Origin of the sequence: Pedobacter terrae, from assembly GCF_900100705.1 — a bacterium.
Lineage (GTDB): Bacteria > Bacteroidota > Bacteroidia > Sphingobacteriales > Sphingobacteriaceae > Pedobacter > Pedobacter terrae.
Genome location: NZ_FNCH01000015.1, coordinates 57,528 through 115,198 on the forward strand (window position 1 = coordinate 57,528; position 57,671 = coordinate 115,198).

At 37.7% G+C, this 57,671-nt stretch carries 47 protein-coding genes (1 of these 47 only partly in view); 17 read left to right on the forward strand and 30 right to left on the reverse strand.

Translation table 11 applies throughout. The annotated features are described in order from the left end of the window. The 3 genes in view from BLR60_RS17535 to BLR60_RS17545 are tightly spaced (at most 4 nt apart) and all read left to right on the forward strand, a layout consistent with a single transcriptional unit that may run on beyond the window. A protein-coding gene (locus BLR60_RS17535) for a PadR family transcriptional regulator (protein ID WP_090502168.1) crosses the window boundary here: on the forward strand, window positions 1–46 show its 3' end. It extends 293 nt beyond the left edge of the window; only the last 46 of its 339 coding nucleotides appear in the window; its start codon lies beyond the left edge, outside the window; it ends in the stop codon at window positions 44–46. Then, on the forward strand, window positions 43–633 hold the full coding sequence (locus tag BLR60_RS17540) for an HAAS signaling domain-containing protein (protein ID WP_090502169.1): 591 nt from the start codon (window positions 43–45) through the stop codon (window positions 631–633). Before BLR60_RS17535 ends, BLR60_RS17540 begins: the two co-directional genes overlap by 4 nt. 4 nt (window positions 634–637) lie before the next feature. After that, complete coding sequence (locus BLR60_RS17545) at window positions 638–1,960, forward strand: serine hydrolase domain-containing protein (protein WP_090502170.1); 1,323 nt, start codon at window positions 638–640, stop codon at window positions 1,958–1,960. Between the two features lie 46 nt (window positions 1,961–2,006). Here BLR60_RS17545 and BLR60_RS17550 read toward each other — a convergent pair whose 3' ends face one another. The 3 genes from BLR60_RS17550 to BLR60_RS17560 all read right to left on the reverse strand — a co-directional run bounded on the left by BLR60_RS17550 (window position 2,007) and on the right by BLR60_RS17560 (window position 4,472). Next, complete coding sequence (locus BLR60_RS17550) at window positions 2,007–2,570, reverse strand: hypothetical protein (protein WP_090502172.1); 564 nt, start codon at window positions 2,568–2,570, stop codon at window positions 2,007–2,009. A 198-nt stretch (window positions 2,571–2,768) separates the two neighbouring features. Beyond that, window positions 2,769–3,659: an EamA family transporter gene (locus BLR60_RS17555; protein WP_090502174.1), complete on the reverse strand. Its 891-nt coding sequence runs from the start codon at window positions 3,657–3,659 to the stop codon at window positions 2,769–2,771. Between the two features lie 96 nt (window positions 3,660–3,755). Beyond that, window positions 3,756–4,472 (reverse strand): pyridoxine 5'-phosphate synthase, encoded by a 717-nt coding sequence (locus BLR60_RS17560; protein ID WP_090502176.1) that lies wholly within the window; start codon window positions 4,470–4,472, stop codon window positions 3,756–3,758. An 83-nt stretch (window positions 4,473–4,555) separates the two neighbouring features. Here BLR60_RS17560 and BLR60_RS17565 point away from each other — a divergent pair, with 83 nt between their 5' ends. From BLR60_RS17565 to BLR60_RS17575, 3 genes are all read left to right on the forward strand, one after another. Next, on the forward strand, window positions 4,556–6,196 hold the full coding sequence (locus tag BLR60_RS17565; RefSeq protein ID WP_090502178.1) for an ArnT family glycosyltransferase: 1,641 nt from the start codon (window positions 4,556–4,558) through the stop codon (window positions 6,194–6,196). Continuing rightward, entirely contained in the window at window positions 6,197–6,577 is a 381-nt protein-coding gene (locus BLR60_RS17570) for a GtrA family protein (protein ID WP_090502180.1), read from the forward strand. Window positions 6,578–6,890: 313 nt separating this feature from the next. Further along, window positions 6,891–7,871, forward strand: a complete 981-nt coding sequence (locus tag BLR60_RS17575; RefSeq protein WP_244155692.1) for a polysaccharide deacetylase family protein — start codon at window positions 6,891–6,893, stop codon at window positions 7,869–7,871. 127 nt (window positions 7,872–7,998) lie between these two features. Here BLR60_RS17575 and BLR60_RS17580 read toward each other — a convergent pair whose 3' ends face one another. The 10 genes from BLR60_RS17580 to BLR60_RS17625 form a co-directional block, all read right to left on the reverse strand. Further along, the gene (locus BLR60_RS17580) at window positions 7,999–8,340 is read right to left on the reverse strand and encodes a DUF6370 family protein (RefSeq protein ID WP_090502182.1); all 342 of its coding nucleotides are present in this window, start codon (window positions 8,338–8,340) and stop codon (window positions 7,999–8,001) included. A 294-nt stretch (window positions 8,341–8,634) separates the two neighbouring features. Next, window positions 8,635–9,951 (reverse strand): adenosylhomocysteinase, encoded by a 1,317-nt coding sequence (gene ahcY / locus BLR60_RS17585; protein ID WP_090502184.1) that lies wholly within the window; start codon window positions 9,949–9,951, stop codon window positions 8,635–8,637. A 219-nt stretch (window positions 9,952–10,170) separates the two neighbouring features. Then, window positions 10,171–10,482: a helix-turn-helix domain-containing protein gene (locus BLR60_RS17590; protein WP_167354771.1), complete on the reverse strand. Its 312-nt coding sequence runs from the start codon at window positions 10,480–10,482 to the stop codon at window positions 10,171–10,173. A 722-nt stretch (window positions 10,483–11,204) separates the two neighbouring features. Next, window positions 11,205–12,476, reverse strand: coding sequence for a restriction endonuclease (locus BLR60_RS17595; RefSeq protein WP_167354772.1), 1,272 nt, complete (start codon window positions 12,474–12,476; stop codon window positions 11,205–11,207). A 172-nt stretch (window positions 12,477–12,648) separates the two neighbouring features. Beyond that, on the reverse strand, window positions 12,649–15,813 hold the full coding sequence (locus tag BLR60_RS17600; protein WP_090502190.1) for an AAA family ATPase: 3,165 nt from the start codon (window positions 15,811–15,813) through the stop codon (window positions 12,649–12,651). Continuing rightward, window positions 15,794–16,360, reverse strand: a complete 567-nt coding sequence (locus BLR60_RS17605; protein ID WP_090502192.1) for an ABC-three component system middle component 1 — start codon at window positions 16,358–16,360, stop codon at window positions 15,794–15,796. The genes BLR60_RS17600 and BLR60_RS17605 overlap by 20 nt, the downstream gene beginning before the upstream one ends. Then, a complete protein-coding gene (locus tag BLR60_RS17610; protein WP_090502194.1) occupies window positions 16,329–17,672 on the reverse strand; it encodes an ABC-three component system protein in 1,344 nt (447 codons plus the stop codon). Before BLR60_RS17610 ends, BLR60_RS17605 begins: the two co-directional genes overlap by 32 nt. Before the next feature lie 3 nt (window positions 17,673–17,675). After that, the gene (locus tag BLR60_RS17615; protein WP_143009104.1) at window positions 17,676–18,758 is read right to left on the reverse strand and encodes a ComEC/Rec2 family competence protein; all 1,083 of its coding nucleotides are present in this window, start codon (window positions 18,756–18,758) and stop codon (window positions 17,676–17,678) included. A gap of 741 nt (window positions 18,759–19,499) precedes the next feature. Next, window positions 19,500–21,545: an ATP-binding protein gene (locus tag BLR60_RS17620; protein ID WP_090502196.1), complete on the reverse strand. Its 2,046-nt coding sequence runs from the start codon at window positions 21,543–21,545 to the stop codon at window positions 19,500–19,502. Between the two features lie 549 nt (window positions 21,546–22,094). Continuing rightward, window positions 22,095–23,360, reverse strand: a complete 1,266-nt coding sequence (locus tag BLR60_RS17625) for a tyrosine-type recombinase/integrase (protein ID WP_090502198.1) — start codon at window positions 23,358–23,360, stop codon at window positions 22,095–22,097. A gap of 599 nt (window positions 23,361–23,959) precedes the next feature. Here BLR60_RS17625 and BLR60_RS17630 point away from each other — a divergent pair. Then, window positions 23,960–24,388 (forward strand): CBS domain-containing protein, encoded by a 429-nt coding sequence (locus BLR60_RS17630; RefSeq protein WP_090502200.1) that lies wholly within the window; start codon window positions 23,960–23,962, stop codon window positions 24,386–24,388. Between the two features lie 259 nt (window positions 24,389–24,647). On the opposite strand, the gene BLR60_RS17635 is transcribed toward BLR60_RS17630, so the two are convergent. The 3 genes from BLR60_RS17635 to BLR60_RS17645 form a co-directional block, all read right to left on the reverse strand. Then, on the reverse strand, window positions 24,648–26,096 hold the full coding sequence (locus BLR60_RS17635; RefSeq protein ID WP_090502202.1) for a M20/M25/M40 family metallo-hydrolase: 1,449 nt from the start codon (window positions 26,094–26,096) through the stop codon (window positions 24,648–24,650). A gap of 186 nt (window positions 26,097–26,282) precedes the next feature. Further along, entirely contained in the window at window positions 26,283–27,338 is a 1,056-nt protein-coding gene (locus tag BLR60_RS17640) for a TerC family protein (protein ID WP_090502204.1), read from the reverse strand. After that, window positions 27,338–28,309 (reverse strand): polyprenyl synthetase family protein, encoded by a 972-nt coding sequence (locus BLR60_RS17645; protein ID WP_090502206.1) that lies wholly within the window; start codon window positions 28,307–28,309, stop codon window positions 27,338–27,340. Before BLR60_RS17645 ends, BLR60_RS17640 begins: the two co-directional genes overlap by 1 nt. A 290-nt stretch (window positions 28,310–28,599) precedes the next feature. On the opposite strand from BLR60_RS17645, the gene BLR60_RS17650 reads away from it, so the two are divergent. After that, complete coding sequence (locus tag BLR60_RS17650) at window positions 28,600–29,592, forward strand: alpha/beta hydrolase (RefSeq protein WP_090502208.1); 993 nt, start codon at window positions 28,600–28,602, stop codon at window positions 29,590–29,592. A 205-nt stretch (window positions 29,593–29,797) separates the two neighbouring features. Here BLR60_RS17650 and BLR60_RS17655 read toward each other — a convergent pair whose 3' ends face one another. The 8 genes from BLR60_RS17655 to BLR60_RS17690 all read right to left on the reverse strand — a co-directional run bounded on the left by BLR60_RS17655 (window position 29,798) and on the right by BLR60_RS17690 (window position 41,559). After that, window positions 29,798–30,766 carry a YpdA family putative bacillithiol disulfide reductase gene (locus BLR60_RS17655; protein ID WP_090502210.1) on the reverse strand — a complete coding sequence of 323 codons (969 nt, stop codon included), beginning with the start codon at window positions 30,764–30,766 and terminating at the stop codon, window positions 29,798–29,800. Between the two features lie 126 nt (window positions 30,767–30,892). Then, window positions 30,893–32,305 carry an MBL fold metallo-hydrolase gene (locus BLR60_RS17660; protein WP_090502212.1) on the reverse strand — a complete coding sequence of 471 codons (1,413 nt, stop codon included), beginning with the start codon at window positions 32,303–32,305 and terminating at the stop codon, window positions 30,893–30,895. 403 nt (window positions 32,306–32,708) lie between these two features. Further along, window positions 32,709–33,728, reverse strand: a complete 1,020-nt coding sequence (locus tag BLR60_RS17665; protein ID WP_090502214.1) for an asparaginase — start codon at window positions 33,726–33,728, stop codon at window positions 32,709–32,711. Window positions 33,729–33,971: 243 nt separating this feature from the next. Continuing rightward, window positions 33,972–34,739, reverse strand: coding sequence for a TatD family hydrolase (locus BLR60_RS17670; protein WP_090502216.1), 768 nt, complete (start codon window positions 34,737–34,739; stop codon window positions 33,972–33,974). 243 nt (window positions 34,740–34,982) lie between these two features. After that, the gene (gene uvrA, locus BLR60_RS17675) at window positions 34,983–37,898 is read right to left on the reverse strand and encodes an excinuclease ABC subunit UvrA (RefSeq protein ID WP_090502218.1); all 2,916 of its coding nucleotides are present in this window, start codon (window positions 37,896–37,898) and stop codon (window positions 34,983–34,985) included. A gap of 112 nt (window positions 37,899–38,010) precedes the next feature. Next, on the reverse strand, window positions 38,011–38,970 hold the full coding sequence (locus BLR60_RS17680; protein ID WP_090502221.1) for a hypothetical protein: 960 nt from the start codon (window positions 38,968–38,970) through the stop codon (window positions 38,011–38,013). Window positions 38,971–39,240: 270 nt separating this feature from the next. Beyond that, window positions 39,241–40,341: a ferredoxin--NADP reductase gene (locus BLR60_RS17685; RefSeq protein ID WP_317039661.1), complete on the reverse strand. Its 1,101-nt coding sequence runs from the start codon at window positions 40,339–40,341 to the stop codon at window positions 39,241–39,243. A gap of 435 nt (window positions 40,342–40,776) precedes the next feature. Further along, window positions 40,777–41,559: a lytic transglycosylase domain-containing protein gene (locus tag BLR60_RS17690; RefSeq protein WP_090502223.1), complete on the reverse strand. Its 783-nt coding sequence runs from the start codon at window positions 41,557–41,559 to the stop codon at window positions 40,777–40,779. A 262-nt stretch (window positions 41,560–41,821) separates the two neighbouring features. Here BLR60_RS17690 and BLR60_RS17695 point away from each other — a divergent pair, with 262 nt between their 5' ends. The 4 genes from BLR60_RS17695 (at window position 41,822) to BLR60_RS17710 (ending at window position 46,043) form a co-directional block, all read left to right on the forward strand. Next, complete coding sequence (locus tag BLR60_RS17695) at window positions 41,822–43,390, forward strand: pseudouridine synthase (protein WP_090502225.1); 1,569 nt, start codon at window positions 41,822–41,824, stop codon at window positions 43,388–43,390. 283 nt (window positions 43,391–43,673) lie between these two features. Then, a complete protein-coding gene (locus BLR60_RS17700; protein ID WP_090502227.1) occupies window positions 43,674–44,783 on the forward strand; it encodes a lactonase family protein in 1,110 nt (369 codons plus the stop codon). A gap of 14 nt (window positions 44,784–44,797) precedes the next feature. After that, a complete protein-coding gene (locus BLR60_RS17705; RefSeq protein ID WP_090502229.1) occupies window positions 44,798–45,292 on the forward strand; it encodes an SRPBCC family protein in 495 nt (164 codons plus the stop codon). 1 nt (window position 45,293) lies between these two features. Beyond that, on the forward strand, window positions 45,294–46,043 hold the full coding sequence (locus tag BLR60_RS17710; RefSeq protein ID WP_244155693.1) for a phytanoyl-CoA dioxygenase family protein: 750 nt from the start codon (window positions 45,294–45,296) through the stop codon (window positions 46,041–46,043). Window positions 46,044–46,186: 143 nt separating this feature from the next. Here the strand turns inward: BLR60_RS17710 and BLR60_RS17715 are convergent, their stop codons facing one another. The 4 genes from BLR60_RS17715 to tilS form a co-directional block, all read right to left on the reverse strand. After that, window positions 46,187–46,633, reverse strand: a complete 447-nt coding sequence (locus tag BLR60_RS17715) for a KTSC domain-containing protein (RefSeq protein ID WP_090502232.1) — start codon at window positions 46,631–46,633, stop codon at window positions 46,187–46,189. A 262-nt stretch (window positions 46,634–46,895) separates the two neighbouring features. Then, window positions 46,896–48,038 (reverse strand): N-acetyl-alpha-D-glucosaminyl L-malate synthase BshA, encoded by a 1,143-nt coding sequence (bshA, locus tag BLR60_RS17720; RefSeq protein ID WP_090502234.1) that lies wholly within the window; start codon window positions 48,036–48,038, stop codon window positions 46,896–46,898. Between the two features lie 324 nt (window positions 48,039–48,362). Then, the gene (locus BLR60_RS17725; RefSeq protein ID WP_090502236.1) at window positions 48,363–48,851 is read right to left on the reverse strand and encodes a hypothetical protein; all 489 of its coding nucleotides are present in this window, start codon (window positions 48,849–48,851) and stop codon (window positions 48,363–48,365) included. Further along, window positions 48,852–50,183 carry a tRNA lysidine(34) synthetase TilS gene (gene tilS / locus BLR60_RS17730; protein WP_090502238.1) on the reverse strand — a complete coding sequence of 444 codons (1,332 nt, stop codon included), beginning with the start codon at window positions 50,181–50,183 and terminating at the stop codon, window positions 48,852–48,854. A 65-nt stretch (window positions 50,184–50,248) separates the two neighbouring features. Between tilS and BLR60_RS17735 the strand changes: the two genes are divergently transcribed. Next, window positions 50,249–52,651: an OstA-like protein gene (locus BLR60_RS17735; protein WP_090502240.1), complete on the forward strand. Its 2,403-nt coding sequence runs from the start codon at window positions 50,249–50,251 to the stop codon at window positions 52,649–52,651. A gap of 36 nt (window positions 52,652–52,687) precedes the next feature. Beyond that, window positions 52,688–52,909 (forward strand): hypothetical protein, encoded by a 222-nt coding sequence (locus BLR60_RS17740; RefSeq protein WP_090502242.1) that lies wholly within the window; start codon window positions 52,688–52,690, stop codon window positions 52,907–52,909. Between the two features lie 301 nt (window positions 52,910–53,210). On the opposite strand, the gene BLR60_RS17745 is transcribed toward BLR60_RS17740, so the two are convergent. Continuing rightward, window positions 53,211–53,786, reverse strand: coding sequence for a non-canonical purine NTP diphosphatase (locus tag BLR60_RS17745; protein WP_090502244.1), 576 nt, complete (start codon window positions 53,784–53,786; stop codon window positions 53,211–53,213). A 113-nt stretch (window positions 53,787–53,899) separates the two neighbouring features. After that, window positions 53,900–54,553, reverse strand: a complete 654-nt coding sequence (locus BLR60_RS17750) for a hypothetical protein (protein WP_090502246.1) — start codon at window positions 54,551–54,553, stop codon at window positions 53,900–53,902. Between the two features lie 104 nt (window positions 54,554–54,657). On the opposite strand from BLR60_RS17750, the gene BLR60_RS17755 reads away from it, so the two are divergent. From BLR60_RS17755 to BLR60_RS17765, 3 genes are read left to right on the forward strand one after another with little or no spacing between them, the layout of a single operon-like run. Continuing rightward, window positions 54,658–55,245 (forward strand): hypothetical protein, encoded by a 588-nt coding sequence (locus tag BLR60_RS17755; protein WP_244155694.1) that lies wholly within the window; start codon window positions 54,658–54,660, stop codon window positions 55,243–55,245. Between the two features lie 54 nt (window positions 55,246–55,299). After that, window positions 55,300–56,661 carry a peptidylprolyl isomerase gene (locus BLR60_RS17760; protein WP_090502250.1) on the forward strand — a complete coding sequence of 454 codons (1,362 nt, stop codon included), beginning with the start codon at window positions 55,300–55,302 and terminating at the stop codon, window positions 56,659–56,661. A 5-nt stretch (window positions 56,662–56,666) separates the two neighbouring features. Continuing rightward, window positions 56,667–57,629: an AAA family ATPase gene (locus tag BLR60_RS17765; RefSeq protein WP_090502252.1), complete on the forward strand. Its 963-nt coding sequence runs from the start codon at window positions 56,667–56,669 to the stop codon at window positions 57,627–57,629. The last annotated feature ends 42 nt before the right edge of the window (window positions 57,630–57,671 follow it).

Here is a 57,671-nt window from a genome sequence, read left to right on the forward strand (position 1 = left end):
ATACTGGCACAACCTGAACAAATCAGTATTAAAAATTACGAAATGAAATTAAAAGAAATACCATTTAACGATCAATCGGCTGAGCGGATTTACAAAGATTACCTATACAGAATAAAAAAAGAGGTTAAAGGCCTCAATCAGCAAAACCAGGATGAAATATTGATGGAGCTGAACAGTCATATTTATGAAAGCCTACAAGAACATCCAACAGGAAATGAAGTAGAAAAACTACTTAATATCCTGGAAAAATTGGGAAGACCCGAGGAAATACTGAAACCATTGGTGGCTGATAAAAAATTAGCAGAAGCCACTAAAACATTTAATCCCATACATGTTTTTAAAGCTTTATTGCTCAATTTAACCAATGGCATATCTTACATCATATTTTTTATACTCTACCTTTTCCTGTTTGGTTTTGTGTTTTTAATCGGTGCTAAAATATGGAACCCATCACAGGTAGGCTTTTTTTATAAACCAGGTGAAGTTTTTATCCTTGGCCATTCAAAAGGCTTGGTAAACCCAGACGATGAACTTCTAGGTAACTGGTTTATTCCCGCAATGGTTGTCTCGGCAATCGCGCTCTACTTCATCATCACTTTACTCCTTAAGTTAAAAAGAACAATCAACAAATAACATCATGATCAAAAAATTAACACTCTTTGCCGTTCTGATAATCCTGGCCCAATTCAGCTTTTCACAATCATTTGATAAAAACAAACTGGATGCTTATTTCGATACGCTTGGCCAATACAACAAGTTTATGGGAAGTGTGGCCATTGCTCAAAATGGCCATCTGATTTATAACCGCACATTGGGTTTCGCAAACCTTAAAGAACGGCAAACAGCAAACGAAAACACCAAATACAGGATCGGATCTATTTCTAAAACCTTTACAGCTGCTTTAATTTTTAAAGCCATTGAAGAAAAGAAAATCAGCCTCAATCAAACTATTCAAAAATTTTTCCCAGACATCAAAAATGCAGAGAAGATTTCCATATCGAATTTGCTTTACCACAGAAGCGGGATACATGACTTTACAGATGATCAAGAGGGATACTTGAAATGGCATACGCAACCCAAAACCGAAAAAGAAATGCTTGCCATAATTAGTAAGGGCGGGATTGATTTTGAGCCTGACACTCAATCAGATTATAGCAATTCGAACTATTTACTGCTATCTTATATTCTTGAAAAAACGTTTAAAATGCCTTATGCCCAAATATTAGACAAATACATTGCTAAACCTCTTAAATTGAAAAACACTTTTTTGGGCAAAAAAATTAATTTAAAAAATAACGAAGCGAGCTCTTACCGTTTTGAAGGGGATTGGAAATTAGCGGATGAAACTGATATTTCGATTCCAATGGGTGCCGGAGGAATTGTTTCAACCCCGATTGATCTGGTAAAATTCAGCACAGCATTATTCGGAGGCAAAGTGATTTCTCAAAAGAGTTTAGCGCAGATGAAAACCCTTAATGGCAAATACGGCATGGGCGTTTTGGCTATTCCGTTTTACGATCAAGCAGGATTTGGACATTCGGGTAGTATAGATGGTTTCAGTGCTACATTTTCTTATTTCAGTGATGGAAATATAGCTTATGCTTTAACGGGTAATGGTACGAATTTCAACAATAATTCCATTTCATTGGCGGTATTAAGCGCTGTTTTTAATAAGGAATATCAAATTCCCGATTTTAAAACAGTTGAGCAAAGCACTACAGACTTAAATAAATATTTAGGCATTTACGCATCAACGGCAATCCCGATAAAAATCACCATTACGAAAGACAATACAACATTAGTCGCACGGGCTACAGGTCAATCGGCAACAAAATTAACATCCAAAGGAAATCACGAGTTTAAATTTGAAGAAGCAGGCATCATACTGTCTTTCAACCCCACAGCAAACCAGATGACCCTTAAACAGGGTGGCAAAGAATTTAAGTTTACCAAAGAATAAAATAAATTAACTCCTGATGGCAGGTTAGTTTATCAAGACTAATCTGCTATTTCTGCACTTTCCACCCCTCATCTTTACTCAACTTTAATTTATAGGTTTTGGTAATGAAGTTGCTGTTTTTATTGGCTTCTTTATCGAAAGGTTCGAAATCGGTCGTATTCATTTTTAATGATACAGTTACTTTGGCGGTACTGGAATTTACCTGCGCAAAATCAACTGGTTTTTCGTCTGATAAAACATATTCCACCACTTTTACCGTGGCCCTGTCGCCATCCTGTTTCAGTACCAACGGACTTGCTTTATCGGTTAATGTAATCTGATAAACAAAACTGCTATCTTTTGAAAGAAATTTCTTTTTAGCTTCTTTTAAACTTAAGGTAACCAAACCTTTGCTGGCCAAAGATTTATATTTCCCCAATTCGAACATATCGTTTGTACTATTAAATTTCATCTCTCCAAATTTAAACCTGGTAGTTTTATATTCGGGATTAGCTTTTAAATAACTGGTAATCACTTCAGCGGCCTCATCCTGATTAATAGTGGTTTTGGTTTTACATCCGGCTAAGCCGATAATGATAAAGGATAAAATATAAATGGTAAGTTTTTTCATGTGTATATGCTTTATGCTTTTTAAAGATATTTAATTTTAGTTTAACCGCAAAGAACGCGAAGTTTATTAATCTTTAAGGCTTAAACCACAAAGGCGTTAAGAACACCAAGTTGCATTCAAGGCACAACAATAAATTTCAAAGCCCTGCTTTGTGCCCTCTGTGCCTTCTCTCTGTGTACTTTGCGGTAAAAAACTAGATTAATCTCGCTTTAAATATTTCAGATTTGGCAAAACCATTGCCGATAAAATGACCACCACACCAACCCACCTTAAAAACGACACCTGCTCTTGCAGCACAAAACCAGCCATCATTACGGCCACAGGCAACTCTGCAGCGCTCAAAATAGAACTGATAGCAGTACCAATTCTCGGTACGCCTTCTGCATAAAATAATGGCGGAATTACCGTACCGAAAACTGAGATAATCAACCCCCATTTCAATAAACTTCCACCCAATGCACCATTAAATAAGAATGCTGGAGGGAAGATGATAAAGATCAAGATACAAGCGCCGGTAATCATCAGCGCACTTTTCTTCAATGGTGCATATTCATTTCCGATTCTACCGCTCAATAACAAAAAGCCGGCATAACACAGCGCAGCCAGCAAACCAAAACCAATTCCTTTTAAATCCATGCTTCCAATATTGGTCTCTGCCATTCCGCTGGCTAAAACTGTACCAGCTAAAACCAATAAAATAGCGGCTAACTGTAAACCTGTAGGTTTCTTTTTAAAAATGAGGTATTCCAATAAAATACTCATCCATATAAACTGCATCAATAAAATAATGGCAACCGAATTAGGCACCAGCTTTACACATTGATAGTAAAAAATACTAACCAGACCTGTGCAGGTACCCGCAATTACCATTTGCCACCACGGTGTTTTAGCGGGCAAAACCTTAGCCTTATAAGTTGCGGTTCTACTTTGGAAGAAAAATAACACCCATAAAATTACGGCTCCAAAAAAAGCCTGAGCACCGGTAACGTCACCCAAAGTATAACCTTCATGATAAGCCAGTTTAACAAAGGTAGAAAGGATGCCAAAACTACAGGCACCAAAAAAAACAAGGAGAATTCCTTTTAACATAATTTATTTTTTAACCACAGAGAAAAAAGAGTTTTACACCGAGTTCGCAGAGGCTCTGTTTGCTCTGTACTTCTTTGTGCGCTTTGTGGTTAACCCCTAAGCGAGCTGTTGTAAATATTTCTGAATAGTTACTTCTAAACCTAAATAAAGCGCATCGCTGATTAAAGCATGACCGATAGAAACTTCCAATAAGCCCGGGATGCTTTGGGCAAAATAATGCAGATTGTGCAGATCCAGATCGTGACCAGCATTAATGCCTAAGCCTAATTTATTGGCATGATGTGCTGCAGCAATATAACTCACTACTGCCTTTTCGCGGTCAGCAAAATAATTATGTGCATAAGCTTCAGTGTATAGTTCGATCCGATCTGTTCCCGTTTCTGCAGCACCTTCAACCATTTCTACCACCGGATCAACAAAAATCGAAACACGGATGCCCTCTTTCTGAAAAACAGCAACCATTTCTTTCAGGTAATCTTTATGTTTGATGGTATCCCAACCATGGTTCGAAGTAATCTGACCCTCGGCATCGGGTACCAAAGTAACCTGGGCAGGTTTGTTAGCCAAAACCAGATCAACAAATTTATCTTCTTTGCAATTTCCTTCAATATTAAATTCAGTCGCAATAGCAGCCTTTAAATCGTAAACATCCTGGTAACGGATGTGGCGTTCATCAGGGCGTGGGTGTACCGTAATTCCCTGCGCACCGAAACGCTCGCAGTCTAGTGCAACCTTTACCAAATCAGGATTATTGCCTCCACGACTATTACGGAGCGTAGCAATTTTATTGATGTTAACCGATAACTTTGTCATAAAGCAAAGATAAGGCTTTGCTCCTGTTTATCTTAAACCTTAAAAAAATTTGACTTTTTTTTGCTCATATTTGCTTCCTGTAAATGAACTTGAAAGAGACCACGCTATATAAAATTTTAATCACCCTAATTGCGCTAGTTAGCGTATTGGCACTTTTTGGTGGCATAATGGAACCAGATTCTGCGCTTTATGCCTCCATAGCCAAAAACATGGTGCTTCGTAACGATTGGGTAAACATATATGTTCGTGGTGCAGATTGGTTAGACAAACCACATCTAACTTTTTGGTTGGCCGCTGCCTCATTTAAAATTTTCGGAATTACAGCTTTTGCCTATAAACTGCCCTCTTTTTTATTCGGATTATGGGGCGCATGGTATCTTTATAAACTGACAAAAGATATTTACAACGAAAAAACAGGGTTGATTAGTGCGTTGATTTTTTTGAGTTCGCTGCACATCCTCATATCTACCTTTGACGTCCGTGCAGAAGTTTACATTACTACCTTTACCCTGGCGGCTATTTATCACTATTATAAAGCGCATCAAAGTTCCTTCTGGCATATTGTTGCAGGCTCGTTTTTCGCAGCATGTGCCATCATGATTAAAGGCATATTTGTATTGATTCCTGTTTTTGGTGGCTTTATCATTTACTGGTTATTAACCAAACAGTTTAAACAGTTGTTGAAACTAAAATGGTGGTTAGCCATTGTATTGATTTTCATTTTTGTTATTCCAGAGTTATATGCTTTATATGTGCAGTTTGATTTACATCCTGAAAAGGTTGTATTCGGAAAAACTGGTGTGTCAGGTCTAAAATTTTTCTTTTGGGATAGCCAGTTCGGCCGTTTTTTTAACAATGGACCAATAAAAGGAAAAGGCGATATTTCATTTTTCCTTCATACCACGCTTTGGGCATTTTTACCCTGGTCGATATTGTTTTATACCGCAGTGGTTAATCTTTTTAAAAAGAAAAACAGAGCCGGTTTACCGGCAGAAAGCATTATTATCTGGACCAGTGCTGCGATAACTTTTTTATTGTTTTCATTGTCTAAATTTCAGTTGCCACATTATATTTTGATTATCCTTCCACAGTTTGCCATCATCACCGCTTTGTATATAAAGCAATTGAAAGGCAAAAGCCTGAAAGTTTTTTTTACCATCCAAAATGTACTGGCCATTTTAATTATTTTGATTTTATCTGCTATTGCGTTCTTTTTTGGTTTTACAAATCATTACATAGCAATTGCCGTTTTAGTTCTGTTATTGGCGGTTTCTTTTTTAGTCTTCAAAGGATTAAAGACCGAAAACTTATTGTCGAGAAGTGCGATGATTTCAGTTGCCTTAATGATATTTCTATCGGTTTTTTTCTATCCATCGGTGCTAAAATATGAATCAGGCATGGAAGCGGGTAACTGGTTAAAAGAAAATTACCCTAAAGCCAAAGCCGCTGTGCTGATGTATCCAGATGCCTATTCTTTTGATTTTTATGCCAATGGCGAACCAAAATACTTTTGGAGTTACGAGGAGCTAAATAAATCGAAAGGTGAAAAAGACCTTGTAATTTACACTCCAGAATCGGAACTGGTAAAATTGAAAAAAGATTATGGCGCCGAAGTACTAAAATCGTTCGAATACTATCACATTACCAAGCTAACCCCTAAATTTATCAATGCTAAAACGCGTCCTCAGCTATTAGAACATTTTTATCTGGTTAAATTGCATTAAATGGATTTATTCTTCCGCATTATAAAATTTGGATTGACAGGCTTGCTTGGCATGGCAATTGATTTTGGAGCAACCTGGTTGTGCAAAGAGAAAATTAAGATCAATAAATACATTGCTAATGCCATCGGTTTTACTTTAGCCGTAACCAATAATTACCTCATTAACAGGATATGGACATTTCAGAGTACCAATAGCCATTGGGGAACGGAGTTTAGCAAATTTTTGATGGTGAGTTTGATCGGATTAGGCTTAAATACCTTTATCATTTACTTATTCCACCAAAGAAAAAATGGAACCAACTTTTATGTGGCGAAGTTTTTTGCAATTGTAATCGTATTTGTGTGGAATTTTTTGGCCAATATGTTGTTTACATTTAAGTAGTTGTTAAAATATTTGCCAGAAAGATCCTGAGACAAATCCGATAGCAATCGGATCAGGATGATGGTCGGTTAAAGATTTAACACAACTGGCACGGACTAATGAACCAATGACCAGTGAGCTAATGAACTAATTTAACTCACATTTTTACCAATAACATAGAACACAACAAGCCATATTAATCCTTTAATCAGGAAGAATAAAAACCCCACCAGTCCTACCCGCTTAAACCATAATTTTAATTTTTCTTTGTTCATGGTGATGTTTGTAAAGATAATGAATTGGCTTAAATTAGAAAGATTTTAAATAAGGAAACATGAAGTTATCTAAATTCATACTGCTCAACATTTTTTGTCTCTGCTTTTTTTGTACTGGAATTTTTGCACAAAATTTTGAAGATATTAAACGCTACAAAGTAAATTATGCCCTTGCAATAAATGCCAATGAACGGTTGATTTCAATTAGAAGTTTTTCTGCAAATAATCAAAAATATCTATTGCTGGTAAACCCTGAAACTTTAGATACCAAAGTGACTTTGGCCAGTGATTATACCACAAGAAGTTTACAATATCCCAATGTACTCGCCATTTTTAAAAACACCGCTTATATCAAATCAATTGAAGCCGCGGCAGCCAAAGATCTGCAACTTCAAAATGCAGGCATCGATCATGCCATACCAAATGAAAAAGGCATTACCTTAACCATTGATCTTTGCCCTTCGCATAAGCCTTTAGACCGGATTATTTTCCAATCGGTTTTTGATGAATTTAAAGAGATATCGCAACCCGCCCCTCTTGCGGTATCCGTTTCGGGTAAGTGGATGCTAAAACACCAGGGTGATTTAAATTGGTTAAAAAGTTTAGTGGAGAAAAAGGAACTGAACATTACCTGGGTAAACCATACCTACAACCACGAAGTAAATAAATTGCCATTAGCCGAAAATTTCCTGTTGGCACCTGGAACCAATTTGGATGTAGAAGTATTGGAAAACGAAAAACTGATGTTAAAAAACGGCCTAACCCCTTCAGTATTTTTCCGCTTCCCTGGTCTGGTGTCGGACAGAAAAATTGTTGAAAGAATCGAAGCTTATGGATTAATCCCCATTGGAAGCGACGCCTGGTTAGCCAAAGGACAACAACCTAATGCGGGTAGCATTGTACTGATCCATGGCAACGGCAATGAAGAAATAGGGGTAAAAGATTTTATCCAGTTGCTAAAAGCAAAACAAGCTGATGTGAAAAACAAACAATGGTTGCTTTTCGATTTAAGGCAAGGTTTGGAAAAGGAATTTGAATAATTTATCGCTTTTTTAACCGCAGAGAACACGGAGAAAAGGCGCAGAGCACACAAAGCTACATTCAGATAGTAATCGTCAATCCAGCTCAGCGTCCTTTGCGAAAAGCTTTGCGTTCTTTGCGGTAAAACTACTTCTTAACCGGTAATAACTTTATTTCTTTTGCTTGAAAGCGGTTGTTTACGATTTCGCCGGTAACTTCTGCTTTGCTTACCGCATTGCAAAAACCGTGTTTGCCATGGGCATCGCCAAAATCATCAATGCCTTTACCATCCACAAAATGAGGTTTGCCATCAATTTTGACTGCTAACTCGCAATCTTTACCTTTCATTTTAAACTGACATTCGCCACAGGCAATATCAACTACCTGTTTGGTAATTACTTTTGAAGCCGCAGTTTTTTGAGGTGCTATTTGCGCATTTCCAGCAACAGAAAACACACCAAGTAAAAGGGCAAAAATTAACTTTTTCATCGTTTTTATTTTTTCAAATCTAAGTTTTCAATAGCAAAAGAACCACAGCCCGCTGTAAAATAAACCTGATAGAAATGGAAATTTTTTTTGTTGTCATGAGCGTAGTCGAAGAGCAACAAAAAGATTGGAATGAATAGCAGGACTAAAGCCTCCGAAGAGCACTGAACGTACGTTTTCAAACAACTATAATGACGCCCCTCTGAGAGAGGGGAATAAAAAAAGGGACATGCTTATTGCATATCCCTTCGATATTATGGCATTTAGTTAACTACTAATTAAAAACTGTAAACTGAACTAGTACCTGTAAGTATCTGCTTTAAAAGGACCTTCTACCGGTACGCCAATATAATCAGCCTGGTGTTGATCCAGAACATCTAATTCAACACCGATTTTTTCTAAGTGTAAACGGGCAACTTTTTCATCTAAATGTTTAGGCAAAGTATATACTTTGTTTTCGTAAGCGGCAGTGTTCGTCCAAAGCTCTAATTGAGCTAAAGTTTGGTTAGTAAATGAATTACTCATTACAAAACTTGGGTGACCAGTAGCGCAACCTAAGTTTACTAAACGACCTTCAGCAAGAACAATTACGTCTTTACCGTCAATAGTATATTTATCAACCTGAGGTTTAATTTCTACTTTTGTATCGCCATAAGCACCGTTTAACCAGGCCATATCAATTTCGTTATCGAAGTGACCAATGTTACAAACAATCGCTTTATCTTTTAATGCCCTGAAGTGTTGCTCGCGAACGATATCACAGTTACCAGTTGTAGTCACTACAATATCTGCTTCTTTAATGGCGTTAGCTAATTTTTTCACTTCGTAGCCTTCCATTGCAGCCTGTAAAGCACAGATTGGGTCAATTTCAGTTACAATAACACGTACACCTTGTGAGCTTAACGATTCTGCAGAACCTTTACCTACGTCACCATAACCACAAACCACAGCCACTTTACCGGCCATCATTACGTCAGTTGCGCGACGGATCGCATCAACCAATGATTCGCGACATCCGTATTTGTTATCGAATTTAGATTTGGTAACCGAATCATTAACGTTAATTGCAGGTATGTGCAATGTTCCGTTTTTCATTCTTTCGTACAAACGGTGAACACCAGTTGTGGTTTCTTCTGATAAACCTTTAATGTTTGCAATCAATTCAGGGAAGCGGTCGAAAACCATATTGGTTAAATCGCCACCATCATCCAAAATCATGTTTAATGGTTGTTGCTCCGGACCGAAGTGTAAAGTTTGCTCAATACACCAGTCGAATTCTTCTTCGTTTAAACCTTTCCAGGCATAAACCTGAATACCCGCAGCAGCAATTGCAGCAGCAGCGTGATCTTGTGTAGAAAAAATATTGCAAGATGACCAGGTAACTTCAGCACCAAGGGCCACCAATGTTTCGATTAATACAGCCGTTTGGATGGTCATGTGCAGACAACCTGCAATACGCGCACCTTTTAACGGTTGTGTTGGACCGAATTCTTTACGTAAACTCATTAAACCTGGCATTTCTGCTTCGGCTAATTCGATTTCTTTACGGCCCCATTCTGCCAGTGAAATGTCCTTAACTTTATAAGGAACGTATGTAGTCTCTACTGATGACATAATTTATTGTTTTAATTGTTTGTTTTTCAATATTTTAACGTCTTTCCAATGTCGCTTTTGCAAACAAATTTGCAAACATTCCCAACGCGCCACAAAAATACATAAAATAGACGTGAATAATAAACGTAAAAATATGTAGCGCAGATGTGCACACAAAATTATACGTTTCGATTACTTTTCTAGGAATTAAACTTGGATTGAGAATGTAATGGGACGAGTTTATTTGAGGTAAGCTCCAGGGTCTTCATCATCCTGAACTTCTCTGCGCCCTTTTTCAATCCAAGTTACGAGGTCTTCCTCAAAAAACAACAAGTTGTTGCCCCGTTTCATTGATGGTATTTCGCCTTTATGAACGATTTGTCTAAGGGCATTAGGGGTTTTTTTGATAAAATCGGCTGCTTCTTTAGTAGAGAAGTATCTACTTCTGATAGGGCGTTCCGCCGCTGGGGCATTTTCAAGTGCTGCACGTACAGCATCGTTTATCAATGCACGTAACTGACTTTCGGTGGCAATAAAAACATTTGCTTCCATAGTATAAATTTTAAAATTAAAGATTTGAAAGGGGGTAAGAGTTCGTTTAAAACCTCTTTTCGAGAAACTAGAATAGTTTTGCATATCGTCTACTATTCAGTAGACCATCTTTTAAAATGTATCTGCAAACTGTATAAAATATTGTGAGAAGCGATAAGAGCTGACTTACTAAGCATTCTTATTCAGGATAACATAAAGTCACACAACGGCAAGGATACGTTGATATGTTCAACCCTAAGAAAGGTGGATTATTGTAGTAATACAATCTATAGTCGCGAACCATTTAAACTAAAGTCAGCGACTTTTAAAATAATAGTTGAATTAGAAAACAAAGCTGATTATCGAAACGAAAATTTAATTCCAATCAAACCTGCTTGGAGCTCAAAATACACGATAGACCAAACTTTAATCGAATTCCAAATACTAATGTAAAAGATGATATGAAAGTAATTTATGGATATGTAAATGGAGGTTAGATTGACGCCAAGAAAAAAAATAAATAGAGAAGGAGAAAAATTATTTGAGATACTGACATCCACCAGCCCAAACCAATTATTATGAATAGACATTGGTGCCGTTGATGGCCTGTCCCATGCTTAATTTCGGTAGAGTAGACAAAAAAACGAAGCGGAACAAGGGATTTAGGAAAATTTTTCTGAAACAATGTGAAACTAACCAAATGTAACTCCTGCTTCTCTAATGCTAATAATTGAGTTTCAACATTATTCCCAACCCAAAGCTTGAAGTTTGTTATTATAATTTTCTTCTATGTAGGAGTGAATATCCCATGCATAATCTTCTGACTCCATCTCATTTAGCCAATCGAGCGGAAGATTCTCCGTTTGATTTTGAATGAGTTTGTCGTTTAAATGACTTACAAGTTCGTCCAGAGATTCAATACGTGAAGGCATTCCAGTATGATCGTCAGTTATGAAAACACATTGTTCTGATTCATCCCAGTCTATATCCTCTAAAAGATGAGGAAGTATATCAGATAAAATGAATTCTTCAGGATCATAGTATTCTTCTGCAGTATTGGCGAGAAAGGATATCAGTTTGTTTTTGATTTCATTAAGTGATTCAGCTTCTCCTATCGATTTCGTCGATTGGTAGGTGGATTTTGTTTCTTTAGGAATGAATAGAAAAAGATGATTTAATGGAATAGCTGCCTTGGAAAGTTGCTCGGAAACTATGTTAATCTGAGTATGAAAACTAAAGATATTTACATCATCATCGAGAAAAGAAATAAATCCTTTTAATTTTTTTTGACCTTGGTAAGTGCTAATAAATGAGGGTATAGCAGATATGTTATATGCACCTTCAAGCGATATTAGTCGATAAGACAAAGCAAAGGAATTGGTTACTGATTTGAGTATTTTATCTACAATTTCAAAATCATTTCTGCTCTCTACAAAAACTAGCAAATCATTCAAATATGATTGATGAGATACAGTATTTAGCCGTGGGCTAGCCAAAAAGGCATGACTAACTGCCGTCACGTTTACTTCTATCAATTGGGCATACTTAGCATAAAGAGTTCCGCTATCACCAGCCGCGCGGAGCTTATATTTGAGGACAGATTTAAAGGATACCTCACCAGTAAAAATGGCATGCATATCTTCACCATCAAAGAGAAGAATATCACCTACTTTTCCCGATAATAAAGCCTGCTCTGTATCTTTGTGATAACCGTTCATGGCAATGAAAATACCACTCGTTGTATGAAACTTCCCTTGAACTTTTCCCCTAAATGCATAAATAGAAGAGGCAGATATTTTGTTTTTTTCCCACTTTGCCTCGAAAATAAAAGTCTGTCCCATCCAGAAAAACGAGCCATCCATTTGCTCACCGATTTTGCGATAGCTAGCTTTAGGTTCTAGCTCTTCGAATTGAAGAATACTCCTCATGAGATCTTCTAGCTTAAAACCTCTGGACTGAGCGGTAAGTTCTGTTGAGTTCAACAATTGTTGATAAACGAATTTTATTTCTTGCATACCATCTAGGGAGGGTTTTGCGATACTACTCAATTTGAGCGAAGACTGGTTGTTATTTATTTCCATATTTCATAAATGCTACAACAAATTGATAGATTAAAATTCCTATCGATTACCTGATAGGAATTTTAACTGGTGAATTAGAAACGTTTAGCACTTTTTCGGAATTTCGCTAAACTGCATCAAATTCCTCTGTTTGTTTTACCTTTCCAAAAGTCTCCAGTTCCATAAATTTCGAATTAAAAAGCTTATGAGGAATCTTTTTCATAAGCAGATTATGAAAATTTGCATCATGGGTTGATAATATAATTTGACGTCCAAAGTTGACCGTGATACTACGAAGCAAATCAATAGTAGATAAAATATTTATACTATCCATTGCCTGAATAGGATCATCTATAAATATACACTCCAAGGGAGTTTTATTATCTAGATCAATGGCATGCAAGGCTTTGGCTAAGAAAATGCTTAGACTTAAAATATTTAACTGTGCAGTACTGAAATATAAATTAGGGATTTGGAGAGTAACCTTCTTTTCATCTGTTACACAAACATTAAGCTGTGGATTGTTGTCGGTAAAATCACATTTAAATATAATTTCCTTGTAATCAGGATGTGGATCGATCTTTCTGTAGAGGGCATTAATAATATCCTCGAAAAAGAAAGAATTGATTTGTTTATCTATATGTGCTATAACTAAATCTCTTTCTGCTTCTAGGGTTGTTTTTAAAATGGTGTTGAGGAACTTTATTCTTGCTTTGATAGTCTTTTCATCACTTTTTGCTTTTTGATAACGTAAATACGGAATGACTTCTTCTTTAAGTTTTGATAACAATTCAAAAAAGGAGATTACGATTTCCGATTCACTTATTGCTTTTCGCTGCGCCTCTCTAACTCTCACAGTAAATTCTGTGATGGAATTAAATGTCTGTCCTTCAGTTGAGAAATTGAATTCGTTTTTCAGAAATTCTTCATAAACGCTTATTCGTTGTCGCAATTGAGATAATCGATCTTTATTCGCTGTTATCTTGGAGGTCAAAGCTTCGACACTAAAGGCAGATGTTTGTATCTTAAGATTGTTGCTAATTACCCTTTGTTGCTGCTCATCTTCAAGAGATTTTCGAAGATCTTCAATAGCCTGGTTCAGCAATTGCTGAATTTCGGCGAGTGTAACTGAGCTATCAATATTAACTGAGCGTAGATTAAGATATTCTAGTATCGAGGTATAAGATGCGTCATCTAGGAGGGCTGTGCGCTCTTCTTGCAGTTTTTTCAGTTCGCTATTTGCTGTGATAACATTCTTTTCCGCTACTTCAAGATTACCCTGTAATTGAGAAAGCTCCACAAGATATGCATTACGTTGGTTTTGCAAGTTTTGCAATTGGCTTTCCAAAGTTGCGGCATAATTTTTTGCGGATTGGTTTAGCAGCTGGGAATTTAGCTCATCGATCCGAGTGATTAATGTATCTAACTCTGCCTTGTCTGCTGCAATTTGATTTTTTAATTCATTTTCTTGCGCTATCGCATTAGCCAACAATTCCCATGCAGACTGTCTTTCAGCACGTAGCGATGAAAGTAACTTTTCTTTTTGTGTGCTCTCAGCTAAATCGTTTACACGCTGCTGTCCTTCACTTTCTGCCTGCTCGGACAATGCCATTTTTAAACCCGCATCTAATGAATCATTGCTTGAAATCCGATTTGTGAGTTCAATGAAGTCAGTATAATTTTGGTTGCATAACGGACAAGAGCTAGTCTTAGATTCAGTCACTATTGTTAAGCCTTTGCGAAGCAGTTCTGCGATATCACTTTGTAGTTCTTTTTGGTGTTCCAGAGCGGCTGTGCGAACTTGGAAACTCTGTCGAAATTCTAATCCTTTAAGCCTTATTTTCTCTAATTCCCTGATTTCACTCACAAATTTTTCTAATGAAGATACTAATCCAGTGACAGCAGAATTTTGTTCGACTTGCAAGATTACATTATCAATTGAAGCCAAAGTATTGCGGTAGTCTACCAATGCTCTTGCTTTGTCGGAGAGATCTGTTTCTCGGTTAATAAGCAATGCGTTTAAAGATGTCAACCTCAGTGTAAATTTGTTGACTTCTTCATCAATGGAAGGAATCCGTGACAGAGTAGAAGTGGTAACAGAAATATCCCCTAAATTTTTTTCAATATCATTGTTAAGTCTGATTAGGTTGTTTTCGGCATTTATTTTTGCATTATTTAAATCTCTTATTTCTGAGCTCTTTTTATTTTGATTAACAATATTATCATTGATTTTGAAAACAATAGTTTCATAACGTGGAAAATGCGAAACCAAGCTTTCATAATATGTCTGTAGTGTCCTTAAATCTTCTTTTCTTTTAGCAAAAGCCGCAAGTTGATTTTCTGATTTTGAAAGTTTGCTAAAATCATCGAGTGAAATTTCGGCTTCATTTATCGCTCGTTTGATATCTAATTCTTCAAGTTGATTCTCCTGATAAATTTGAAGTGAATCGATACTTTCGTTACCTGAAATGACCACATCAATTAATTCTATTAATCTTTGAGATTGAATAATCTTTTGATTCAGTTCATGTATACGAGAGGTAATAATGGAACCTAAAACGACAGATTCTTTTTCATCAAAGTTCGTATCAAGGTAATTTAGTGATTGCTCTTTTTCTTTTAGCTTAGTAATTATTTGATTGACGGCAGTCATTACCTGCTGATCTCCATCAAAAGCTAAATCCAATTGAAAACCCTTCAACTGATCTTTTAAATCTTTGATGGTGTCTTCATTAGTTTTTAATAAATTGACTAGACACTTGTAATATTGATCTAGTTCTTTGTCGCCGAAATACTTAATAAATGTCTTATAACGACTCGCGCCGTCATCCTCTTTTAAAAATGAATCGATCCATTCCTGTGAGAGAATCACTTCTTGGAAATATCCCCTAACAGTTTCTCCCTCATCAAATTTGTAATCTGGCTGACCTTTCCTTGGTTTTTTTAGTTGCTTGGTAATTGGATCGTCGGAGGTTGTAGTGTAAAGGTTCACGAATGCCGGCAAATTCTCATCTGAAAACTTATTTCGCAATATATGAGTATGCTCAGCTGAATTGATATTTTTTTCGGTCCTTGCAACTTGCTGGTTCATTTTAGGGCGCTTTAAGAACCGATGGATGTTGTGGGTTACGCCCCATTCTACAGCATCGTAAAAGGAAGTCTTTCCAAAGCCATTAGGGGCATAAATGGAAACAAAGTCAGCAATTTCATTACCTTTAGTGAAATCAAAGGTGCCTTCTTCGGCTAAATTATAGGCCCGAAAAGCCTGAATCTCAACTTTTTTGAATTTCATCTTTGATTTTCTGTTCTAATAGTTCTAATACTGCACTGGATTTCACAACACCTTTTTTATCTTCAATAATACCGGATTGCTCTATAACTTGCCATAAAAGCGGATTTCTCTCGAATTCGGTTTTTTGTGCATCTGATCGCTTTTCAGGGGGTAATAATTTTAAATTTTTGTTAGTAATATGTTCTTCAACTATTGAAGTAATAAATTCATCGTTGATTTCCCGATCATAAGTTAACAGTATTTTTCTACTGGATACTGTATCATTCTCAATCCTATATTTCAAATGCTTATCTGCATTTGAGTCCGTGATGTAGAATAAATAAAGGTTCCATATCTCAAATTCGTCTGGCAATTGACTTTGATAATAAACGGCAATACTATTGGACAAATTTTCCCAGTCTTTGGTCAATGCCGCTTCAGAAGGGAATTTTACAAAAAAGGTATGGATGTTTGATATATACTTCTCTATGTGAATAGTTAACTTTATAGAGGGGTAAAGTTCCTCTAAAATTTTTTTAATTCTGATTTCTAGTGATATATTGCTCATATTCTCCCTGTAGTTTAATAATTAATTCTTGTTCATCGAATATGTTGCTGTATTCAGCAATCTTATCGGTAATACATTTCTTTTTAAAAGAATCAAGATGAACAAAACGATAATGATCGAAAGGAAAGTTAATACCATTGTCTGTTTGCATCAATTTTTTGTTAGTTACCCTCAGTAGATTTGGTATTCTCTTGGCCTCAATTTCATAAAGTCCATCTAAAGGGCTACTATTTGTACCAATCACAACTACACCCCCGGATGGTAGCCCATGATAATCGGCTTGGATCATCTTTTGAACTTCGACAGTCCAATCGTCCTTAGTGTCAGAATACAATAGCCTAAATGAGTTAAAAAGCTGTTTTAAATCAGCCTCTTCTACATCAGTATATTCCATAATGTTAACTATAGTTAAAAATTCGAGCCAAGCGATCCAAATATTTCTACCGTTAAGGACGTTGGGATTTGCTTGATCAAGAAGTAATCTCTTATTGAAGTAACGACGGATGTGATGAGGTGCTGTTCCACTATTAATAATCTTTTCAGTTTCTGCTTTTAGAAAATTACGGGTATAAGCTATATTTTCTTCATTGAATAAATTTACTCTTAAAAGGAAAGTAGCATCCTGAATAAAAGAGAAACAGCCTAAATGAGCAGGATCGAGTGAAGTGAGTTGTTCGGGGTATAAGGCCACAAGTGAATCAAAAGATGACATAGGTGAAAATTCAATTTTTCCCAATTGCTCGTCCATTGCACCTATCATTTGACTTTGGATACCTGCCAACAAGAAAAATCCATCATCAAATTTCCCTAATCCTCCTCCAGAATGTCCACGAACTTCATCAAGACCCGGTCTATCGGGGATCCTCGCCTCTCTTAATGAGTTATTTCTTGGGCCTTGAATGGTAATCCCTTCATCTGTTCTATAGGCATTGTGATAGTTTGGATCGTTTTCTATATCACGACGCATTTGGGGATAACCAGCTAAAATGTAAGATTCCCGATCAACTGTAACGTCATCTGTTCGAATAACCTGACTCAATCCTTGCAGTCTATCTATCTTTAAAATGGCAACATCACGTTCTGGATGTTCAAAATAATTGATGCCTGGTTGCATGGTGTATTCCAAATCTTCTGAAATAAGCCCGCCTACACTTTCAGTAAATCGCTTTAAAAGGTGAATGGCGTTTCCTGCATTTTGTATTACATGTTTTGCGGTAAGGATATATGTTGCATTTATATCCATTGGTTGGAAAAAAAAACCTGAACCTTCATTTAATATAACCACATATGGTCTAATCTCATCAAGTGTCATACACTAATATTTAAATGAATTTTCAATTGGCAAGGCTTTGAACTTTGAGAAATCAGCATGATCCTGTTTGGTGAAAATTCTGTCGATAAGTTCACCGTAATTAAAATGAATTGTACATTCAGGATGGCAATCAATCAGACGCCCCAAAAGTTGCTTGTGTGGATGATTATCCTGTTTACTATTTGTACTGATAATAAAGTTTTCCGATTTGATGGATTTGAAAACAGCGGCACTGGTATTAGACTGGGCACCGTGATGAGAGATTTTAACTAATTTAACTGGCAAAGGATTATCAGAATCAAAGCCAAATGTTTTTAAAGAAGTTTTAATCACTGAAGGAAAGGAATCTCCAAGAAAAAGAAAATCATTACCATTATTAGACAAAATGAACGCCAATGAACTGCCATTTGGCACCGCATCATCTTCTTTAAAACTTTCATCAGTTATTTTTAGGTTATTTACCTGATGATCTTTTAATGATATTTGGTGATCATTGACTTTGCTAGTTAGCGAATCTGGCCGTTCAGTCTTCCATTTTTCAAGCAAATCTGTAAGTCTTTCTTTGTCCGGAGAAAGGAATTTAAAGTTGAGTCCGTAAAAATCCCTCACTTTGCCAGCGACAAACAGTTCTCCATTCCATAATTTATGCTCGTTTAGGTACTCCTCGAATTGAACACCTTGCCCTACACTTGTTTTTCGAGAACCACTAATGTTCATAATAATTGGGGGTAACGATGGGAGTGTAGTTTTTAGCCAAGTCTTAATTACATTACCCGAATTGAACCATACCTCACCAATCATCTTCCAAGCATCATCAGGCTCAAACTCAATCCAGGAGATGAACCCTCCTATGTGATCCTCATCAATGTGTGTCAATATCACAAGATCAAAGATCTTTTTTTCTGATTTTAACTTTTCAACCAAAAGTTTTAGAGGACCATCTGCTTTTTTTTTATGTTGGTTGGTATATTGAAAAGTCTGTTTCTTCCCACTATCAATCAACACATTTTTCTCTTGGCCATTTTCATCCTGAAAGGTAATGTGTATAGCATCTCCATTATTTGCCTGAAGTACTGATATTTCCATAATCATATTTTTTTATGATTACATATTTCACTTGAGAGCGTTATATGTAATAGGTTTCTATTTGGCAGTATCAAATATAGTGCATAGGTCGTAAATTATTAACTTATGCTTAGATATTTTCAACGATAAATACAATTCTTCTGTGGAAACGCTACATTTTAAAGGAACTGGTCTTTATTAACATCAAATATTGACCAAGGTTTACACGATTTCTTGTCGTTTTCTGCTGTATCCGGGAAACGGTCTTTGATTTCGTCACCACTTTCAAATTTCATGTTTTTTTTATGCAGTGGCCAACATCAAAAAGCGATTTAAGCTTGTTTTAGATACTGCACTGGTCGCAATATATCAATATCGTTTTACAGGTACAACTGAATTTTAAGTATTGATACTAGAAATTTTTATTTCTGAAATTGCATATGCTTATTGGAAGCATACATGTTCGTGGAAAGTATTCGTTCAGCCAGCAGTTAAATAATTCAAAATAGAATTGGTTATTATGGAAACAAAGTAATGATCTCAAACACTTCGAATAATAACGCAGGTAATAATAACTGTCTGCTAAGTAACTAGTCTCCAAGTAATTTCGATCTTTAAACGATAAAGCAGAGAAATGAGAATTAACTAAAAAAACACGGAACGCAGTTTTTTTTAGCGATAGATTTTCAAAAACTGAGGTAACTCGGACTACCAGCGCATATTATACAATAAACTTTCATTAAAAATCAGAAAGCAAATTCACTAATTTTCAAGGCCTAGTTCCTTGAAAAAAGCATAGTGTTTCTTTTCGCTCATTTCTATCAATTGTTGATAGGACATCACTTCAATATGTAGATTTATGACATCATTTAATTTGTAAAGGGTTTTATATGGAGTTAGTTTGAAACCGTTGAAGGTTGTATTATGCTCTACCAAATCTTTGTGCAAATCACAAACTACGTAGCCAAACTTGGGTGTGGTTTTTTCCATGTTTATCAACTCACCATCATAGTCCCTGGCTTTGCTCTGCATCAGATCCTGAAAATATTTCATGATCTGACTATCAAGGTTTTTGTCCAAAGAAGTATCCATATCCCGCCCTGGTCTTTTAAACTCAAATATGACCATTGAATTCATCTGGCCTTCCTTTTCAGAAAAAGCCCATGGAAAATCAAATATCGCTATATCAGGTTCCTTTCGGCTATCGGAGACAAGTAATGGATTTTTCCTGATCTGCTTATCAGAGTTTATGTAAGAATGAAATGCCAATCTTTCATCAAGAAGCCAAAGATTATGGTATTCATATGGAATCGAATCATTAGATTGTCCCATAGGAAAGATTAGATTATGAAGGTCTTCTTCCAATTTGTATTCACCATCCTTAGAAATCTTTAACATTTTCTTCAATAACAACAAGATCGATTTCCTTTGGATCAACAGGTCGGCCAACTTATCTTTTGCAAACTGAGCCTCCTGGTCAATGAGTTTCTTGACGATCGAGGAGTACTCCTCATAATTGTCAATTTTACCCCTTTTGGTAACTTTCTTCAGGCCATAACTAAGTTCCCTCTCCAAGACGAACTTGATCTTATGGAGAAATTCTTCAAGTTTATCATCCGAAAGGTTGGTGGGTATTCCTTTCAATAGATCTTTTCTCTGCAAAAGGGATCTATAACCAACCCTAAGTTTTTTCGGATTGAGTATATAACTTTTGATCCTATCATAGTTTATAGCCTGAATTTTCTCAAGCGTAGTCGCATATTTATTTTCTAGAATACCTTTTATTTCACCATGAATGCCAGCGATGGTTATTTCATCAATGACTATATTATCTTCCGGAGCGTTGGGGATGTTAAATGAATTTCTTACCGTGTTGACCCTTCTGTCCAGAAAAGGCGAAAGGACATAGACATCCAAGCAATAGTCATCCCCATTATCATCCTTGAAGCTATTTTCAAATCCTGGAATTATACCGCCTATATTTTCCGATCTGCCGACAACCCTGTTATTTGCGCAAAGCCTTAGCCTATGGTTTTTTGCATCGCTCCGTCTGACAAGCAATAAAGAAAAAGGTTCACTATCTTTTATCGGATGAAACACTACGGGCTGTCCCACGAAATTAATGACAGTCTTGACGATATCATTTAAGACTAGCTCTTCATCATTGAGATCATCCTTTAATACGATGGTCGGAATATTCTTGTTGATAAAAAAAGGCAGACAATGCTCGATTACATCTTTGGCAATCTGAAGGGTCGAAAGCGCCGTTTTGTCCTTGAACTTTGGCTTGTAGGCATTCAGACTTATTACCGTCAACGAATTTTCAGCATTCTCTAAAAGTACTGGATTTCCATCTTTTGGCTGAACCTCGTCCAAAACGTTGAACGTAAATTCCCGATTAAATTGCTGTCCTTTATTCTTATAGATACTATTGACATGCATGTTGTCGAAACAGGCGAGAACCGTAAAACGCCCCACCCCCTTACAGCCCCTATCCCTGTTTTTTTCAGAATAAGCGGTATTAAAAGATTTGAAATTATCGTCGTCAAAGCCAACTCCATTATCAATAATTGAAATATTATTGATAGAAACAGGAGGGATTTTTCCTGTGCTGTCCTTTAATAGTTCAGGTGAAAATAATTCAGGCTTTTTATCCCTTTCAACCTTGATCTCGATTAGTCCTCCTCCATTGGGAAATTTTTCTGTAACGCTCAGTATCGAATTCACCACAACTTCAAATAGTGGCAATAAAAATTCGTGAGGTCTTAGATTAATCTCGTCAACCTTGCTTTTAACAGACATTTCCATAAAGAATCCTTTTTATCAAAGCTAACAATTTTAGTAAAACTTAACTAACGCTTTTAACGAAAATTAAAATTAGTGTTAGAAGCAATCATTTACTGTAATTTTGCATACCTATGTTCGATTAGCTCGGAATTGGATAACCTTTATTCAGCACAAAAATTTATAAAACAATATAATAATACTGCGATTGGATAATGCTAACACCAAAGCAAATATTGTCAGACTAAATATTTTGCTGGGTCGATATCTTCATCTTGATTTATAATTCTAAGTCCTTTCTCAATATACTCCACAAGATCTTATTCTCTGAATAATAAATTATTTCCCCTTTTAATAGATTTGACCTCGCCCTTATGAACAATCTGGCGTAGTACATTCGGTGACTTTTTAATAAATTCCGCAGCCTCTATAGTATTCATATATCTTTCCTTGCTGGGATGGGGTGCCTGCCCTTATTAGGCTATCGCCGTTCCGACTGCATCAATGATGAGAAGCTTCAATTGTGTTTTGGTCAATAAAAGAATTTCTTGCATGTTTTTATGTTGTTTTTGTTTAAATTGTTTCGTCTTCCAATAACCTGTTTTGCAATTGCATCAGTCGCTCTTTTTTCTCTCCAGACACATATACCTGTGTTGATTTTATATCCTCGTGGCCGATGACATCCTTGATTGTAAAGAGAGATGCTCCTAGTTCGTGCATCATAGTCGCAAAGGTGTGCCTGGCGTAATAAGTACTAATCTCTTGTGTAATATTAAGGGTTGCAGCGATTTGTTTGAGTGATAAGTTTACTTGTGAAATTTGCGATCTGATTTTTTTGGTGGCCGTCTCAAGGTCTGCTCGACGCGGTACAATATCAAAAATGTAAGGGTTACCTTCTTTCCTGTCCCCATGTCTATCAATAATATTCTGTATGCGCTGATTAATGAAGACCCTGATTTGTTTATCTGGCAGCTTTGAGGATGTTTTTTGTCTAACAAAGTAGAATGCATCGCTTTTAATGTCCATCCATTTGAGCATAAAAATGTCGAAGAAGTTCATGCCATTGGCCAGATAGGAAAAAATAAACATATCCCTTGCAAATATTTGCTTGGGGTCAGAGGTTTCGAAATTGGCAATGGCAATAATCTCTTGCTTCTCTAATGGTCTTTTGGAAATCCTTGATTTGGGTATAATATATTTGCCTTTGCCAAAAGGGCTTCTTGCTGCACGCATCAACCCAGCTTCAATCTGTCCGTTGATGATGGCTTTGACCCTTATCAAATACATGCCGATTGTGGTGACTGAGTATTTTCTTTCCTTTTTTGCCTTGTTCTTTTCGATGATATAATTCGTGTTCAAAGCCCATCGTTGAAAGGATTTTAGAAAATCTGGAGTTAAATCTCTTATCAATAGTTTTGATGACTTCTTTTCAATCTTTACGAAACGTTCTAACAGGTTTGCTGCTTGAGCATATAGGTTCGAGTTGGAGAGAAATTTTTCCTCCTTTAATCTTTTTGCCTTCGACCTCAGAAGATAGATGAGGTCATTTCTGTCTCCGGTGTCTTTGAACCGAATGGTAAAGACTTCGAAGTCGAAATACTCAAGGTCCCAGATAACTTCTTCAGCTTTTTTAAGCAATTTCTCAATTCTGATCTTGACTTTGCGAAGCTCATCGGTAACTCTGTTACCGGTTTGTATTTTGATGAAATCACCTTCGCTAACAGCAAAGACTGTATCAAAATACTTGGTTTTTCTTTCGTGGGTAACCCTAATTTTGATTGGGTAAAGCCCTTTCTTTTTTTCACGTCGTTTGTCGTGGTAAACATTACAAGTTGCCATAAAATTATTAGTTTTAAGGGCTGGAAATGCTTACGAAAAGTGCTGGAAAATGTGCGCAAACCTTGCGCAAACATTTCCTGCTTTATTAAAAAAACGGTGTGGCGACACTAAACCCTATGTGCCGAGAAATGTGTTTCTCGCGGGCGTGTCATATAGAAAAACTACTTAAAAACTGCCTTCAGCGTCTACTGATGACATAATTATTTGTTTTTAAATGTGATGCAAAGTTACGGCATCACTTTGTGAAAGCCAAATAATTAACAAACTGAGTGGGTTGGAGGATTGTAAAATAGTGATGCAATTTTTACACTTAACTTCGAAATTTTACGTCTTTTCTGTTTTTTTGGAAAGCAAGTCCAGTGGTTCTTCGTTCAGGTCCTGTCCTGCCATACATTATAGCTCCGATGAAGAATCGGAGGCTGCCATTCCTGTCAGGTTTAGATTAATGAGGGTCTGAGGTATTTACTCCCAAAGAAGTCAGTTTGATATGCAAGGTGCCAATTAAAAAACCTGACTTCTTTAAAATCTCCGAGAAACCAAAATAAAACTTTGATATCCAGCTAATTATTCCTTAAATTGATTTAATCAAATTAACGATTATGAAAAGCGTGAAACACCTATTGGACACGAAACAGGCCATCATTATCGCTGTATCAGAAAACATGTCTGTTTTGGATGCCTTAAAAGTAATGACAAAAAAAAATATCAGTGCCGTATTAGTGATGGAAGATGAACAGCTTCGTGGCATTTTTACGGAACGCGATAATGCCAGAAAAATCATTCTGCAAGGGAAATCATCAAAAGATACGCTCATTAAAGAAGTCATGACTGCTAACCCTATAACCATCAGGTTGAGCGACAGTATAGATTATTGTATGGAGCTAATGACGGATAAACACATCCGCCATTTACCCGTTGTAGAAAACGGCGAGGTAAAAGGAATGGTTTCGATCGGTGATGTGGTAAAATTCATCATTGCCGATCAAAAACAGACCATTTCGCAATTGGAAAGTTATATTAGCGGGTAGTGCTGATTTGGGTATGCTCTTGTATTAGGTTTTTACGCCAGTCTTCATTCGAAACAATTCCGTGAATAAATTTATTTCCGTCATTTCGAGCGGAGCATAGCGGAGTCGAGAAATCTTTTAAGGCAGTTCTCCAAAGATTTAACCACTACGGTCGAAAGGACAAATTCTTATACGGATTATCTGTATAAGAATAGTTGTGATCCTAACATCGTTGTAATCATCCGCGAAGCGAAAAAGAGCAAGAAATCAAAACTGCTAGTTATTTCCACCGCCACTCACCCGCAATGCTTAAAGGTTCTTTTAAATTCTGTGATTCCAGAAAAGCCCTCAGTTCCTCTTCGCCCTGAACCCCAACCGGGATTTTCGGTGTATTGGCTAACGCATAAGTCAACATAGCACTATAACGAACGGTATTTTTAAGTTCCTGTTCATCAACCAGTTTGAAGCTATCACCATCAGAATGGTAAAAGGGTCCGGAATTATTAGGTAGTTTACCACCGAAGCCACCGCCGGTAGGGATACCTTCCAGCATAAATGGCTGATGATCGCTATGCAAACCTGCACCTGCATTAAACAGGTTTTTAAATCCAGTATCAATTTTTACGATATCAGCTCCCCAGGCCGTAAACAAATCTTTCATTTCAGCTCGTGAGGTAGAAAAACCTTTCGGATCGTTGGTCATATCGTAGTTGAGCATAAACTTTACCTGGTTTAAGGTTTTGTCTTTTTTAGCCTGATCGATGTACGCTTTAGAACCCAACAAACCCTGCTCCTCACCCATAAACAGTACAAATTCTACTGTACGTTTGGTTTTTAAATTTAGCTTTTTAAAAGTCCGGGCCATATCTATTATAGCGAATGAGCCAATTCCATTGTCGATGGCGCCAGTTGCCAAATCCCAGCTGTCTAAATGTCCACCCACTACAATTTTATCTTTGGGCAACGCTGTTCCTTTAAAAGTAGCGATTACGTTTCTGGCTTTGATCAAACCCGAGAAGTTACTCATAGTGATGTGCGTCATTTGTGGCTGCGCTTTAATTTTATCTTTCAAAGCCATTCCGTCTTCCAAACCGATACATACTGCAGGTATTGGAATTAATTTACCCGTTACTGATGCCGTTCCTGTTAAAAGCACACCATCCTTTACCGTATTGATGATAATGACACCAATAGCACCATATTTTGTAGCAATAGCGGTTTTTTCTGAACGATGTAAAGACTTTGTACCCGCAGCAGAGCCAGGCAGCACACCCAGATAAATTAAAGCAATTTTACCTTTAAACTTTTCAGGACTGGACTGATAATCTGCTTCTAATCCGTTAGCGGCGTCTACAATTTCACCAGTAACATCTGCACTCACAGGCGAATGTGCCAGCGTAACAGCCTTCATCTTGGTCAGGCTGTTTTGATCATTACCAATTTCTACACTAATGGTTTTCCGTGCCCAGCTTTCGACTTCAAAAGGCTGAAATTTCACCTCACAGCCATAAGACTTTAATAAGTCAAAGGCATATTGCTCGGCCTTTGCCCCATTTGCAGAACCCGTTAAACGGTGACCGATAGTCTCGGTTTCATATTTGAGGGTTTGATAAGCTTTTGAGTTTTGCTGTACATCAGTGTTGATTTTGGCAAAAACATCACCAAATTTATCTTGTGCATTGGTAAAAAAAGTGGTACAGAGAAGGGCGGCCGAGAAAAGGTATTTCATTAGGTTTAGTTATATCTGCTGAAAGTACAAATTTTCAATAGAGATTGCCAGCTGTAACGTTTATTTTGCTTTTCTCGCATACTCGTCATTTCGAGCGGAGTGCAAACGCAGTCGAGAATCTGTCTCGATAGATCTCTCCATTTCGCTGCGCTACAGTCGAGATGACGTATTTATTGATTGGAAAAATTAATTTTTAATATGATTCACTTTCTTCGGAAAAACCAAAGAAGCCACAATGCTAATGACTAAGATGCTTAAAATCACAATCAGCGAATGCTCGGTAGTAAAACCCCATTTTTCGAGATAGGTATGTGCTAACATTTTTACGCCGATAAAAGCCAGTAAAAAAGCTAAACCGGTTTTTAAATAATGGAATTTATGAATAATGTTTACCAGTAAAAAGAACATAGACCTTAAGCCCATGATGGCAAAAATATTAGAGAAAAATACAATATAAGGGTCTTTGGTTACCGCAAAAATAGCCGGAATAGAATCAACCGCAAATAAAAGATCGGTAAATTCCACAATTAACAACACCAGGAACAATGGCGTAACCATTCTTTTATGGTTTATTTTAACAAAGAAATTTTTACCCTCATATTTTGGATGAATAGAAAATATTTTTGATGCCCATTTTACCACAGGGTGGTTTTCGGGATCAATTTTATCATCTTCATCCTTGCTGAAAAACATCTTTACACCAGTAAATACCAGAAATGCACCAAAGACATACAAAATCCATGCAAATTTGGTAATTAGTGCCGCCCCAACAAAAATGAAGATAAAACGCATAATAATGGCGCCCAATATCCCCCAGAACAATACGCGGTGATAATATTTTTCCTCAACAGCAAATGCGGAGAAAATGAGTACGATTACGAAGATATTATCTACCGAAAGTGCATACTCAATAACGTAACCGGTTAAGAATTCGAGCCCGAGGTTTTGCTTATAAATTGCTAAACTACCCTCAAAATCATTAGGAATTAGTTTAATATGGTGCTGGTGCAGGGTTACAATTTCTTGCAGGTGGGCAAAATCCTTTATTCCATGCAACTGATGCCCCTCAACTAACAGAATAAAATAAAATCCTATCGCCAGGGCCACCATAATCACACTCATGATCCCAGCTTGTTTTAAGCTCACCACATGTTCTTTCCTGCTAAAAAGACCAAGGTCTAAAGCCAGAATAAGTACAATAAAAAGCAAAAAGCCTAAGCTGAAAAGTAATTCGTTACCCATTATTTTTTACGTTCAGTGGTGTACAGTACAAGTTGTTCCAAACCTGTTCGGGCTTCGCCTGCATCAAAACTGTGCAGTAGCTCAAAGGCTTCATTTTGGTAATCCAGCATTTTCTGGTTTGCATAATAAACACCTTCATGCGCATTTACAAAATCGATAATCTGCTGTATTTTAACCGGATCGTCCTGATGATTTTTTACCAGGTTGATCATTTTTTTACGCGCTGTTTTCTCCGCTTTATTTAAGGCATAAATTAAAGGCAGGGTTACTTTCTTTTCTTTAATATCAATACCCAAAGGCTTGCCTACGTCATCTGTCCCAAAATCGAAAGTGTCGTCTTTAATCTGAAAGGCAATGCCAACTTTCTCGCCAAACAGGCGCATTTTTTCTATCGTTACATCATCAGCACCTGCCGAAGCTGCACCTGCAGCACAACATGAAGCTATTAAAGAAGCTGTTTTCTGGCGGATTACATCAAAATATAAATCTTCCGAAATGTCCATTCGCCGTACCTTCTCCACTTGCAACAACTCGCCCTCACTCATCTGTTTTACCGCTTCTGATACAATCTGTAACAAACGGTGCTCGTTATTGTTTACCGAAAGTAATAACCCCTTGGCCAGCAGGTAATCGCCAACCAAAACGGCAATTTTATTTTTCCATAAAGCGTTGATAGAGAAAAAGCCACGTCGCTCGTAAGCATTGTCTACCACATCATCATGCACTAAAGTAGCCGTATGTAAAAGCTCTACTAAGGCAGCCCCTCGATGGGTTGATTCTGTAATGCCACCACACAGTTTAGCTGCAAAAAATACGAACATCGGCCGCATCTGTTTGCCTTTTTGCTTTACAATATAATGGGTAATCCTATCCAGCAACGGTGCGTCGCTATGCATCGATTCCTTAAAGGTTTTTTCAAACGCTTTAATATCAGCAGCTATAGGTGTTTTTATCTGTTCGATTCCCGGCATTAAGTCGAAAAATTTTGATTGCAAACTTAAGTTAATTTCCCATAAAAAGGTAATCTGCAATCTTATTATTAAGGATTTGGAAAACCACGGACAATGATTTTTAACATCTTCACTCCTACTATTGCGTATAGTCCTCGCCCTCATGCTTCGGGCTCTGGGCTATTTGGCGCTATCAGGTTTACCATTATGGGACAATGCAGGTAAAAAGGCCCCTCAAAGCAATAATTAATTCACCTGAAAATTAGCTTTATTTAAATTCAAATTTTACATTTAAACCAATATTTAATGGCATGAAAAAACGCTACAAAGTAATTATAGGTCTTTCGGCATTTATTATCGCAGGTTATTTGTTGGGACCAAAACCCAAAAAACCAGTATTTAGTGAGGAGCTCACCAAAGTGCCAGATCTGGAAGACCTTGACAGCTATTTAGCCAGCATCGAATCCATGCATAAGATAAAACCTGGCAACGAAGCTGAAATTGTTTGGGCCGACACACCCCATCAACAAACCGAATATGCCGTGGTGTATTTACATGGTTTCTCGGCCTCAAAAACAGAAGGCAACCCGGTACATTTAAATTTAGCTAAAGCGTTGCATGCCAATTTATACCTTGCCCGCCTGGCCGACCATGGTATCGATACCCTGGCACCTATGCAATATTTTACGGCCGACCGCCTTTGGGAAACCAGCAAACAGGCTTATGCCATTGGCAAAAAATTGGGTAAAAAGGTAATTTTAGTCGGCACTTCTACAGGCGGAACGGTGGCTTTAAAATTAGCAGCAACCTATCCTGAAATTAATAGTTTGATTTTAATGTCGCCAAACGTAGCCATTAACGACAAAAACGCATGGCTTTTGAATAATCCATGGGGATTACAGATTGCCCGTAAAGTAGTGGGTGGCGATGAACGTAAAGTAGATGATCGCACCGACGAATATAAGAAATACTGGTACACTAATTACAGGCTCGAATCGTTGGTGGAACTGGAAGAGTTTATTGAGCGCACTATGGTTGAAAAAACTTTCCAAAAGATAAAGCAACCTGTTTTAATGCTTTATTATTATAAAAACGAACTGGAGCAGGATCCTGTGGTAAGAGTAGATGCCATGCTGAAAATGTTCGATGAACTGGGTACACCGAGTAGCTTAAAAAGAAAAGTTGCTATACCTAACGCTGGGAATCACGTAATGGGTTCGTATATTACTTCAAAAGATTTGCAAGGTGTGGAACAAGCTATTGAAAGTTTTGTGGGAAGTACATTGAAAGTTGCTGTTCAATAAAAAAACGTCATCTCGACTGAAACGCAGCCTCGAACGTTCCGGAGAGAGTTATCTAAATAGATTTCTCGACTGCGTTGCACTCCGCTCGAAATGACGATTATCGTAATTTATAAACTGTAACTAGGACCTATAATTAAGAATTAACTACAGACTTACGAGGTTCTCCCTTATAAGGCCATTTCAAAACCTCGTAAGACAATGTCCCTCAACCCAAAATATTCTTCACAATCATTTCAGCATGTACCCTCGAGTTTTCAATAAAAAGTTTGTGTGTATCTAAACCACCGCAAACTACACCAGCCAGGTATAAACCTTTTACATTGGTTTCCATAGTTTCTTCATTGTAGGCTGGGCAAAGGCTTTCTGGTAATTCGATACCGAATTTCTTCAACATAGAAAAATCTGGCTGGTAACCAGTCATCGCAATTACAAAATCGTTTGGGATAGTTTTTATGCCTTCAGGGGTCTTAATATCCACCTCACCTTCCCTTATTTCAATCAGTTCCGAATGGAAAAGGACAGTAACCTCGCCCTCTTTAATCCTGTTCTGTATATCCGGGCGCACCCAGTATTTAACATGTGGACCTAGTTCGCCACTCCTCACCACCATGGTTACATTTGCACCTTTGCGGTAAGTTTCTAAAGCGGCGTCAACACCCGAGTTATTGGCACCAACCACCACCACATTCTGAAAGGCGTACAAATGCGGATCTTTGTAATAATGTGTTACTTTAGGCAAATCTTCACCCGGAACATTCATCAATAAAGGCACGTCATAAAACCCTGTGGCAACAATTACATTCTTTGCCGTATAACCTGTTTTAGAAGTCTTGATTTCAAAAACATCAGATTCGTTTTTAACCACCTGTTGCACACGTTCAAAAAGATTGATCTTTAAATCGAATTTGTCAGCCACACGACGATAATATTCTACAGCTTCGTTACGGTTTGGTTTCGGGCTAATGGTTACAAAAGGCACGCCCCCTATCTCTAATTTCTGTGAAGTAGAGAAGAAGGTCATAAACACAGGATAATTGAATAAACTGTTCACCAAAGCACCTTTTTCTATAATAACATAGCTTAAGTTTGCTTTTCGGGCTTCAATTGCACAAGCCATGCCTATCGGCCCAGCTCCTATAATTAATACATCGTAATGATTTTGATTCTCTGACATCCAAATTTTTTAATTCGCTTTTAAGAGTGGTCGTCATCTCGACTGGAGCATCGCGGAATGGAGATATCCGTTAAATAGATTTCTCGGCTGCACTGCGTTCCGCTCGAAATGACGATCTCTTTAATTTTATACTTTCATTGCTTTACTTGGACAGGCAAAATCGGTTCTTTTTAAACCAGTATTTTTTATCGCACCATAGCCACCCGCTACATCAATTACATTTTCTACCCCGCGCGATTTTAAAATAGAAGCCGCAATCATAGAGCGGTAACCACCTGCACAGTGAATGTAATAAGTAGCTTTTGGATTAATCTCACCAGTCCATTCATTAATAAAATCCAAGGGACGGCTTAACGTAAATTCCAGGTGTTCTGCTTCGTACTCCCCTGGTTTACGCACATCAAGCGCCGTAATTTCACCATTTGAGGCTGCCTGTTCAAAAGCATCTGCAGAAATCGTTTCAATGGTATCAATTTCTTTTCCTGCATCTGTCCATCTTTCAAAGCTTCCATCCAAATAACCAATGGTATTGTCGTAACCGACACGGGTTAAACGGGTAATCGTTTCTTCTTCTTTCCCCTGGTCTGTAATCAATAAAATAGGTTGCTGTAAATCGCTAATCAAAGCACCAACCCAAGGGGCAAACTGTCCGTTTAAACCAATATTGATCGAATTTGGGATAAAACCTTTTGCAAAAACCTGCGGATCGCGGGTATCCAGCATAACGGCACCCGTTTGGTTGGCCAAATCCTCGAACTGTTGAGGTGTTAATGCATTTAATCCTTTTTCGTAAACGTCATCAATACTCTCTACTCCGCCTTTATTAATGGCAGCATTTTTAGCAAAATATTGTGGTGGAGGCATAATGCCATCTGTTACTTCAGCAATAAACTGTTCTTTTGTTTCCGCCTTTAAAGCATAATTAACCTGTTTCTGATGTCCTAAAGTATCAAAAGTTTCCTTGCTCATGCTTTTGCCACAGGCCGAACCAGCACCGTGAGCAGGATAAACAATTACATCATCGGCTAAAGGTTTTATCTTTTCGTTTAACGAATCGTAAAGCATTCCGGCCAAATCATCCATCGTTAAATTACCTTTCTGTGCCAAATCCGGACGCCCAACATCACCAATAAATAAAGTGTCACCGCTAAAAATGCAATGGTCCTTACCATTTTCGTCTGTCAACAAATAAGTAGTCGATTCTAAAGTGTGGCCTGGGGTATGTAGCGCGGTTATGGTTATTTTACCAATTTTAAATTGCTCACCATCTTTGGCGATATGCGATTTAAATTCGGTTTTTGCAGTTGGTCCGTAAATAATTTCTGCACCCGATTTTTCGGCTAAATCAACGTGACCAGAAACAAAATCGGCATGAAAATGCGTTTCGAAAATATATTTAATGGTAGCACCGGCTTTTTCTGCCTTTTTTAAATACGTCGCAACTTCTCTTAAAGGATCTATGATGGCAGCTTCGCCATCACTCTCGATGTAATAAGCGGCTTCTGCCAGGCAACCTGTATATATCTGTTCTATTTTCATGTTTCTTCGTGACGTCACCCTGAATTTATTTCAGGGCCTTACCAGAAAGATGCTGAAACAAATCCGATAGCTATCGGATCAGCATGACGATCTGTTCCAGCAAAAATAAGGCTAAATACTGATAACCGAAATGATGCTGCTCATAATTGCAGAAGTTTTACTTATCCTAGGGCAGCGCTCTTAGGCTTTGAAGTCCGTAAGGTTTTGAAAAGGTGGGTTTTGCGTTAGGGATTGTAAGGGTTCAGTGACGATCCTTCATCGGCACCGGAGCGAAGCGCAGCCCTGAAAAGCCCGACCCAATCCCGATTTTTCATCGGGATTGGGGAACGCCTAAATCAGTTTGCAATTGGCTATTTACAGTTTTCGGTTTTAAACTTTTTCCCGACTACGCAAGTTTGCTACATTAATCCTTAGTCAATTCGCCCCTCAACGACTCATCCATCAGTTTACGGCTTTCTTCTACCGATAGGCCCAAGCCCATTACAAACATCAGTTTGGTTACCGTAGCTTCGAAAGTTAAATCGTAACCACTTACAATACCCATTTTTAACAATTCCCTACTGGTTTCATAACGACCTAACTGTACTGAGCCTTTTTTGCACTGCGATATATCGATGATAATTTTTCCGCTTAAAATAGCCTGTCGCAAACTATCTAAAAACCATTGCGCAGTAGAAGTGTTACCTGAACCAAAAGTTTCTAAGATAATGGCGTCTACTTTAGAATCGGTAATGGCCTGAACTACTTGCGGCGTAATTCCAGGATACAATTTAAGTACCCCAATGTTAGCATTAAAATTGGTATGCAGTTTTAGCTTGCCACCTGTAGCTTTTAAAATATAGTTTCGATAAAACTGTAAATGTACTCCGGCTTCTGCCAATATTGGATAATTTGGTGACCGGAAAGCCTCAAATTTTTCACTATTATATTTGATCGAGCGGTTGCCCCTAAATAATTGTGCATCAAAATAAATGCAAACTTCAGGAAATAATGCTTTACCATCTTCTTTAGTCGCTGCAATCTCTAAAGCAGTAATCAGATTTTCTTTGGCATCAGTCCTGATTTCGCCGATTGGAAGTTGCGATCCGGTTAAAATAACAGGTTTATCGAGATTTTCGAGCATAAAACTTAATGCCGAAGCGGTGAAAGCCATGGTATCTGATCCATGCAGGATCACAAAGCCATCATACTGATCATATTTATTGTAAACGAGTTCTGCCAGTGTTTTCCATATTTCGGGATCCATGTTTGAAGAATCCAATACCGGATTGAAGGAATGCACATCTAAATTGTAATCTAAACGACTTAATTCAGGGACGTTTTCTTTTATCTGCTCGAAATCGAATGGAATTAACATTCCATTTGTAGGATCGTTAACCATACCGATGGTACCACCGGTATAAATTATAAGTATTTTGGTCATTTGGTTTTGTGAAGGTTGCTCAGCGCAAAGAAACTAAAAATTTACAAATGATTAGGTGATATTTTCAAATTGGCAACGAATGATGGTATTATGTAAGTAAAATTATCAATTTGACAATTAACAACGCAAATATTTAAATAATTAACAATCGTCTATTCCAGGGTAAAGATATTATGTTAAGAACAGATTCTCTCCCGAACATTCGGGACTGCGCTTCAGTCGAAGTGACGACCAACCTAAATCCTATACTCCAAAAATCTTCTTCGAATTTTCAGTAGTTACGTCAGCAATTTCTTCGATGGAAATGCCATAAATATCAGCGAGTTTTTGTGCAATGTAAACCAGGTAACTGCTTTCATTGGGTTTACCGCGGAACGGAACCGGAGCCAGATAAGGAGAATCGGTCTCCAGAACCAGATTAGCTAATGGAATATCAGCAAGCACAGCATCTAAACCTGCTTTTTTATAAGTGACCACACCACCAATGCCTAAATAAAAATTAAGATCAATAGCTTGTTGCGCCTGTGCCAAATTTCCGGTGAAACAATGGAATATACCACGCAATTTTTCATCTCTTTCACTTTCCAATACTTCGAACACTTCATCAAAAGCTTCTCTGCAATGGATCACAATTGGCAATCCTAAGGCTTTTGCCCAGCCAATCTGTTTACGGAAAGCATCTTGCTGAATGGCCAAAGTGGTTTTATCCCAGTACAAATCAATCCCGATTTCGCCAATAGCATAAATTTTCCGTCCGGCAATACTATTATATATTACATCCAACAGCGCCAGGTAATCTTCTTTTACATCACAAGGATGTAAACCCGCCATTGCAAAACAATTTGCTGGATATTTCGCCACCAGATCATCAATCATTGCAATTGATTTTACGTCAACATTGGGCAAAAACAAACGGTTCACATTGCTTTCAAAACAACGTTCCATTAACTGAGCCTGTTTTTCGGCATCCTGCTCGTAATATAAATGGGTATGGGTATCGGTAAAAAGCATTTTTTATAATGTAAAATGGATAATGGATTAGGAGTTAATTAAGTGTATTTTCAAAGTTAATTTTAGGTTGAATATGTCATGCTGAACCTGTCTAAACACTTTACCACAGATTTTAAGCAGTTCCTTCGACAGACTACCATTAACAGATTCCATTAAACTAACTATCATTCCGGTACAGTTACGAATCTTAAAGCGCTTGCATTAAGATTCCCAATCAAGCTGGGAATGACGATGCCCGGCAGACTATTTTTTTCCGGCCTTACTTTTCTTTGGTGCTTTGACTGTAGACTCCAGACTTCGGACCGCGGACTCCGGACTATACTCCATTTCCTTTTTCAAAAATTTACCTGTCAAGCTAATTGGATTCTGGATTAAACCTTCGGGTGTACCTTCGAATAAAATTCTCCCGCCGCCAGCACCACCTTCTTCTCCTAAATCAATTACCCAATCGGCAACTTTAACCACATCTAAATTATGTTCGATCACCAAAATGGTATTTCCTTTATCAACCAGCTCTTGCAATACACCTAAAAGCACGTTAATATCTTCAAAATGAAGCCCGGTTGTAGGCTCATCTAAAATATAGAAAGTTTTTCCGGTATCTTTTTTAGAAAGCTCTGTGGCCAGTTTTACACGCTGCGCCTCCCCTCCTGATAAAGTAACTGATGATTGCCCCAAAGTAATATAACCTAAACCAACATCTTTTAAGGTTTTAATCTTTCTATAAATGATCGGAATATTTTCGAAAAAAGTACAGGCATCTTCGATACTCATATCCAACACATCACTGATCGATTTTCCGCGGAAACGCACCTCTAAAGTTTCCCTGTTGTATCTTCTTCCCCCACACTCTTCACACGGTACCTGCACATCTGGTAAAAAGTTCATTTCGATAACTTTTAAACCAGCTCCCTGACAAGTTTCGCAACGGCCACCTTTAACATTAAAAGAAAAACGGCCAGGTTTGTAACCACGGATTTTTGCTTCAGGCAACTGCACAAACAGATTTCTGATATCGGAGAAAACGCCTGTATAGGTAGAAGGATTTGAACGTGGTGTTCTGCCAATTGGTGCCTGATCAATCTCGATTACCTTATCAATTTCTTTTAAGCCGTTAATTTTTTCGTAAGGTAAAGGCGTTTTTTTAGCCCTGAAGAAATGATGGTTTAGAATCGGGTATAATGTTTCGGTAATTAAACTCGATTTACCACTGCCTGAAACGCCGGTTACGGCAATAAATTTACCCAAAGGAAAATCTACGGAAACCTCTTTTAAGTTATGTCCCGTAGCCTTTATTAACGATAATTTATGCCCATTACCTTTTCTACGCACTTTTGGCGTTTCAATGCTCCTTTTACCGTTCAGATAATCGGCAGTTAAGGTATTCGATTTCAATATCTGTGCTGCTGTTCCTTCTGCAACTACGGTTCCGCCATGAATACCTGCTCCCGGACCTACATCAATTACCCAATCGGCTTCCAGGATCATGTCTTTATCATGTTCTACCACCAAAACGGTATTTCCTAAATCACGGAGATTTTTCAAGGCATTAATTAATCGTTCATTATCGCGCTGGTGCAAACCGATACTTGGCTCATCAAGAATGTACATGACGTTCATCAGCTGCGAACCGATCTGCGTAGCCAAACGGATACGTTGTGCCTCACCACCCGAAAGTGTACGGGCAGTACGATCTAAAGTTAAATAGGTTAAACCTACATCAGTTAAAAAACCGATTCTGGCTTTAATCTCTTTTAAAATTTCTTTGGCAATAATATTCTGACGGTCAGATAAACGTTCATCAACCTTTTCGAACCATTGATGAAGGTTGTTGATGTCCATTGATGACAACTCGAAAATGTTTTTGCCATCAACTTTAAAATGCAAACTTTCTTTTTTCAAACGTGCTCCATGGCACTCCGGACAGGTTTTCAGTTTCCTGAACTCGTCCATATCGTCTGATGCAGATTCACTTCTTTTTTCGTTCTGCTCTTCGAGCATCTTAATTATACCATCAAAAGTGATGTTATAATTCTGAACGTTCCATTTATTGTATTCTACCTCAACCTTGATCAGGTCAGGTGAACCGTTTAAAATGATACTGATGACTTCATCACTTAATTTTTCAATCGGTGTAGAGAGTGAGAAGCTGTATTTTTTGGCCAAAGCTTTTAACACCTGAAACATCCAAATGTCTCTGTATTCGCCCAATGGCGCTAAACCACCATTTAAAATACTCAGTTTCGGATTTGGGATAACCGAATCTTTATCGACTACAAAAATATAACCTAAACCATCGCAACGTTCGCAGGCACCATAAGGTGAATTGAACGAAAAACTATTGGGCTGAGGTTCATCATAAGAAATACCCGTGGTTGGGCACATCAAAAACTTACTAAAATGCGCTACATTATTATCTTTATCGCTGATTTTAATTACTCCCTTACCCATTTTCATCGCAATTTGCAAGGAATCGAGCAGGCGTTTTTTATCTTTTACGTCAATAATCAGGCGATCGATCACCACTTCAATATCATGGATTTTATAACGGTCTACCTGCATTTTAGCGGTGATGTCTTTAATCTCCCCATCTACCCTCACTTTTACATAACCCTGTTTACGGATCTGCTCAAAAAGTTCGCGGTAATGCCCTTTTCTACCTTTAACAACCGGCGCCAGAATATTTACGGCCAAACCATCAAATTTATTAAAGATATTCTGAAGAATCTGATCTTCGCTCATGCGCTCCATTTTCTCGCCGGTATTGTAAGAGTAGGCATCAGCCACGCGCGCATAAAGCAAACGCATGAAATCGTAAATCTCGGTAATGGTCCCCACCGTGGAGCGTGGATTTTTACTGGTGGTTTTCTGCTCAATCGCGATAACCGGGCTTAAACCCGAAACTTTATCTACATCAGGGCGCTCCATACCGCCCATAAACTGACGGCTGTAAGCACTGAATGTTTCCATATAGCGGCGCTGACCTTCGGCGTAAATGGTATCAAAAGCCAAGGAAGATTTACCGCTGCCACTTAAACCAGTGATGACCACCAACTGGTTGCGCGGAAAACTAACGTCTATATTCTTTAAATTATGTACCCTCGCACCATATACTTCTACATCTTTTTGCTCACCGAGGTCGATAGATTTATTGCTCATATTTTACTTAAAGTTGGGACTAAAACCAGGCCTTAAAAAAGACCAGATTTCAATCCGCAAAAATGCTAAAAATTTTATCAAAAAGAAAGTCAAAACCAACCTTGATTAAGGATTAATTGTCATAATGTCGGCTTCTATTTCTAAGAAAACCAGAGGATAAGCCAAAGCGCACATAACCATAATGATCCTGAAAATAGATATTGTAATTATCTTCGCCATAATAGCCTACCGCAGCCATTAAAAATACATTGTTCATAAACGGAAAACTGTAATTAAAGTTGATTTCGGCATTTAACCGCTTCTGTAGGTTAGCAAAATTCTTCGATGGAATTTTGTTTACCGCATAAGATAATTCTGTGTTTAAACGCCAGGTTTCTTTTTCAGTTTTTACTTTTTGTTTATGCTTCGCATTTTTTTCGATCTCCTCATACCGGCGCCAGGAGAAATCATATAACACGCGTGTAAATCCAAAACCTTCATCCAATGCAGGTTCATACCTAAAGAATTTATACCATTGCAAACCGAGCCGATGATTGAAAGAGTAATAATTTCCATCTACACCAACTGTGGTCAAGTCTCCAAAACGGTAAGAAAGCGTTAAATAATTCGCATTAAAATTTCCTGTTCGGGTGTTAATTGTTCCATCGGGATTAAATGCGCTCTGATCCTGACCATTTGAATGATGTGTAAAGGCCAGTTCAGCATATCTATAATGTCCGGGATCAGGATTTAACCTCGCATAAAGTACTCCGCCCAAACGGTAACTCGGCGTCCGTACCGCAGCAGAAAATTCGTTCCGCACACGGACTGTAAAATCAGGGATAATGGCAAAGGCAACAGGCGATTTATAACTACCTAAAAGCATATAAGTGGTAGTAAGCCGTCCGTTAATGACATATTTGGAAGGTGCGCCCAGTTCGCCTCCCGGTGCGGTATAAGCTAAATCAGCATTTTCTTTGTACAGATGAATGTATTCTTTATTCGCAAACTCTCTTTTTACCGCTATTGAATCTTGTGCAAAGGATTGTAACGAGATGAAGCAGGTAATAAGCGTAAAAAAAGTTTTTGTCATACTTCATAAACGTTGATAATGAACTAACGGTTTTGTGTTTTTAGAGAAAATAACGATCTGCTAATTAATGATTCAAAAACTTAAAAATCACAAAGGTTAAAGATCAACCGTTAGTTTCCACCCCCCTGGAGCATTACGTTATATTTCAATAATTAGGCACAGCCAAAAGATCTCTGGGCTCCGTTACTCTTCGTTCGAGATAAACGATACAATAATGAACCTGTGAACTAAAGAATAAATGACTAATAAACGAATGACCGATGAACTAGCCTACCACGCTATTGTCGTTCCATTTTCAGTTGGGTGGCCTGTACAAACCAGCACCCGCCCTCTTTCCAATTCATCATCGGTAAGCACTTCGTTATAATCCATCCTTACCCCGCCTTTGGTACAATTGGCTACGCAGGTGCTGCATACTCCTCCACGACAACTATAAGGAAGTTTAATTTTATTTTCGAGTGCTACATCTAAAATCCGCTTTGGCCAGGGCACTTCAAGGTTATATGATTCTCCTTTGAAGTTTAAAATAACTGAATACGTATTTTTATCCACTACTTTTTCAGAGCTGTCATCTTCATCAACTTCATCCTCCGGTAATACGAAAGTTTCTCTTTTGATCTGTTTGATATCGAATCCCATGCCTAATAAGGTAATCCGGCACAAATCCATATAAATTATTGGTCCGCAGCTATAAAACAGCGCATTATCCGGATGAAAATGTAAATGCTCTTTAATCAGTTTTTCGATATAAAACTTATTCAACCTGGCCGTCATTAGGTTTTTGCTGTTACTAAAAATCCAAACAATTTTCAACCTGTCAGGATACTTCTGCTGCCAATCGATCAGTTCATCATAAAACAAAGTTTCCTCTTTCGATCTATTACTGTAGATCAGTGTAATCAACGATTTTTGCTCACGCACCAATGCTGTTTTCAAAATAGAGAATAATGGCGTAATGCCAACACCTGCAGCAAAAAGAAATAGATCGCGTTCCAGATGTTCATCCGGCATGTAACTAAACAAGCCCTGCGGTTCTTGCGCGAAAAGAATATCATTTACTGATGTTTTGTGATGCAGAAACCTGGAGATTTCTCCATTTTCCACCCTTTTTACCGTAATCGCCAAAGGCTCATCCACATCAGGAGAACTATTAAAAGAATATGACCTCCTTACCTCTCTATGTTTCCCCTGGAAAACCAACGACAAAAACTGTCCCGCTAAATATGCCGGATATTCATCTACCTCTTCCAATTGAAAAGTAATATTATCGCCGGGTTGCTTGATGATTTTATTGATCCGCAGTTTGAACATATGCAAAGAAAGCGTTTTGAAAGTAAAGTGAAAAGCGGTTGGTGTAAATTCAATGATCATTTGTTGGTTAATTGATTAGCCGATTAAACCGGTCAATCGAACACCATCGAATCCGCTGTACACAAAAGATCGTCATCCTGAACTCATCTCGGGATTTATCTATTAGGCATTCTTCCATCTGAGATATCGATTTCTCCCGATTAAAGAGATCCTGAAATAAATTCAGGATGACGTAACGAAAGATCTTCTGCATTATCCGTATATCCGCAGCTCAAAGGTTTATCGGTTCAATTGTCATTTTGTTTATGGGTGAGCACAATGCCCGAAATTTATATACGCTAAACTGAAAATTGATAACTGAAAACTATTGATTGGTTAGCACGTTGCAAACGAATCGGTGTAATCTCATAATCTGTGCAATCACCCTCAAAAAAAAAACGTCCCGATACTGAAACCGGGACGCCTTACCAAATGCTTGTCTTTATCTTAATTATATTATCCGCCGTTATAGGCCAATAATACTCTCGGTTTTTTGTAACCGTAACGTTTCGGGTGTTCCATAATCTGTTTCATGGAAATTACTTTATAAACATAGCCACCGGTTTCGCGGTTAAGCCTCATTTTGTAGTAATTATCCTGATTTTGATTATTGATCTGCTTTCGCAAGCGCCCGTCGCCAACATTGTAAGCCGCAGCCACTAATGTCCAGCTTTCTAAACCCTTATACATCTCCCTGATGTATTTGCAGGCTGCAATAGTAGATTTGCGCAAATTATAGCGCTCATCAACATCCCCGTTCACTTTTAATCCATAATTACGGGCAGTACCCGGCATAAACTGCCAGATTCCGGCTGCACCTTTAGGCGAAGTCCCTTCAGTCATTCCAGATTCGACCAAAGCCAAATACTTAAAATCGTTCGGGATACCGTAAGCGGCAAGTATTGGCTCGATAACCGGAAACCATTTTGCTGCTTTCTGGTGCAAAAGATTAGTGTGTGTGTTCTTGTAACTGTGTGCGGCCAGAACTTTTTTCATTTTTCTTTCCACCCTTTTATCGCCCAAAGGCAGGGTTTCATCCGCGAAATTTAACTGGGCCATTAAAGAAAGAGGTTTCACAACATCTTCAACTTTTATGCTATCAGTTTTTGTTATTGTAGAGCTTAATTTTTCTTCCTTAAAAAGACTTTTTTTTGATAAGGGCATTTGGTAAGTGAACACTTTTGCCAAGATAAATAGTGTTGCCACTACCGAAAATGGTACGATGTGTTTCTTTAACATTCTCCTCCTTTTTTTGGTGAAACTTATATAAAAACGCTGGCAAAGGTAAAAAATAATAAGCACACAATCAAATAGTTACGAAAATAAGCACAAAAATCAGGCTTTAAAGCGCTTTAAACTCGGATTTTTCATTTTGATTTTCAAGCAATTTTCCCTATTTTAGAGGCTATTTTTTATCTACTTTTTCCGCTCAGATAATTGTTATGTTCATCATTTTTTCATAAATTTGCAGCCCGCATTTTTAATGCGTTAAAAGCGTATCATGATAAATAAAAACAACAGGAACAGTCGGGATGACAAGTCCAAATCAGGCAGTCGGAAAACAGAAGGCAGAAGCAGTTCGGCCGGATCTGACAGAAGAAAGTCAGACGACAAAGACAGCAAATTCAAAAAATCATCCGATTCGAAGGATGGCTTCAGACCTAGAAGCACAGACAGTAAAGACTTCAAATCAAAATCTTTCGGAGACAAAAAAGATTTCAAACCAAGATCAGGCGGACGTGACTTTAAATCAAAAGATGCAGAACCGCAGAGTTTCAAATTTGGCGATCGTGAATTTAAATCCAAAGATTCAAGCTCAGAAGATCGTGGCGCTAAATCAAGAGATTACAAGCCCAGAACTGGCGACCGTGACTTCAAATCGAGAGACGGCGGGTCGAGAGACTACAAACCAAGAACAGGAGACAGAGATTTTAAAACAAGAGATGGTGGTGCAAGAGATTATAAGCCAAGAACAGGAGAGCGCGATTTCAAATCTAAGGATGGAGATTCGAGAGATTTTAAACCGAGAATTGGCGACGGCGACTTTAAATCCAGAGAAGGCGGATCAAGAGATTACAAACCAAGAACGGGCGACCGTGATTTCAAATCGAAAGATGGTGGATCGAGAGATTTTAAACCGAGAGAAGGTGGTTACAAAGATTACAAATCAAGAGGCAAGTCTGATGATTTCAAGCCAAGTGCCGGAAGCTCAAGAGATGTAAAGCCCAGAGAGCCAAGGGAAGGTGATAGCCGTCCGTTCAGAAAACGTGAGGAGGCACAGCCAAGAGACACGGAATTTAATCGTCCAGAGCGCACGGTTATTGCCCAGGGCCGTAAAACAAACGAAGACAAAGGCCTAATTCGCCTAAACAGATATATTTCAAATGCAGGCATCTGCTCCCGTCGTAAAGCCGACGAACTGATCATTGCCGGCATTATTACCGTGAACGGCGAAGCCATTACTGAACTGGGACACAAAGTAGACCCCGCAAAGGATTTGGTTCGCTATAATGGAGAATTATTAAAACGCGAGAAAAAAGTTTACGTTTTATTGAACAAACCAAAAGATTATATCACGACTACCGACGATCCTCAGGAACGCCGTACGGTAATGCAATTGGTTGACAAAGCAAGTCGTGAACGTATTTATCCGGTTGGTCGCTTAGACCGCAATACCACTGGTTTGTTGTTAATGACAAATGATGGTGATTTAGCCGATAAATTGTCGCATCCTAAAAACGGTATCACTAAAATCTACAACGTAGAATTGGACAAAGCTTTATCACAAGGCGATTTAAATAAAATTGCGTTTGGTTTAGAACTTGAAGATGGCTTGATTAAACCTGATAATATTTCTTACGTTGCAGGTGGAACCAAAAAAGAAATCGGTATTCAGATCCATAGTGGCAAAAACAGGATTGTTCGCCGTATTTTTGAACACTTAGGTTATAATGTAGAAAAATTAGACCGCGTTGTTTATGGCAATTTAACCAAGAAAGACTTACCTCGCGGAAGATGGCGTTATCTTGAAGAACATGAATTGATACAGATTAAACATTTAATTAAATAAGATATAAAGGCAGCCAATTGGCTGCCTTTTTTGTTGTTGTTATTTTTTTACCACAAAGCACACAGAAAAAAGCACAACTTTAATAGAGTGCCCATCATCCTCGTTGTTAACGAGAATGATGGAGAAAGACAATTGTATCGTCCAGCAATGAACATGCATTAAAAATGCAACTCTCACTCGTCCTCGTTAAAAAGGAGGACGATAACGAAGAAACATCTTCCGTGTTTTCTGCGCCTCCGTGACCAACTTTATTTATATTTGTTAAAATCAACACCATCGTTTCATGAAAAAATTTAGTTCATTGCTTACACTCACCATACTATCTACCTTAACATTTGCCCAGAAAAGCAATTACAACCTAATTGTCGGCACCTACACCGCACCCGGAAAAAGCGAAGGGATTTATATTTATAATTTTAATGCTAAAACAGCTGCCACATCCATAAAAAGCATTACAAAAAACACAGCCAACCCTAGCTATGTAGCCATTTCTCCAGATCATCAATTTATTTATGCTGTTAACGAAACCGGGGCAACCAGTACGGTTAGCGCATTTAAATATGATGCAACGACAGGAAACTTAACTTTTCTGAACAAGGTTGATAGTCATGGTGCTGATCCATGTTATCTTACCGTTGATGCCAAAAATGTAATTGTAGCTAATTATAGCGGTGGCAGTTTAGCGGTATTTTCACGGAAAGCAGATGGGTCTTTAACAGAAGCTTTGCAGATCATTAAACATACCGGGAAAAGCATTGATCCGAAAGGCAGACAGGAAAGTGCACATGTACACATGGTTAAATTTACACCAGATCATAAATATTTAATTGTTAACGATCTGGGCGAAGACCAAACTTATATTTACCATTATAACCCAACTGCAAAAGAAAAAATATTGACCATAAAATCAGTGCTAAAAACCAATGCAGGCACTGGTCCAAGGCACATTACTTTTAGTCCGAATGGTAAATTTGCTTATTTAGCGCACGAATTTAACGGTAACATTACTACTTTTACTTATGCAAACGGAACGCTAACCAAAATTCAGGAAATTGGTACGACCCCAACAGATTTTAAAGCAAAAATTGATGGTGCAGATATCCACGTTTCTGCTGACGGTAAATTCCTTTACGAAACCAACCGCGGAGATGCCAACAGTATTTCTACCTTTTCTATACTGCCGTCCGGAAAATTAAAATTTATTGAAACCATAAGTACATTGGGTAAAGGACCACGGAATTTCACCATCGATCCGACTGGAAAGTTCCTATTGATCGGTCATCAGTACACCAATAACATTGTTATTTTTAACCGAAATAAAACCACCGGCAAATTAACTGATAGCGGTAAAAGAATTGACGTTGGCGCCCCGGTATGCCTGGTTTTTGATTAACGCCAATTTTATCCATGGAAAACTTCGATTGGACAAGGTTTACGATCAGGATTGCCATTAAGGCTGAACTTGCGGATATATACAACGCCTGGACAAAGGCCAGCGAAATTGAAAAATGGTTCTTAAATGACGCCTCATTCACGGATGAAAATGAGATCTTATTAGATAAAAATCAGCATGCACTTAAAGGCGATCGTTACCAATGGACATGGCACTTATATCATGATATCGAAACTGGAAAAGTAACTGAAGCAAATGGCCTGGATTACTTTCAATTTACCTTTGCCGGAGATTGTTTAGTTGACATTAAACTCTACAAAGAATTTGAGTATACCATGGTAGAACTCACCCAAAAGAACATTCCTGAAGACGACAATTCCAAGAAAAATATCCGTCTAGGCTGTCATAACGGATGGAGTTTTTACCTGATCAATTTAAAATCAGTTTACGAAGGCGGCCTGGACTTAAGGAATAAGGATAACCGCTTTAAACCCATGTTGAATAATTGATATGATGAATTTAGCTCCTAAAGCAAAAGAAATCCGGGAATCAGGTTTTGCCGTGGTTGATAATGTATTTACAAATGAGCAAGTTGAAAATATCTTGGCGGCTATTAACCGCGTGGATTCTACAAAAGAAACCTTTAAGAAATCTGAAGATCTTTTCGCGATACGCCAGTTTTTAAAAGAAATTCCAGAAACAACTGATCTTATTTTTAATTATAAACTTAAAAACATTATAAATGAGGTTTTTGGTGAAGACTATTTCCTTGTCAAATCGATATATTTCGACAAACCAGAAACCTCAAACTGGTTTGTGTCCTACCATCAGGATTTAACTGTCTCTGTTGATCAAAAGATCGAAGTAGCAGGCTTTGGTCCTTATACAAAGAAACATAATCAGTTTGCCGTCCAGGCCCCACTTCATATTCTTGACAACAATTTTACCATCCGTATCCACCTTGATGACACCAATGAGTTAAATGGTGCACTAAAAGTAATCCCCAATTCTCATAGTAAAGGGATTTACCGCCCTGAAAAAATTGATTGGAGCATCGAAAAAGAAGTAAGCTGCAATGTAATGCGGGGCGGCATCATGATGATGAAACCATTGCTCCTTCATAGCTCAAATAGAACAAGCAACCATCAAAAAAGAAGGGTAATTCATTTAGAATTTAGCAATCAGATACTACCTAAAGAACTAAATTGGTCAGAACATCTTGATTTATTTACAACGGTAGATAGCATAAAGGATACTTAAAAAAGCTCAGTATGACGAAATTTACAAGCAATCGTCCCCCTGAACTTATTTCAGGGTCTTTAAGGCAAATCACTCATCAGCTATCGTAAGCAACAAAAAAGGCCCCAATTTACATCGGAGCCTTCTAATAATTATATTATGTACTATGCGGGTTCTGCAACCCTGGCCACATTACGATATGGAAATTCATTAAAAATATGTCTGCGGGCAAAACGGCCTGGAGAATCAGCGTTAACCAATTTCACATAGATTGCTTTTGGCACATCGAAATATTCGTAAACGCTTCCATCAAAAAACTGGATATTTAAAACCTGTTGTTTGTATTCGAAATCCTGAATATTCGACAATGTAGTGGTTTGCGTATACGTTTCGATATTTTGTTCGCGTGTTTCAGGCGCAATACTTACCAGAAAATGATAAGCTTCGATAATTTCTTTACTTCTTGCTTCTGCATCCAACTTCTCTTCTTCCTGCTGAAATTTATCAGGGTGACAATCTTTCATCAATGTACGGTACACAGATTTAAGCTCTTTTAATTCAGCATTTTTATCTACGCTCAAAAGCTTTCTGTAATCAACAATTTTCTTCATTTGGGTAACCTCTTTTTATTTTTGTCGAAATGATTTGGGAATTTTAACTACCAAACCGTTTCGAGCTGCAAAGATACGATTTATAATCATTTGATTTTGAGAAAGTTTACATTTGTTGATTATTGCTAATACGAATGATCAACTAAAGAATTTTCTATACTATAATCATTGTTTTTTGACCAAAGATGTTCACAGATAAATATGGATTTATCTGTGAACATCCTTTTAACTGTGGCTAAAATATAAGGAAAGGCTTATTTAATTAATATTTAGCTTGCAAAGAGTTTTCAATCACTTCTTTATAATAGTTAACATAAACCGGCAGAATCTTTTTTAAATCGAAATCCTGTGCCCTTTTAAATGCATTTTCTTTAAAACGGTTCAGTGTTTCGTCGTCTTTTAAAATTTCAATGGCATGCGCAGCCATTGCATCTACATCACCAACATTACTCATGTAGCCGCAAAAGCCATCCACATTAAGTTCTGGCAAACCACCGGCATTCGTGGTAATTGCCGGCACTTTACAAGCCATTGCTTCTAATGCTGCCAAACCAAAACTTTCAGATTCTGAAGGCATTAAGAAAAGATCTGAAACCGATAAAATTTCTTCAACCGCATCTTGTTTACCCAAAAACCTCACATTTTCACCAATATTCAATGATCTGCACAACTGCTCATCATAAGCGCGTTCCGGTCCATCCCCTACCATTAAAAGTTTTGAAGGAATAACGGCCTGTACTTTTTCGAAAATCCTGATCACATCAGCCGTACGTTTCACTTTTCTGAAATTGCTGGTGTGGATTAAAATACGCTCATTATTTGGCGCAATCGCTTTTTTAAAGTGACCTTTTGCCTGTAAACTAAAGCGCGAAAAATCTATAAAATTCGGTATAACCTTAATTTCCTTTGTTATCTCGAAATGGTTATAGGTATCTTCTTTCAAATCTTCCGACACGGTAGTTACACCATCGCTTTGATTAATAGAAAAAGTAACCACAGGTTTATATGTTGGATCTTTACCTACTAAAGTAATATCAGTACCGTGCAAAGTAGTAACCACCGGGATGTGAAGGCCATAGCTTGCTAAAATTTGCTTCGCCATAAAAGCAGCAGAGGCATGTGGAATGGCATAATGAACGTGTAATACATCCAATTGCTCAAACCGAACAACATCTACCAATTTGCTGGCCAGCGCCGATTCGTATGGAGCGTAGTCGAAAAGCGGATAATCCCTCACCGATACCTCATGATAAAACAGATTGGAAGAAAAGAAATCAAGCCTGGCGGGCTGACTGTAAGTAATAAAGTGGACCTGGTGCCCCTCGCTAGCCAGCGCTTTACCTAGTTCTGTTGCAACCACTCCACTACCGCCAAAAGTGGGGTAGCAAACAATTCCTATCTTCATCGTAAATGTATTGTTGTTAGCGCAAATGTAGCCGATTTTAATCTATAATGCGTGTCGGTTTATTGCAATAAAAGCAATAACACGCTATGGTCACTTTTATCTCGCAAGAATAACGATTTAGGTAGTTGTTAGGTTATTGACCAATTCAAACTTGAAACATTTTTTATTCCGGGAGCACAAGGTCATTTCCGCTCTTTAATTTGGTTCCTGCTTTATGCTATGGGCCTTCGTACCTCAGGGTCGCTCCTCCATCCGATAGTTAACCGGATCATGGCTAAACACTAAAAAAGTAATAGGGGATGAAAATAGACAATAAAAATGGAATTATTTAAGATTGCGCATTTCTTCTTTTATCACCAGGAAAAGTTCATTCGGCCTTTGGGTACCAATAAAATATTCCAGGCCATCCCGATCGGTTAGTACAACTGCATCCTTACCTGATGAATAAAAACGAATGGTACCTTTTGTATGCAGGTTATAAACCGGATTGTTAAAAAAATAACGGCTGTAGGTAGCCTTACGCACATCAACAATACTTTTAAGATCAATCTTAACGCGTTTGGTCGTCCAAAGGCCATCTAATATAACACTACCATTATCTACCACGATTTTGTACTGGATGAGGAAAAGCAAAAGCATCGAAACACCGATGATCCCAAAACCTACCACCAGGAATAAATCTTGTGTATTGTCACGATCGCGCTCGTAAACATAGGCACCAAAACAGAAAGCAGCCATAATGAGCCTAATGAAAATGCGCACATAATCACGTCCGATGTATTGTTTTTCGATATAGGCGTACTTGCTTTCCACTTATTTAATTTTGAGTCCGAATATAGCAACTTTTTTTGTTGCTGTAGTTAATTTATATCGGTTATCCTGCCGCATACCAGCAATCCAGATAATTTCACCATTTCCGTTAACCAAAATCGGCGTGGTGCTTTTCAAATGTAGGGGAACTTTCGCATCGATAAAATAATCACTTACCTTTTTAAGGTTACGCATGCCCAACGGAATAAATTTATCTCCATTTTGCCAGTTCCGCAGTACTAACGGAAAAATTAATTTATCAGCATTAACAAAGGCTTTATTCAAATTCTTTTCGAATTTCACCTCCCCGGTAAACATTAAAGAAACTTCTACATTGCCAAAAACAATGTTTTCTGTTGCTGGATGGATGAACTGATTAGCTGTAACCGTTGTGTTCTTTTCAACAATCACCAGATCATTTCTATTGATAATCGCCTGGTGGGTAGAACTGAAAAAATGCGTGCCACTTAAAGCCTTTAAACTGTCTATAATTTCATGCACGACATTTTCGCCGAAATTAAAAGGTTTAAGCAATTCGTAAAGCAATAGTTTTTGTGGGTTTAACCTGGAAATCTCCGCTAAGGAAATATAAACACCATCACTTCTTTGAATAAGAATTTCGTGAGCAAGTTTTTGCACCTCAATATCTAAAAAAGCTTCTAATTCAGCGAAGCGCGCTATATTTTCAGCAAATGTTTTTTCGAGATTAGGGTTGATTTCCTGCAGATGCGGCACCACCTGTAACCTGATTTTATTCCTGGTATATTTTGTACTTACATTCGAGCTATCTTCTACAAAATCTATGTTATTAACCCTTACTATTTCATCAATCTCCTGGCGGTTTAAAAAAAGTAAAGGCCTGATCAGAAAATCACGTTTAGGTAAAATACCATGCAATCCACTTATGCCTGTACCACGGGTAAGGTTAATAAGTACCGTTTCTACTGCATCATTCTGCTGTTGCGCCAGGGCTATGTAATCATATGCCTCTCTATACCTGATTTCTTCAAACCAGTGATAACGAAGCTCGCGCGCGGCCATCTGGGTGGAAATTTTATTTTCGGCTGCATATTTTTTGGTATCAAAATGCGTTACATAAAAAGGTAATTCAAAATTTTTGGCCAATAATGCAACAAAACTTTCATCGCGTTGTGCTTCATCGGCACGCAAATTAAAATTACAATGTGCCACACCAACATTAACACCTATCGCTTTAAACAGATGCAGCATTAATACCGAATCTTTTCCCCCACTTACCGCCAAAAGAATGCGATTACCCTGAACAAATAATTTTTGCTGTTCAATAAAATCCTGAAATTGGCTTAGGGGTAACATCCACCAAAAATATTTAATTTTAACTGGTATTCCGAACGTTCGGAACAAAAAACTAACTTTGTAGTGTGCAAAAACTATTTGTCTTTTTATTCCTTTTAATCAGTCCGGCATTTTTATTCGGCCAGCAACCTGCTTCGAAGATTAAAATTGTTTCGTTTTCTAAAATAACCGGGGATGTTAAAAATAAGATCAGCTATTTACGGAATCCGGTTTTCCAACAGGACAATGCTACCTTAACTTGCGATAGCGCTATTTTTTATAGCGAAAGAAACTATTTCGAGGCTTACAAAAGCGTTCATATCCATCAGGAAACTACAGATATCTATTCCGATCAGCTACAATATGATGGGAATAAAAAACAAGCACATTTAACCGGAAATGTAAGAATGGTTGACCCTACTTCGGTTTTAACCACTAATATCCTCGATTACAATACACTCACTAAAATCGGAACTTATACCAGCGGTGGTAAAATTGTAAACAAAGACGTAACGCTCACCAGTAAAAATGGTTATTATTTTAGCCAGAGAAATGTAGCGTATTTTAAGTATGATGTAGTAGTGGTTACGCCTCAATCGACCATTAAATCAGATACCATGAGTTACAATACCCAGGATAAATGGACCTATTTTTACGGCCCAACCAATATCAAGGGTAAAGATGATGACCTGTATACCGAAAATGGCCAATACAATACTTTAACAGAAGACGCTTTTTTTGGGAAGAAAAACCTCTATACACAGGGTACGCGATCTTTAAAAGGCGATAGTTTATATTATTATGGTAAACAAGGCGTTGGTAAAGCGGTTAAAAACATTGTTTTTTCTGATACGAAAGATAAAATGAAAATGTTTGGCGATTTAGGTTACTACTACAAACTGGATCAACGGACCTTGGTTACGCGAAACGCCTATCTGGGAATAGGTACTGAAGACTCGGTAATGGTGAAGAATAAAAAAAGGCCTGATAGCTTATGGATGGGCGCAGATACGCTGGAAACACAGATGGTACTGCAAAAAACCTTGAAATTAGTCCCCAAAATTTCTATCAAAGCCGATAATCAGGTTGGGGAAGATGATGAAGATGGCGGGAAGAAAGAAAAAGGTGAACCAAAATATAAACCAGAACCTGAATCAAGCCAAAAAGAAGATAAAAGTAAGCGTAACTCCAGAAATAACAAGGCTGATAAAAAGAAAAAACAAGGTGATGCTGAAACACAAGACAAACTAAACCTGGATGATAAAACTATCGATAGTTTAAAATCAAAAGTAGATTCACTTGGCAAAGGACTGCCCAAAGTTAATTTGGACAGTTTGCAAAAAAACAATATTTTAAAGGTAAAAGCCGATTCCATCATAAAAAATCTGCCTAAGCTTAAAACTGATAGCTTGAAAAAACTAGCTGACAAAACCAATTCGATTACAAAAAACGTATCGAAAACCAAAATCGATAGTTTGAAGAAAAAGATTACCGACAAAGCTTCCCCATTGGTAAAGGATATTTCGAAAGCCAATGTTGACAGCCTGCAAAAGAATATTACAAAACCTGGCAGTAAAGATAATTTGACAAAAGTTCTCGGGAATTTAAAAGCCGGTGCATTAAAAACGGATACGGCTAAATTTAATCCGGCTGATACCGTTCAAACGCGTATTATAAAGGCTTACCATGGGGTAAAGATTTTTAAAACGAATATACAGGCCAAAACCGACAGTCTGTTTTATACCAGTGCCGATTCTACCCTACGTTGCTACAGCAACCCAATCATCTGGTCGGAAGGCTCACAGCAGGTTGGCGACACTATATTTGTTCAGTTCAAGAATAAGAAACTAAATAATTTACAGGCTTTTAGGAATGCATTTTTAGTAAATACGCCAAAAGATTCTTTAAGGTTTAACCAAATAAAAGGAAGGTTGATGACAGGTTTCTTTACCAACGGGAAATTCAAAACCTTGTATGTGGATGGCAACGCCGAAAGCATTTATTATACGCAGGATGACAGCACAAAGGTGTATAAGGAAATGAACCAAACCCTAAGCAGCAGGATCAAGTTCATCTTTAAGGATAAGGAAAATGCCATTGAGGAGATTGTATATATTAAAGGAATAGAGGGGGCTTTGAATCCTGAAAATACAATTGCAAAAGATCATGTATTGAAAGGGTTTTCGTGGAAACCTACCGAACGTCCGAAATCAAAGAAAGATGCAATAGGCTCATCTGGTAAAGCAAAACCGAAAGCAAAAGCGAAAACAGTTGTGCCCAAAACTGGGACTGGTGCAAAAGCAGCAGCAAGCAAACCATCAACGACGACACCCGCTGTTAAACCCAAAATTACCTTAGGGAAAGATAGTTTAAAAGATGATAAGAAATTGCCTCAAACAAAACCAGCAGACACGTCCAACTTTGGTATTAAACCCATCTTGCCGAAAAAAGACTCGGCTCAGGTGAAAAAAGCAGTTGGTAAGATGTAGTTTTTGCTATTCGCTAAATAATGGTTAAATTTATTTATGGATTTACAATCAGAAAAACTAAATGTACTTCAACAGATCATTAATTCCAATGATGAAAGTCTAATAAGGGATATTAAATCGCTAATTACTGCAAGAGACCTTGACTGGTTTGATGAATTAAACAGTAACCAGCAAAGCGACATTATAGAAGGTATAAATCAACTTGATCGTGGAGAAAGTTTTAGTCACGAAGAGGCTAAAAAAAGATTTAGTGTATAATGGATATTATTTGGTCTAAAAAGGCTGGTGAAACTTTCCAAAAAAACATTGATTATCTAAAAGAAAACTGGACAAAACAGAGGTGAAAAAATTCGTAACCAGAGTTTTTAGTTATCTTGAAACGCTGTCTGAAGAACCACTAATATCAAGAAAAACTTATAAAACAAAAAATACTCATATCGGCATCATCATACCATATATATCAGTTGTGTATCGAATCAAACCAAAGAGCAACACTTTAGAGATCGTGACTTTTATAGATAATCGACAAAGTGATAAAAAGAAAAAAAGATTTTTATAATTAAATCTCTTTTAAAAAAGCCACCATCTTGTTTAATGCAATAGCCCTGTGGCTAATTTTATTCTTCTCTGCGAGATCCATTTCAGCAAACGTTAGCTCATAACCATCTGGTTGGAAGACAGGATCATAACCAAAACCCTTAGAACCTGATAACGCTGTTCTGATGGTCCCTTCTATTACCCCTTCAAAAATATGGTTTTGACCATTCTGCATTAAGGAGATTACTGTTTTAAACCTTGCTTTTCTATTGGGATTTCCCTCAAGCTTGCCCAAAACCATTTGAATATTTTCCAAGCTATCCCTGCTGCCAGAATATCGGGCTGAGTAAACGCCAGGTTCATTATTTAAAGCTTCAACCTCTAAACCGCTATCATCAGCAAAACAATCCAAATTAAAATGTTTAACCACATAACTGCTCTTTAAAGTTGCATTGCCTTCAAAAGTATTAGCAGTTTCAGGAATATCAACAAAACAGCCAATGTCTTCCAGATTTAACACTTCATATTTTCCTGCAAGTGCAGCACGTATTTCTTCGGTTTTATGTTGGTTATTGGTCGCAAATACAAGTTTCTTCATTAAAAAAAGTTGAAAGGTTAAAAAATTGGAATATGAAAAGATTAAGGCTTCTATATAAATTCTGTGCGATCAAATCTTGATACCTGATACTAACTACTTTATACTACGCAAAGCTATTTAATTTTCTGAAGATGCCCCCACAGTGTTTTTTTAGCATTTAAATCGCTATCCAGATGATGGAGATTTGGAGCAAAGATAATTCTGGTGGTTTCATGAAAGATGATTTCATTCTGCCAGGTAAGGTTCAATCTCAGGTCGGCAAATTCCACCCCAAAAGATAACATAATGGCAGGTTTGAAAAACCGGTGCAATTCCAAGAAATCTGTCCCTTTATAATTTGAATAATTCAGAAGGGCAAAATCGGGCGTACCCAAATCTACAGCTTTAACAATTTTCCGCAACAGTTCTCTACCCTGTTCGGTACTTACATCATGCTCACTATCATTGACCAAAATGAGTACTGATTTTTTATTTCCACCCAAAAATTTAAATGTTTTTTCAGGTGCAGATTCGGCCGCAATATGCGGAATTTCAGGGCCTTGCGGATAGATTTTAGTGGAATTTGTAGGATTAATCTCAGGAATTTGCGCTGTTTCTGGCTTTAAAACAGGTTCTTCAGCTACTTTAACAGAAACATTTTCGGCATTAAAAACTGGCTCAGCATTACGTAAAGGCAGAATTTCTACGTTTTCATCCTTTACCAGGAAAACCTCTTCAGTAAAAAATAAACGTAAAGCATTCGCATTGTTGGTAACCTGGTTTTCCATTCGTATTTTTGTTGGATAATAATTTCTGTTAAAATTAGTTAAATATCTTATAATAGCCCTGCTAATTGTTACTTTTATCCCTTAAAATTTATAGAGTGCTCTGCGTGAAGAAAGCTTACTCCCTATTCGTTTTCAGCTTTATTTATAGCATTTCGTTTGCACAAAACGTTGCTGTGGTAAACGGAAAATCAATAAGTGCTAAAGAATTTATGTGGGCTTACAAAAAAAGCCATAACGGAAATGTCAGTGTGCCGTATGATACTTTACAAGCCTATTTAAACTTGTACATAAATTTTAAGCTTAAGGTGTTAGATGCCCGCGAAATGGGATTGGATAAAGACGCAGATTACCAGGAAGAAATTAAAACTTATGAAAATGCATTGGCCACACATAAAAAAGTTGGGGTGAGTAGCAAAGACCAGGATTTCTTATTGAATGAATACCGGGAAGGTGTTTTAATGTTCAATGTTTCGGAACAAAAAATCTGGAATAAGGCACAAGAAGATGAGCAGGCGATAAATGAATTTTACACTAAAAACCAACAAAATTACAATAAACCGCTAAACGAAGTGCTGGGAGCGGTAATTGCTGATTATCAACAGCGTTTAGAAGAAAAATGGCTAAAAAGCCTGAAACAAAAATATCAGATTAAAATTAATGAAAGCGAGCTGAAGAAGCTTGCTAAGTTATAACCAACCTGATTTTTTTGACGATTAGTATTAAATTTGAAAAATATAACAAATAGAATGAAAAAAGTTTTTTTAGTAGCAACCGCTTTAATTTGCCTGTTTTTAAACAGTTTTGCTCAAAAACATACTGTAGATAAAGTTGCTGCTGTTGTAGGGAATAATATTATCCTGCTATCTGACTTAAACCAGCAATACACGCAATATCTTTATCAGGGAAACCAGCCGAACAATGATATTAAGTGTAAAATATTACAACAAACCTTGACCCAAAAATTACTTAAACAACAGGCCGAAATCGATTCGGTAATGGTTGAAGATGGCGCTGTTGATGATGAAGTAAACAAACGTATGCGTTATAGTATGCAGCGTGCCGGCGGGCAGGAGCGTTTGGAGCAGTTCTTAAACAAATCGGTATTACAATATAAAGATGAAATCAGACCATCGATAAAAGACGAATTGATTGCAAATAAAATGCAGCAAAAAATTACCGAAAACATTAATGTTACGCCAATGGAAGTAGAGAAATACTTCAAATCATTAGGCGATAGCATCCCGGAATTCAATACAGAAGTTGAAGTTGGTGAAATCATTCTAAACCCCAAGTTAACCAAGGCAGAAAAACAGAAATTCCGCGATAAGATTGAAGCACTTCGTTTAAGGGTTAAAAGTGGCGAAGATATGGGTGTTTTAGCCAAAACCTATTCTGAAGATCCGGGTTCTGCATCAGATGGTGGTGATTATGGTTTTATTGATAGAAACACCATGGTTAAAGAATTTACAGCCTGGGCATTTAAATTAAAAGCCGGAGAAATTTCGCCAGTGTTCGAGACTGATTATGGCTTCCACTTTTTGCAGGTTTTAGAGCGTAGAGGCGAGCAGGTACACGTTAGACACATTTTAATTATGCCTAAAACTACACCAGAAAGCCTAACACGTTTAAAGTTACACGCAGATAGTATTTATAATAACCTTATGGGTAAAAAATTAAGTTTCGCTGCTGCTGCAAATCTTTATTCAGATAATAAAGAAACTAAATACAATGGCGGTATGATGCTTAATGCCCAGGATGTTCAGGCAAGAAGTACCTTTATTCCGGTTGATAAACTAGATCCTTCGGTATTTTTGGTAATCGACAGCATGAAAATCGGTGGTATTTCCAAACCCGATTTATTTACTGCAGCCGATGGAAAACAAGGCTACCGCATTTTATATCTAAAATCTAAAATTCCACCACACAAAGCAAATTTAGCGCAAGATTTCCCAAAAATCAGAGATGCCGCACAAAGTGATAAAATTAATCGTACTTTAAGCGAATGGTTTCAAAAACGTCGCGAAAGTACATACATTAAAATCGATGACGAATTTAATAACTGTGATGAATTAAAAATCTGGACAAAAACCACTACAGCCGCAAAATAACACCAATGCAGTATAAGAACGAAGTAGAAGCTGTTGATGCACTTAATCAATCTTTCAACAACATTAAAGCTGAAATAAGCAAGGTAGTAGTTGGACAGGATGACATCATAAAATCTGTTTTAATCGCCATTTTTAGCAACGGACATTGTCTGTTGGTTGGCGTACCCGGATTGGCTAAAACTTTACTTGTACAAACTGTGGCTTCCGTTCTCGATCTTAATTTCAACCGGATCCAGTTTACACCAGATCTGATGCCGAGCGACATTATCGGTGCGGAGATTTTAGGAGAAGACAGGCACTTTAAATTTATAAAAGGGCCTGTTTTTTCCAATATTATCCTGGCTGATGAAATTAACCGTACACCGCCAAAAACGCAGGCGGCGCTGTTAGAGGCCATGCAGGAGAAATCGGTAACCGCAGCCGGGCAAACACATACCTTGCCTAAGCCATTTTTCGTTCTGGCTACGCAAAACCCAATTGAGCAGGAAGGAACATATCCCCTACCAGAAGCTCAGTTAGACCGTTTCATGTTCAACATTCAGTTAAACTATCCTGCCTTTGCAGATGAGTTGAACATCGTAAAAAACACCACCAGTAATAAAACCACCCAGCTGCAGAAAATTATCCATGCAGATGATATCCAATATTTCCAGAAACTGATCCGTGATATTCCCGTAACGGATAATGTACTGGAATATGCTGTAAAACTAGCAACGAAAACCCGTCCGAATACAGAATTTGCTACCGATGCAGTAAACAAATACATCAGCTGGGGCGCTGGTCCGCGTGCTTCGCAATTTTTGGTACTGGGTGCAAAATGCCATGCGGCAGTAACCGGAAAATACTCACCTGATATTGAAGATGTAAAAGCAGTTGCCGAACCTATTTTACGTCACCGCATTGTGCGTAATTACCGCGCAGAAGCCGAAGGCTTATCAATCGAGAAAATCATTAAAGATTTATTGTAAAATTTTAGTCGTAGCGTTAACCCGTCCTGATTTTAATATTGG

Excerpts from the sequence above, each read along its gene's own strand:
- BLR60_RS17540 (WP_090502169.1), top strand. The coding sequence starts at position 43 with ATGAAATTAAAAGAAATACCATTTAACGATCAATCGGCTGAGCGGATT.
- BLR60_RS17545 (WP_090502170.1), top strand. The coding sequence starts at position 638 with ATGATCAAAAAATTAACACTCTTTGCCGTTCTGATAATCCTGGCCCAA.
- BLR60_RS17550 (WP_090502172.1), bottom strand. The coding sequence starts at position 2,570 with ATGAAAAAACTTACCATTTATATTTTATCCTTTATCATTATCGGCTTA.
- BLR60_RS17555 (WP_090502174.1), bottom strand. The coding sequence starts at position 3,659 with ATGTTAAAAGGAATTCTCCTTGTTTTTTTTGGTGCCTGTAGTTTTGGC.
- BLR60_RS17560 (WP_090502176.1), bottom strand. The coding sequence starts at position 4,472 with ATGACAAAGTTATCGGTTAACATCAATAAAATTGCTACGCTCCGTAAT.
- BLR60_RS17565 (WP_090502178.1), top strand. The coding sequence starts at position 4,556 with ATGAACTTGAAAGAGACCACGCTATATAAAATTTTAATCACCCTAATT.
- BLR60_RS17570 (WP_090502180.1), top strand. The coding sequence starts at position 6,197 with ATGGATTTATTCTTCCGCATTATAAAATTTGGATTGACAGGCTTGCTT.
- BLR60_RS17575 (WP_244155692.1), top strand. The coding sequence starts at position 6,891 with ATGAAGTTATCTAAATTCATACTGCTCAACATTTTTTGTCTCTGCTTT.
- BLR60_RS17580 (WP_090502182.1), bottom strand. The coding sequence starts at position 8,340 with ATGAAAAAGTTAATTTTTGCCCTTTTACTTGGTGTGTTTTCTGTTGCT.
- ahcY (WP_090502184.1), bottom strand. The coding sequence starts at position 9,951 with ATGTCATCAGTAGAGACTACATACGTTCCTTATAAAGTTAAGGACATT.
- BLR60_RS17590 (WP_167354771.1), bottom strand. The coding sequence starts at position 10,482 with ATGGAAGCAAATGTTTTTATTGCCACCGAAAGTCAGTTACGTGCATTG.
- BLR60_RS17595 (WP_167354772.1), bottom strand. The coding sequence starts at position 12,476 with ATGCAAGAAATAAAATTCGTTTATCAACAATTGTTGAACTCAACAGAA.
- BLR60_RS17600 (WP_090502190.1), bottom strand. The coding sequence starts at position 15,813 with ATGAAATTCAAAAAAGTTGAGATTCAGGCTTTTCGGGCCTATAATTTA.
- BLR60_RS17605 (WP_090502192.1), bottom strand. The coding sequence starts at position 16,360 with ATGAGCAATATATCACTAGAAATCAGAATTAAAAAAATTTTAGAGGAA.
- BLR60_RS17610 (WP_090502194.1), bottom strand. The coding sequence starts at position 17,672 with ATGACACTTGATGAGATTAGACCATATGTGGTTATATTAAATGAAGGT.
- BLR60_RS17615 (WP_143009104.1), bottom strand. The coding sequence starts at position 18,758 with ATGGAAATATCAGTACTTCAGGCAAATAATGGAGATGCTATACACATT.
- BLR60_RS17620 (WP_090502196.1), bottom strand. The coding sequence starts at position 21,545 with ATGGAAATGTCTGTTAAAAGCAAGGTTGACGAGATTAATCTAAGACCT.
- BLR60_RS17625 (WP_090502198.1), bottom strand. The coding sequence starts at position 23,360 with ATGGCAACTTGTAATGTTTACCACGACAAACGACGTGAAAAAAAGAAA.
- BLR60_RS17630 (WP_090502200.1), top strand. The coding sequence starts at position 23,960 with ATGAAAAGCGTGAAACACCTATTGGACACGAAACAGGCCATCATTATC.
- BLR60_RS17635 (WP_090502202.1), bottom strand. The coding sequence starts at position 26,096 with ATGAAATACCTTTTCTCGGCCGCCCTTCTCTGTACCACTTTTTTTACC.
- BLR60_RS17640 (WP_090502204.1), bottom strand. The coding sequence starts at position 27,338 with ATGGGTAACGAATTACTTTTCAGCTTAGGCTTTTTGCTTTTTATTGTA.
- BLR60_RS17645 (WP_090502206.1), bottom strand. The coding sequence starts at position 28,309 with ATGCCGGGAATCGAACAGATAAAAACACCTATAGCTGCTGATATTAAA.
- BLR60_RS17650 (WP_090502208.1), top strand. The coding sequence starts at position 28,600 with ATGAAAAAACGCTACAAAGTAATTATAGGTCTTTCGGCATTTATTATC.
- BLR60_RS17655 (WP_090502210.1), bottom strand. The coding sequence starts at position 30,766 with ATGTCAGAGAATCAAAATCATTACGATGTATTAATTATAGGAGCTGGG.
- BLR60_RS17660 (WP_090502212.1), bottom strand. The coding sequence starts at position 32,305 with ATGAAAATAGAACAGATATATACAGGTTGCCTGGCAGAAGCCGCTTAT.
- BLR60_RS17665 (WP_090502214.1), bottom strand. The coding sequence starts at position 33,728 with ATGACCAAAATACTTATAATTTATACCGGTGGTACCATCGGTATGGTT.
- BLR60_RS17670 (WP_090502216.1), bottom strand. The coding sequence starts at position 34,739 with ATGCTTTTTACCGATACCCATACCCATTTATATTACGAGCAGGATGCC.
- uvrA (WP_090502218.1), bottom strand. The coding sequence starts at position 37,898 with ATGAGCAATAAATCTATCGACCTCGGTGAGCAAAAAGATGTAGAAGTA.
- BLR60_RS17680 (WP_090502221.1), bottom strand. The coding sequence starts at position 38,970 with ATGACAAAAACTTTTTTTACGCTTATTACCTGCTTCATCTCGTTACAA.
- BLR60_RS17685 (WP_317039661.1), bottom strand. The coding sequence starts at position 40,341 with ATGATCATTGAATTTACACCAACCGCTTTTCACTTTACTTTCAAAACG.
- BLR60_RS17690 (WP_090502223.1), bottom strand. The coding sequence starts at position 41,559 with ATGTTAAAGAAACACATCGTACCATTTTCGGTAGTGGCAACACTATTT.
- BLR60_RS17695 (WP_090502225.1), top strand. The coding sequence starts at position 41,822 with ATGATAAATAAAAACAACAGGAACAGTCGGGATGACAAGTCCAAATCA.
- BLR60_RS17700 (WP_090502227.1), top strand. The coding sequence starts at position 43,674 with ATGAAAAAATTTAGTTCATTGCTTACACTCACCATACTATCTACCTTA.
- BLR60_RS17705 (WP_090502229.1), top strand. The coding sequence starts at position 44,798 with ATGGAAAACTTCGATTGGACAAGGTTTACGATCAGGATTGCCATTAAG.
- BLR60_RS17710 (WP_244155693.1), top strand. The coding sequence starts at position 45,294 with ATGATGAATTTAGCTCCTAAAGCAAAAGAAATCCGGGAATCAGGTTTT.
- BLR60_RS17715 (WP_090502232.1), bottom strand. The coding sequence starts at position 46,633 with ATGAAGAAAATTGTTGATTACAGAAAGCTTTTGAGCGTAGATAAAAAT.
- bshA (WP_090502234.1), bottom strand. The coding sequence starts at position 48,038 with ATGAAGATAGGAATTGTTTGCTACCCCACTTTTGGCGGTAGTGGAGTG.
- tilS (WP_090502238.1), bottom strand. The coding sequence starts at position 50,183 with ATGTTACCCCTAAGCCAATTTCAGGATTTTATTGAACAGCAAAAATTA.
- BLR60_RS17740 (WP_090502242.1), top strand. The coding sequence starts at position 52,688 with ATGGATTTACAATCAGAAAAACTAAATGTACTTCAACAGATCATTAAT.
- BLR60_RS17745 (WP_090502244.1), bottom strand. The coding sequence starts at position 53,786 with ATGAAGAAACTTGTATTTGCGACCAATAACCAACATAAAACCGAAGAA.
- BLR60_RS17750 (WP_090502246.1), bottom strand. The coding sequence starts at position 54,553 with ATGGAAAACCAGGTTACCAACAATGCGAATGCTTTACGTTTATTTTTT.
- BLR60_RS17760 (WP_090502250.1), top strand. The coding sequence starts at position 55,300 with ATGAAAAAAGTTTTTTTAGTAGCAACCGCTTTAATTTGCCTGTTTTTA.
- BLR60_RS17765 (WP_090502252.1), top strand. The coding sequence starts at position 56,667 with ATGCAGTATAAGAACGAAGTAGAAGCTGTTGATGCACTTAATCAATCT.